Origin of the sequence: Mesorhizobium sp. M0802 (genome assembly GCF_040320115.1) — a bacterium.
GTDB lineage: Bacteria > Pseudomonadota > Alphaproteobacteria > Rhizobiales > Rhizobiaceae > Mesorhizobium.
In genome coordinates this window covers 56625-113430 of the sequence record NZ_JAMYOY010000021.1, presented here as the reverse complement: position 1 = coordinate 113430, position 56806 = coordinate 56625, and the positions used below count along the sequence as shown (strand labels likewise).

The 56806-nt window shown below is 63.6% G+C and carries 49 protein-coding genes and 1 pseudogene (2 of these 50 only partly in view); 28 read left to right on the top strand and 22 right to left on the bottom strand.

The features are described from left to right. The 4 genes in view from NKI10_RS25515 to puuE are tightly spaced (at most 32 nt apart) and all read right to left on the bottom strand, a layout consistent with a single transcriptional unit that may run on beyond the window. Positions 1-518: the 5' portion of a nucleoside deaminase gene (locus NKI10_RS25515; protein ID WP_023683488.1), read on the bottom strand. 76 nt of this gene lie to the left of the window's left edge; the window shows 518 of its 594 coding nt (coding positions 1-518); the start codon lies at positions 516-518; its stop codon lies beyond the left edge, outside the window. Positions 519-521: 3 nt separating this feature from the next. Next, the gene (locus NKI10_RS25510) at positions 522-1022 is read right to left on the bottom strand and encodes an ureidoglycolate lyase (protein WP_023725922.1); all 501 of its coding nucleotides are present in this window, start codon (positions 1020-1022) and stop codon (positions 522-524) included. Further along, entirely contained in the window at positions 1019-1876 is an 858-nt protein-coding gene (locus tag NKI10_RS25505) for a bifunctional allantoicase/(S)-ureidoglycine aminohydrolase (protein WP_460221618.1), read from the bottom strand. The genes NKI10_RS25510 and NKI10_RS25505 overlap by 4 nt, the downstream gene beginning before the upstream one ends. 32 nt (positions 1877-1908) lie before the next feature. Beyond that, entirely contained in the window at positions 1909-3327 is a 1419-nt protein-coding gene (gene puuE / locus NKI10_RS25500) for an allantoinase PuuE (protein ID WP_352862232.1), read from the bottom strand. A gap of 184 nt (positions 3328-3511) precedes the next feature. On the opposite strand from puuE, the gene uraH reads away from it, so the two are divergent. The 4 genes and pseudogenes from uraH to xdhC all read left to right on the top strand — a co-directional run bounded on the left by uraH (position 3512) and on the right by xdhC (position 8905). Further along, positions 3512-3886: a hydroxyisourate hydrolase gene (gene uraH / locus NKI10_RS25495; protein ID WP_023694734.1), complete on the top strand. Its 375-nt coding sequence runs from the start codon at positions 3512-3514 to the stop codon at positions 3884-3886. Positions 3887-3889: 3 nt separating this feature from the next. Continuing rightward, positions 3890-5368 carry a xanthine dehydrogenase small subunit gene (xdhA, locus tag NKI10_RS25490; protein WP_352862231.1) on the top strand — a complete coding sequence of 493 codons (1479 nt, stop codon included), beginning with the start codon at positions 3890-3892 and terminating at the stop codon, positions 5366-5368. Further along, positions 5368-7734, top strand: coding sequence for a xanthine dehydrogenase molybdopterin binding subunit (gene xdhB / locus NKI10_RS25485; RefSeq protein ID WP_352862230.1), 2367 nt, complete (start codon positions 5368-5370; stop codon positions 7732-7734). The genes xdhA and xdhB overlap by 1 nt, the downstream gene beginning before the upstream one ends. Before the next feature lie 74 nt (positions 7735-7808). Then, positions 7809-8905: pseudogene (gene xdhC, locus NKI10_RS25480) on the top strand (xanthine dehydrogenase accessory protein XdhC). 12 nt (positions 8906-8917) lie between these two features. Here xdhC and NKI10_RS25475 read toward each other — a convergent pair. The 3 genes from NKI10_RS25475 to NKI10_RS25465 all read right to left on the bottom strand — a co-directional run bounded on the left by NKI10_RS25475 (position 8918) and on the right by NKI10_RS25465 (position 12134). Continuing rightward, positions 8918-10168, bottom strand: coding sequence for an LLM class flavin-dependent oxidoreductase (locus tag NKI10_RS25475; RefSeq protein WP_352862229.1), 1251 nt, complete (start codon positions 10166-10168; stop codon positions 8918-8920). Further along, on the bottom strand, positions 10165-11106 hold the full coding sequence (locus NKI10_RS25470; RefSeq protein ID WP_352862228.1) for an LLM class flavin-dependent oxidoreductase: 942 nt from the start codon (positions 11104-11106) through the stop codon (positions 10165-10167). Before NKI10_RS25470 ends, NKI10_RS25475 begins: the two co-directional genes overlap by 4 nt. Before the next feature lie 107 nt (positions 11107-11213). Continuing rightward, positions 11214-12134, bottom strand: coding sequence for a LysR family transcriptional regulator (locus tag NKI10_RS25465; RefSeq protein ID WP_023671373.1), 921 nt, complete (start codon positions 12132-12134; stop codon positions 11214-11216). A gap of 135 nt (positions 12135-12269) precedes the next feature. Here NKI10_RS25465 and NKI10_RS25460 point away from each other — a divergent pair, with 135 nt between their 5' ends. The 4 genes from NKI10_RS25460 (at position 12270) to NKI10_RS25445 (ending at position 17080) form a co-directional block, all read left to right on the top strand. Then, a complete protein-coding gene (locus NKI10_RS25460) occupies positions 12270-13487 on the top strand; it encodes a urate hydroxylase PuuD (RefSeq protein ID WP_352862227.1) in 1218 nt (405 codons plus the stop codon). Positions 13488-13489: 2 nt separating this feature from the next. After that, positions 13490-14806, top strand: coding sequence for a guanine deaminase (guaD, locus tag NKI10_RS25455; RefSeq protein ID WP_352536348.1), 1317 nt, complete (start codon positions 13490-13492; stop codon positions 14804-14806). Between the two features lie 311 nt (positions 14807-15117). Continuing rightward, positions 15118-15624 (top strand): heme-degrading domain-containing protein, encoded by a 507-nt coding sequence (locus NKI10_RS25450; protein ID WP_352862226.1) that lies wholly within the window; start codon positions 15118-15120, stop codon positions 15622-15624. A gap of 175 nt (positions 15625-15799) precedes the next feature. Then, entirely contained in the window at positions 15800-17080 is a 1281-nt protein-coding gene (locus NKI10_RS25445; protein WP_352862225.1) for a glycerate kinase type-2 family protein, read from the top strand. Between the two features lie 150 nt (positions 17081-17230). On the opposite strand, the gene NKI10_RS25440 is transcribed toward NKI10_RS25445, so the two are convergent. The 4 genes from NKI10_RS25440 to NKI10_RS25425 all read right to left on the bottom strand — a co-directional run bounded on the left by NKI10_RS25440 (position 17231) and on the right by NKI10_RS25425 (position 22891). Next, the gene (locus NKI10_RS25440; RefSeq protein WP_352862224.1) at positions 17231-18700 is read right to left on the bottom strand and encodes a UdgX family uracil-DNA binding protein; all 1470 of its coding nucleotides are present in this window, start codon (positions 18698-18700) and stop codon (positions 17231-17233) included. A 2-nt stretch (positions 18701-18702) separates the two neighbouring features. Continuing rightward, the gene (locus NKI10_RS25435) at positions 18703-19938 is read right to left on the bottom strand and encodes a putative DNA modification/repair radical SAM protein (protein ID WP_023714572.1); all 1236 of its coding nucleotides are present in this window, start codon (positions 19936-19938) and stop codon (positions 18703-18705) included. Positions 19939-20057: 119 nt separating this feature from the next. Further along, positions 20058-21443: a glutamine synthetase family protein gene (locus NKI10_RS25430; protein WP_352862223.1), complete on the bottom strand. Its 1386-nt coding sequence runs from the start codon at positions 21441-21443 to the stop codon at positions 20058-20060. A gap of 65 nt (positions 21444-21508) precedes the next feature. Beyond that, a complete protein-coding gene (locus NKI10_RS25425; RefSeq protein ID WP_352862222.1) occupies positions 21509-22891 on the bottom strand; it encodes an aspartate aminotransferase family protein in 1383 nt (460 codons plus the stop codon). Between the two features lie 155 nt (positions 22892-23046). On the opposite strand from NKI10_RS25425, the gene NKI10_RS25420 reads away from it, so the two are divergent. After that, a complete protein-coding gene (locus tag NKI10_RS25420) occupies positions 23047-23499 on the top strand; it encodes a hypothetical protein (protein WP_023714569.1) in 453 nt (150 codons plus the stop codon). A 1-nt stretch (position 23500) separates the two neighbouring features. Here NKI10_RS25420 and NKI10_RS25415 read toward each other — a convergent pair whose 3' ends face one another. Further along, positions 23501-24475, bottom strand: a complete 975-nt coding sequence (locus tag NKI10_RS25415) for a WD40 repeat domain-containing protein (RefSeq protein ID WP_352841536.1) — start codon at positions 24473-24475, stop codon at positions 23501-23503. Between the two features lie 249 nt (positions 24476-24724). Beyond that, positions 24725-25777 carry a CobW family GTP-binding protein gene (locus NKI10_RS25410; protein WP_023683509.1) on the bottom strand — a complete coding sequence of 351 codons (1053 nt, stop codon included), beginning with the start codon at positions 25775-25777 and terminating at the stop codon, positions 24725-24727. A 420-nt stretch (positions 25778-26197) separates the two neighbouring features. Between NKI10_RS25410 and NKI10_RS25405 the strand changes: the two genes are divergently transcribed. Continuing rightward, the gene (locus NKI10_RS25405; protein ID WP_023694717.1) at positions 26198-26668 is read left to right on the top strand and encodes a MarR family winged helix-turn-helix transcriptional regulator; all 471 of its coding nucleotides are present in this window, start codon (positions 26198-26200) and stop codon (positions 26666-26668) included. A 26-nt stretch (positions 26669-26694) separates the two neighbouring features. Here NKI10_RS25405 and NKI10_RS25400 read toward each other — a convergent pair whose 3' ends face one another. Further along, positions 26695-27558, bottom strand: coding sequence for an AraC family transcriptional regulator (locus NKI10_RS25400; RefSeq protein ID WP_352862221.1), 864 nt, complete (start codon positions 27556-27558; stop codon positions 26695-26697). 46 nt (positions 27559-27604) lie between these two features. Here NKI10_RS25400 and NKI10_RS25395 point away from each other — a divergent pair, with 46 nt between their 5' ends. Continuing rightward, positions 27605-28012: a DUF2000 family protein gene (locus NKI10_RS25395; protein WP_023694715.1), complete on the top strand. Its 408-nt coding sequence runs from the start codon at positions 27605-27607 to the stop codon at positions 28010-28012. Here NKI10_RS25395 and NKI10_RS25390 read toward each other — a convergent pair. After that, positions 28009-28797, bottom strand: coding sequence for an alpha/beta fold hydrolase (locus NKI10_RS25390; protein ID WP_023689240.1), 789 nt, complete (start codon positions 28795-28797; stop codon positions 28009-28011). The genes NKI10_RS25395 and NKI10_RS25390 overlap by 4 nt on opposite strands. A 128-nt stretch (positions 28798-28925) precedes the next feature. Between NKI10_RS25390 and NKI10_RS25385 the strand changes: the two genes are divergently transcribed. The 5 genes from NKI10_RS25385 to NKI10_RS25365 all read left to right on the top strand — a co-directional run bounded on the left by NKI10_RS25385 (position 28926) and on the right by NKI10_RS25365 (position 33456). Further along, positions 28926-29828: a LysR family transcriptional regulator gene (locus NKI10_RS25385; RefSeq protein WP_023694713.1), complete on the top strand. Its 903-nt coding sequence runs from the start codon at positions 28926-28928 to the stop codon at positions 29826-29828. A gap of 182 nt (positions 29829-30010) precedes the next feature. After that, a complete protein-coding gene (locus NKI10_RS25380) occupies positions 30011-30895 on the top strand; it encodes a DMT family transporter (RefSeq protein WP_352862220.1) in 885 nt (294 codons plus the stop codon). A gap of 65 nt (positions 30896-30960) precedes the next feature. Then, the gene (locus tag NKI10_RS25375; protein ID WP_023671355.1) at positions 30961-31983 is read left to right on the top strand and encodes a LacI family DNA-binding transcriptional regulator; all 1023 of its coding nucleotides are present in this window, start codon (positions 30961-30963) and stop codon (positions 31981-31983) included. Then, entirely contained in the window at positions 31980-32963 is a 984-nt protein-coding gene (locus NKI10_RS25370; protein ID WP_352670952.1) for a 2-hydroxyacid dehydrogenase, read from the top strand. The genes NKI10_RS25375 and NKI10_RS25370 overlap by 4 nt, the downstream gene beginning before the upstream one ends. A gap of 82 nt (positions 32964-33045) precedes the next feature. Beyond that, a complete protein-coding gene (locus tag NKI10_RS25365) occupies positions 33046-33456 on the top strand; it encodes a hypothetical protein (protein WP_352862219.1) in 411 nt (136 codons plus the stop codon). Between the two features lie 10 nt (positions 33457-33466). Here the strand turns inward: NKI10_RS25365 and NKI10_RS25360 are convergent, their stop codons facing one another. After that, positions 33467-34240, bottom strand: coding sequence for a gamma-glutamyl-gamma-aminobutyrate hydrolase family protein (locus NKI10_RS25360; RefSeq protein ID WP_352862218.1), 774 nt, complete (start codon positions 34238-34240; stop codon positions 33467-33469). A 294-nt stretch (positions 34241-34534) separates the two neighbouring features. Between NKI10_RS25360 and NKI10_RS25355 the strand changes: the two genes are divergently transcribed. Continuing rightward, positions 34535-35644, top strand: a complete 1110-nt coding sequence (locus NKI10_RS25355; RefSeq protein WP_023671351.1) for a TRAP transporter substrate-binding protein — start codon at positions 34535-34537, stop codon at positions 35642-35644. 251 nt (positions 35645-35895) lie between these two features. On the opposite strand, the gene NKI10_RS25350 is transcribed toward NKI10_RS25355, so the two are convergent. The 4 genes from NKI10_RS25350 to NKI10_RS25335 form a co-directional block, all read right to left on the bottom strand. After that, positions 35896-36924, bottom strand: a complete 1029-nt coding sequence (locus NKI10_RS25350) for a zinc-dependent alcohol dehydrogenase family protein (RefSeq protein ID WP_023822070.1) — start codon at positions 36922-36924, stop codon at positions 35896-35898. Between the two features lie 33 nt (positions 36925-36957). Continuing rightward, positions 36958-38733 (bottom strand): TRAP transporter large permease subunit, encoded by a 1776-nt coding sequence (locus NKI10_RS25345; protein ID WP_352862217.1) that lies wholly within the window; start codon positions 38731-38733, stop codon positions 36958-36960. Continuing rightward, positions 38730-39335, bottom strand: coding sequence for a TRAP transporter small permease subunit (locus tag NKI10_RS25340; RefSeq protein WP_023683517.1), 606 nt, complete (start codon positions 39333-39335; stop codon positions 38730-38732). Before NKI10_RS25340 ends, NKI10_RS25345 begins: the two co-directional genes overlap by 4 nt. Before the next feature lie 186 nt (positions 39336-39521). Continuing rightward, positions 39522-40427, bottom strand: coding sequence for a branched-chain amino acid ABC transporter permease (locus tag NKI10_RS25335; RefSeq protein WP_023732628.1), 906 nt, complete (start codon positions 40425-40427; stop codon positions 39522-39524). 148 nt (positions 40428-40575) lie between these two features. Between NKI10_RS25335 and NKI10_RS25330 the strand changes: the two genes are divergently transcribed. The 10 genes from NKI10_RS25330 to NKI10_RS25285 all read left to right on the top strand — a co-directional run bounded on the left by NKI10_RS25330 (position 40576) and on the right by NKI10_RS25285 (position 52594). Further along, positions 40576-41187 (top strand): CGNR zinc finger domain-containing protein, encoded by a 612-nt coding sequence (locus NKI10_RS25330; protein ID WP_352862216.1) that lies wholly within the window; start codon positions 40576-40578, stop codon positions 41185-41187. Then, positions 41180-41710 carry a hypothetical protein gene (locus NKI10_RS25325; protein ID WP_023729725.1) on the top strand — a complete coding sequence of 177 codons (531 nt, stop codon included), beginning with the start codon at positions 41180-41182 and terminating at the stop codon, positions 41708-41710. The genes NKI10_RS25330 and NKI10_RS25325 overlap by 8 nt, the downstream gene beginning before the upstream one ends. A gap of 221 nt (positions 41711-41931) precedes the next feature. Beyond that, complete coding sequence (locus NKI10_RS25320) at positions 41932-45402, top strand: indolepyruvate ferredoxin oxidoreductase family protein (RefSeq protein ID WP_352862215.1); 3471 nt, start codon at positions 41932-41934, stop codon at positions 45400-45402. Between the two features lie 91 nt (positions 45403-45493). Beyond that, on the top strand, positions 45494-47809 hold the full coding sequence (locus NKI10_RS25315; protein ID WP_352862214.1) for a putative bifunctional diguanylate cyclase/phosphodiesterase: 2316 nt from the start codon (positions 45494-45496) through the stop codon (positions 47807-47809). 167 nt (positions 47810-47976) lie between these two features. After that, positions 47977-48747, top strand: coding sequence for an N-acyl amino acid synthase FeeM domain-containing protein (locus NKI10_RS25310; RefSeq protein ID WP_023742599.1), 771 nt, complete (start codon positions 47977-47979; stop codon positions 48745-48747). Between the two features lie 99 nt (positions 48748-48846). Beyond that, positions 48847-48996, top strand: coding sequence for a DUF3096 domain-containing protein (locus NKI10_RS25305; RefSeq protein WP_023671341.1), 150 nt, complete (start codon positions 48847-48849; stop codon positions 48994-48996). A 164-nt stretch (positions 48997-49160) separates the two neighbouring features. Next, positions 49161-49385: an aa3-type cytochrome c oxidase subunit IV gene (locus tag NKI10_RS25300; RefSeq protein ID WP_023671340.1), complete on the top strand. Its 225-nt coding sequence runs from the start codon at positions 49161-49163 to the stop codon at positions 49383-49385. A gap of 102 nt (positions 49386-49487) precedes the next feature. Beyond that, the gene (locus NKI10_RS25295; RefSeq protein WP_352862213.1) at positions 49488-50765 is read left to right on the top strand and encodes a Re/Si-specific NAD(P)(+) transhydrogenase subunit alpha; all 1278 of its coding nucleotides are present in this window, start codon (positions 49488-49490) and stop codon (positions 50763-50765) included. Further along, positions 50765-51190, top strand: coding sequence for a proton-translocating transhydrogenase family protein (locus NKI10_RS25290; RefSeq protein WP_032885960.1), 426 nt, complete (start codon positions 50765-50767; stop codon positions 51188-51190). The genes NKI10_RS25295 and NKI10_RS25290 overlap by 1 nt, the downstream gene beginning before the upstream one ends. A gap of 6 nt (positions 51191-51196) precedes the next feature. After that, positions 51197-52594 (top strand): NAD(P)(+) transhydrogenase (Re/Si-specific) subunit beta, encoded by a 1398-nt coding sequence (locus tag NKI10_RS25285; RefSeq protein WP_023671337.1) that lies wholly within the window; start codon positions 51197-51199, stop codon positions 52592-52594. A 93-nt stretch (positions 52595-52687) separates the two neighbouring features. Here the strand turns inward: NKI10_RS25285 and NKI10_RS25280 are convergent, their stop codons facing one another. Further along, positions 52688-53605 carry a membrane protein gene (locus tag NKI10_RS25280; protein WP_023729730.1) on the bottom strand — a complete coding sequence of 306 codons (918 nt, stop codon included), beginning with the start codon at positions 53603-53605 and terminating at the stop codon, positions 52688-52690. A gap of 331 nt (positions 53606-53936) precedes the next feature. Here NKI10_RS25280 and NKI10_RS25275 point away from each other — a divergent pair, with 331 nt between their 5' ends. Next, entirely contained in the window at positions 53937-55382 is a 1446-nt protein-coding gene (locus tag NKI10_RS25275) for a hypothetical protein (protein ID WP_031215118.1), read from the top strand. 36 nt (positions 55383-55418) lie between these two features. Here the strand turns inward: NKI10_RS25275 and gyrB are convergent, their stop codons facing one another. Beyond that, positions 55419-56806 carry the 3' portion of a DNA topoisomerase (ATP-hydrolyzing) subunit B gene (gene gyrB, locus NKI10_RS25270; protein WP_352862212.1) on the bottom strand. Its footprint extends 1084 nt past the window's final position, so 1388 of the gene's 2472 nt are visible here — the last part of the coding sequence; its start codon lies beyond the right edge, outside the window — the gene reads right to left on this strand; it ends in the stop codon at positions 55419-55421.

The window sequence follows — 56806 nt, the reverse complement described above, 5'->3', positions numbered from 1 at the left end:
TTGCCGATCCTTGCCTCAAGCCGGCCGCGCTCGGCCTCGGGCAGCGCCCGCACCAGCCTGCGAATGGAAAAACTCTTCCAATAAGCGTTCTCGGCATTGTAGCCGCCGGGATCAAGAGTGAAGACCTCTTTCAGGATTTTCAGATCGTGCGGGATCGCAAAGCTGTCGCGTGAATCCTCGTGGCTGAAGAGGTAGTAGAAATTGTCGAAGCCGGTCCAGGTGATCGCCGACAGGCAGAGCGAGCAGGGCTCATGCGTGGCGATGAAGATGGCGTCCTTGGTGTCGACGCGCTCGGCTTTCGGCATTTCATAGAAACGCTTCAGGCAGTGCACCTCGCCATGCCAGAGCGGATTTTCCATCTCGTTGTTGGTTTCGGCCAGCACCAGCGAGCGGTCGCCCTTCCGCAGGATGGCGGCGCCGAACAGCTTGTTCCCATGGGCCACGCCCTCTGCCGTTTTCGGCACGATGTCGTGCTCGATGACATCGAGCAGGCGGTCGATCAGCGATATGTCGGTCATTTCTCAGGTCTCGTTGGGGAGATGGATTTCGTAGGGGTGCGAGAAATGGAACTCTTCGAGGTTGGAGCCGTCACCGCCGCGGTCGACGATGACGAAATCCTGCGCTTCGCCGAGCGGCGTCAGCACGCCGTGCCAGAGATTGCGCGGATAGTTGACGCCTTGCCCGGGTGCGGTGATGAAGGCGTGCGGCTCGCCCGGACCGTCCTTGCCGTCATGGCAGACGACGACCAGGAAAGGCCGCGGCGACAGCGGGATGAACGCCTGGCTGCCCAAGGGATGGCGCTCGACCATGGTCAGCTTCAGCGGCAGGTCGTAAGGCGTGCCGCGCGCCATCGAGATCAGCACGCGGGCATTCGGTCCCGCGGCTTCAGCGGTGGCGAGATTGTGGTAGCGCTCGGTCTTGCCGCCATTGATCGGGTAGTGATTGCCGCCGCCCATGTCGATGACATCGCCGAAGCCGGCAAAGCTTTCGCGCGTCAGCGGCCGCGCTGTGATGCGGGTCACCGCGCGCGACCGCCAATGCCCGCCCCGCCGAGCTTGGCGTGCCGGTTGACGTCCTTGTAAAGGAGATAGCGGAATTTGCCTGGGCCGCCCGCGTAGCAGGCCTGCGGGCAGAAGGCGCGCAGCCACATGAAGTCGCCGGCCTCGACCTCGACCCAGTCCTGGTTGAGGCGGTAGACCGCCTTGCCTTCCAAGACATAGAGCCCGTGCTCCATGACATGCGTCTCGGCAAACGGGATGACGGCGCCAGGCTCGAGCGTAACGATGGTGACATGCATGTCGTGGCGCATGTCGGCTGGATCGACGAAACGGGTCGTCGCCCAGCGACCCTCGGTGCCGGGCATCGGCGTCGGCGCCATTTGCTGGTCACTGCTGAACAGGACTTCCGGCGCGTCGATGCCGTCGACGGCCTCATAGGCCTTCCTGATCCAGTGGAAGCGTACGGCGTCGCGACCTTCGTTGCGCACCGTCCAGCCGCTGTCCGGCGGCAGGAAGGCAAAACCGCCGGCTTGCAGCACGTGCTTCTTGCCGGCCAGCGAAACGGTCAACTCGCCCTCAACCACGAACAGCACGCCCTCGGCGCCGGCGTCCGGCTCGGGCCGGTCGCTGCCGCCGCCGGGCAGGACCTCGACGATGTACTGCGAAAATGTCTCGGCGAAACCCGAAAGCGGCCTGGCGATGATCCAGGCCCTGGTCTCGTCCCAGAACGGCAGGGGGCTGGTGACGATGTCCTGCATCACCCCCTTTGGTATGACCGCATAGGCCTCGGTGAAGACGGCGCGGCCGGTCAAAAGCTCATTTTGGCCGGGATGGCCGCCATGCGGCGCGTAATAGGTTTTCTGGTCAGTCTTGATCATATCCATTGGGTCCTGACCCCTCAGTCATTTCATTAGAGCGGGAGCATGTCTTTCAGGCGGAGCAGCGCAATGCGCTCGACCTGTTTGCAGGCGGTATCGAGTTCGATGCCGCGGCTGTTGCCGATGCGCGCCTCGAACTCGGCGAGGATCTCCTTCTTGGTCTTGCCCCGCACCGCGATGATGAAGGGAAAGCCGAAGGTGGTGACGTAAGCGGCGTTGAGCTTGGAAAACAGCTCGCGCTCCTTGTCGGTCAGCGCGTCTAGGCCGGCGGAAGCCTGCTCGCGTGTGGATTCCGCCGTCAGCCGCCGCGCCTTGGCCAGTTTGCCAGCGAGATCGGGATGGGCGTTGAGGACGCCGATCCGCTCGGTTTCGCTGGCGGCGCGGAAGACGCGGCAGAGCGCATTGTGCAGGCCGCCGGCGCTGTCATGCGCCGGCCCAAGCTCCAGCTCATAGGCACGTTCGGCGACCCAGGGCGAATGTTCGAACACGCCGCCGAAAGTGTCGACGAAGGTCTCGAACGCCATCTTCGACGGCTTGAGCGCCGCCGGCTGGTAGGGGTGGTTCTCCTGCCAGTGCCTGGCGATATCGACGCGCCGTGCCAGCCAGACCTTGTCGTGCGATCTGACATAGTCGACGAAGCGCTTCAGCGCCGCCACCCGCCCGGGACGTCCGACGAGGCGGCAATGCAGGCCGATATTCATCATCCGCGGCCGGCCCGCTTTGCCCTCGGCATAGAGCGTGTCGAAACTGTCCTTCAAATAGGCGAAGAACTGGTCGCCGGAATTGAATCCCTGCGGCGTGGCGAAACGCATGTCGTTGGCATCGAGCGTGTAGGGGATGACGAGTTGCGCGCCGCCGCTGTGCTCGAACCAGTAGGGCAGTTCGTCGTCATAAGTGTCCGACACATAGTCGAAGCCGCCCTCTTCGGCCACCAACCGCACCGTATTGACCGAGGTGCGGCCGGTGTACCAGCCGGTCGGCCGTTGGCCCGTCACCTCGTAGTGCAGCTTGATCGCCGCTTCGAGGTCGCGGCGCTCGTCCTCGGCGCTGTGGTCGCGGTAGTCGATCCATTTCAGGCCGTGCGAGGCCATTTCCCAGCCGGCCTCCTGCATCGCCGCCACCTGGTCGGGCGACCGGGCTAATGCTGAGGCGACCCCGTAGCAGGTCACCGGCACTTGCGCCTCGCTGAACAGGCGCAGCAGCCGCCAGAAGCCTGCCCGCGCGCCATATTCGTAGATCGATTCCATGTTCCAGTGGCGCTGGCCGACCCAGGGCGCGGCGCCGACGATTTCCGACAGGAAGGCTTCCGAGGCCTTGTCGCCGTGCAGCACGCAGTTCTCGCCGCCTTCCTCGTAGTTGACGACGAATTGGACGGCCACATGCGCACCGCCCGGCCATTTCGGATCCGGCGGATTGGCTCCGTAGCCGCGCATGTCTCTAGAGTAACGCATTGCCCCTCCCCGCCGGACGCTGCCGGAAGTTATGATCAGGATAGTCGAAAGGGTTGCTCGCGCATTCCCCCGAAATTTTTGAAAGTGTTTTTGTGCCACTCCGCTCGACCGGGACTTATGCATCGCCTTTAATTGGCGCACAATTCACTGCTTTGTTCGGCTGTATCGGAAATGGGAGGCGCCAGTGGCAGAAACGTCGAAAGCCGATGGCGGACGTCTGACGACGCATGTGCTCGACACCGCGACCGGCAAGCCGGCGGCGGGCCTGTCGATCGCGCTTTATCATCTTGAGAGCGACGCGCGGATACATTTGAAGACCGTCGTCACAAATGCCGACGGCCGCTGCGATGCGCCGCTGCTGGCAGGAGCGGAATTCCGCCTCGGCGAATACGAACTGGTGTTCGCCGCCGGTGACTATCTACGCGGCCAGGGCACCAAACTGCCGGAACCGGCCTTCCTCGACAGTGTGCCGATCCGCTTCGGCATGGCGGAATCCGTGCATTATCACGTGCCGTTGCTTATCTCTCCTTATGGCTACTCGACCTACAGGGGGAGCTGACGCATGGCCAAGATCACCATACGCAACGAGATCCGCTTCATCCTCAATGGCAGGGATGTCGCGCTGTCGGTGGCGCCCGACGCGACCTTGCTCGACTGGTTGCGGCTCGACCGCTCGCTGCGCGGCACCAAGGAAGGCTGCGCCGAGGGCGATTGCGGCGCCTGCACGGTGCTGGTCGGAAAATTGTCCGCCGGCAAGCTGGTTTATGAAAGCGTCAATGCCTGCATCCGCTTCCTGGGCTCGCTCGACGGCACCCATGTCGTCACCGTCGAGCATCTGCGCGGCGCGCCTGGCCAATTGCATCCGGTGCAGCAGGCGATGGTCGATTTCCACGGTTCGCAATGCGGCTTCTGCACGCCGGGCTTCGTCATGTCGCTCTACGGCCTGTGGATGAAGTCGCCGGACCCGTCGAATGCCGCGATCGAAAAGGCCTTGCAAGGCAATCTTTGCCGCTGCACCGGCTATGAGGCAATCATGCGCGCCGCGCGTGCCATCTCCAGCTACGGCAAGGCGGCGAAGGATCCGCTGGCGGCCGAGCGCAAGGCGATCACCGCCAGGCTCGAGGCTATGCATGACGGTGCCCGCGTCGAAATCGGCGCCGGCAAGCAGCGGCTGGTTGTGCCGGCTGACGTCGACGATTTCGCCGCTGTACTGGACAAGGAGCCCGGCGCCACTGTTGTCGCCGGCTCGACCGACGTCGGCCTGTGGGTCACCAAGCACATGCGCGACATCTCACCGGTAGTCTTCATCGGCAATCTCGAGGGGCTGTGCGCGATCTCCGAAGACAATGACGTCATCACCATCGGCGCCGGCGTCACCTACACCGACGCCTTCGCGACACTGGCCAAGCGCATCCCCGCGCTCGGGCCATTGTTCGACCGCATCGGCGGCGAACAGGTACGAAACATGGGCACCATCGGCGGCAACATCGCCAATGGCTCGCCGATCGGCGACACGCCGCCGCCCCTGATCGCGCTTGGTGCGCAACTGACGCTGCGCCGCGGCAAGAAGCGGCGCACCATCGCGCTCGAGGATTTCTTCATCGCCTATGGCAAGCAGGACCGGCAGCCAGGCGAATTCGTCGAGGCCGTGCACGTTCCCGTGCCGGCCAAGGGCACGAAGTTTGCCGTCTACAAGATCACCAAGCGCCGCGACGAGGACATCACCGCAGCCCTTGGCGCCTTTTTCCTCGACTTGGCCAAGGACGGAACCGTGGCCGATATATGCATCGCCTATGGCGGCATGGCGGCCACCCCGAAGCGGGCTTTCGGTGTCGAAAAAGCGCTGCTCGGCAAGCCGTGGACGGAGACGACGGTGGAAGCGGCCATGGCTGAATATGCCGGCGATTTCACCCCGCTGACCGATATGCGGGCATCGGCCGAATACCGGGCGCTGGCGGCCAGGAACCTGCTGCTGCGCTTTTTTGCCGAAACCAGCGGCAGCAAGGCGCCGTTCCAGGTGTCGCGCAACGAGGCGGCCTGATGAACAAGCACGCCTCTCCAGATCTCAAGGCGCAGAAGATTTCCGGTGGCGTCGCCGCCGACCAGCGCCACGATTCCGCGCACAAGCATGTCAGCGGCAGCGCGGTCTATATCGACGATATGCCGGAACCGGCGGGCATGCTGCATGGCTGCCTCGGCCTGTCCACGGCGACGCATGCGACGATCAGCAAAATGGATCTGTCGGCGGTGCGCGCGGCGCCGGGCGTCGTCGATGTGCTGACGGCCAAGGACGTTCCGGGCGAAAATGACATCTCGCCGACCGGCCGCCACGACGAGCCGGTGCTGGCCGACGACAAGGTGCAGTTTTATGGTCAGCCGATCTTCTGCGTTATTGCCAAGACGCGCGAACAGGCGCGCCGCGCCACCCGGCTGGCCAAGGTCGAATACAGTCCATTGCCTTTCGTCACCGACATTGGCGACCTCGACCCCCGCAAGGACAAGCTGGTCACGCCGCCGCTCACGCTGAAGCGTGGCGATGCCGCTGCCGCGATCAAGGCGGCGCCGCGCCGGCTGAAGGGCAAGATGCGCATCGGCGGCCAGGAGCATTTCTATCTCGAAGGCCATATCGCCGTGGCCATCCCCGGCGAAGACCAGGACGTCACCATCTATTCCTCGACCCAGCATCCGAGCGAAGTCCAGCATATGGTCAGCCATGCGCTGGGCGTGCCGAGCAACGCCATCACAGTGGAAATCCGCCGCATGGGTGGCGGCTTCGGCGGGAAGGAGACGCAAGGCAACCAGTTTGCGGCATTGGCTGCGATCGCCGCCAAGAAACACCATCGCGCGGTAAAAATCCGGCCCGACCGCGACGACGACATGATCGCCACCGGCAAGCGCCATGATTTCCTTGTCGAATACGACGTTGGCTTCGACGACGACGGCAACATTTTAGGCGTCGATTTCATGTTTGCGGCGCGTTGCGGCTTTTCCTCGGACCTGTCCGGACCGGTCACCGACCGCGCGCTGTTCCATTGCGACAACACCTATTTCTGGCCGGCGGTGCATGCGCAATCGGCGCCGCTTTACACCAACACCGTGTCGAACACGGCGTTTCGCGGCTTCGGCGGCCCGCAGGGCATGGTCGGCGCCGAACGGGTCATCGACGAGGTTGCCTTTGCCGTCGGCAAGGACCCGCTCGAAATCCGCAAGCAGAATTTTTATGGCACCAGTGGTGATAAAGACGGGGGCCGCAACGTCACCCCTTATCACCAGACGGTCGAGGACAACATCATCCACCGCATCGTCGCCGAGCTGGAGGCGAGCGCCGACTATGCGGGGCGCCGCCGCATCATCCAGGCCTTCAATGCCAACAGCCGCTTCATCAAGCGCGGCCTGGCGCTGACGCCGGTCAAATTCGGCATCTCTTTCACAGCCACCCACTACAACCAGGCCGGCGCGCTGGTGCATGTCTACACCGATGGTTCGGTGCATCTGAATCACGGCGGCACCGAGATGGGGCAAGGCCTCTACGTCAAGGTGGCGCAGGTGGTGGCGGAAGAGTTCCAGATCGACCTCGACCAGGTCAAGATCACCGCGACGACCACCGGCAAGGTGCCCAACACTTCGGCCACCGCGGCGTCGTCCGGCACCGACCTCAACGGCATGGCGGCGCAGAACGGCGCCCGCCAGATCAAGGAACGGCTGACCGACTTCGCCGCCGAAAAATACCAGGTGCCGCGCGAGCAGGTGCTTTTCCTGCCCAACCGGGTGCGCATCGGCAACCAGGAGATCGCCTTCACCGACCTTGTCAAGCAGGCCTATATGGCCCGCATCCAACTGTCGGCGGCGGGTTTTTACAAGACGCCGAAAATCCACTGGAACCGTGACAAGGGCGAGGGCCGTCCGTTCTATTATTTCGCCTATGGCGCCTCGTGCTCGGAAGTCTCGGTCGACACGCTGACCGGCGAATATGTCGTCGAGCGCACCGACATATTGCATGAAACCGGCCGCTCGCTGAACCGCGCCATCGATCTCGGCCAGATCGAGGGCGGCTTCATCCAGGGCATGGGCTGGCTGACGACGGAGGAGCTGTGGTGGGACGACAAGGGCCGGCTGCGCACGCATGCGCCGTCGACCTATAAGATCCCGCTCGCGTCCGACCGGCCGAAGATATTCAACGTCACGCTGGCCGACTGGCCGGAGGCCAACGAGCCGACGGTGCACCGTTCCAAGGCGGTCGGCGAACCGCCCTTCCCGCTCGGCATGTCTGTGCTGCATGCGCTGTCGGACGCGGTGGCAAGTGTGGCCGATCATAAGATCTGTCCGCGTCTCGACGCTCCTGCAACACCAGAACGGGTGCTGATGGCGATCGAACGGCTGAAGGGTGAAGCCAAGAATAGCGCCTGACTCTGACCTGGATTCTGGCAAAACGTGCAATTCAGACTGAAAAACCCTATATTTCCCGAACGGGAATGCGAAATATGAAGTCGAAAGTGCAAAGCCTCAGAGCTTTTCTCGCCAGCGCCGGCCGGCTTGCTCTGGTCGAAGTGGCCGGCACCAAAGGCTCGACTCCGCGCGAGAAGGGCGCCTTCATGCTCGTATCGCAGGCGGCGATTTTTGGCACGATCGGCGGCGGTCAGCTCGAGTACATGGCGATCGACAAGGCGAGGCAGATGGTGGGGTCTTCACCCTCCCCCTTGTGGGGAGGGTCGGGGGGGGGGGGCCGCGCCGGGGGGGGGGGGGGGGGGGTGGGGGAGGCCCCCCCCCAGCGGGGGGGGGGCGCCCCCCCCGCCCCCCCCCCCGGGGGGGGGGGGGCGCTCTTCAGCGCCCCCCCCACCCCGGTTGCGCGCCCCCCCCCCCGCGCCGTCCGCTCACCGACCCTCCCCACAAGGGGGAGGGTAAAGAAGCCCGCATCGCGGTCGATGAAGTCCGCGCCACGCTTGACGTGCCGCTAGGTCCCGAGATCGGCCAGTGCTGCGGCGGGCGCGTCGAAGTCTTGATCCGTATCGTCGATGCCGCGCTTGCTGCCGAGCTGATCGCGGCCGCAGAAGCCGAGGAAGCCCACCTGCCGCATGTCTATATCTTCGGCGGCGGCCATGTCGGCCAGGCGCTGGCCTCGACCGTTGCACTTCTTCCCGTGCGTGGTGTCGTCATCGAGACGCGGGCCGAAGCGCTGGAAGGCATGCCGGAAACCGTCGAGACGCTGCTGACGCCGATGCCCGAGGCCGAGGTGCGAAACGCCCCCGCCGGCACCGCCTTCGCCATCCTCACCCACGACCATGCGCTGGATTTCCTCATCGTCGCCGAGGCGCTGAAGCGCGACGACGCGGCCTATGTCGGCATGATCGGCTCGAAAACCAAGAGAGCGACGTTCAGGAACTGGTTCCTGAAATCGGCGGATGGCACGGAGGCTGAGTTGGCCCGCCTCGTCTCCCCGATCGGCGGTGACGCCGTCAGGGACAAGCGCCCGCCGGTGATCGCGGCGCTCGCGGCAGCCGAGATCATGATGGCACTGGTCGTTCACAACACCGCGCCGAATGCCGACCATCAAGTCCAGCATAAGATGATGGCCGGCTAAGCTTCGGCGCGGCTAAGCAGGCCGCTTCAGGCCGAGATGATCTCGCAAGGTGCTGCCTTCGTATTCCCGACGGAACAGTCCGCGCCGCTGCAGTTCCGGCACCACCAGCGTGGCAAAGGCATCGAGCTCGCCGGGGAAGTATGACGGCATGACGTTGAAGCCGTCCGCGCCGCCGCCCTCGAACCGCGCCTGCAATTCGTCAGCGATCTGCACCGGCGTGCCGACGATACGCCAATGGCCACGTGCGCCGGCGAAATGGCGCGCAAGCTGGCGGATCGACAGGCCGTCGCGGCGCGATTGTTCGATGACCAGCGCCTGGCGGCTTTTCATGCCCTCGGTCTCCGGCAGTTCGGGCAGCGGTCCGTCGATCGGATAGCTCCCGAGATCGGAGATGCTGAGATAGCTGGACAGCAGCGCCACGCCGACATCGTCCGGGATCAGCGCCTGCAATTCCTCCTGTTTCTCCCGCGCTTCGGCCTCGGTGTCTGCCACCACCGGGGAGACGCCGGGCATGATCTTGATGTCGTCGGGTTCTCGCCCATAGGCCGCCATACGGCCCTTGAGGTCGTCGTAAAAGGCCTTGGCTTCCTCGAGGGTCTGCGCCGCCGTGAACACGACGTCGGCCGTGCGTGCGGCAAGGTCGCGGCCGACATCCGAGGCGCCGGCCTGCACCATCACCGGCGCGCCCTGCGGCGAGCGCGGCAGGTCGAGCGGGTCGCGCACCGAAAAGCTCTGGCCGTTGTGGCCGTGAAAGCCACTGCCTTGCCAAAGTCCTGATACCACCTCGGCGAATTCGCGCGCCCGCTCGTAGCGGTCGGCATGGGGTTTCAGGCCCGTCGCGCCGAAATTGGCGGCTTCGATGGGGCTGGCCGACGTCACCAGGTTCCAGCCAGCCCGGCCACCACTCAGATGATCGATCGAGAGAAAGGTGCGCGCCAGCCCATAGGGCTCGTTGTAGCTGGTCGAGGCCGTCGAAACGAGGCCGATGCGGCTGGTCTGGACGGCGAGCGCGGACAGCAGGCTGATCGGCTCGAAGCCGATCGAGCGTGAGGTCTGGCTGGCGATGCCGACATTGGCTTCGCGCAGGCCGGCGGCGTCCTCGCAGAACACCATGTCGAACTTCGCCGCTTCCGCCGTGCGCGCCAGCCGGATGTAATGATCGATGTCGATGCCTGCCGTGACATGCGCCTTGGGGTGACGCCAGGCCGCGATGTGGTGGCCCGTCGCCCACAGGAAGGCGCCAAGCTTCATCTGGCGGGTCATTGCGCTCCTCCGGCAAGTCTGAGATGCGAGCGCAAGGTGGTGCCGGGATAATCCGGGCGGACGAGGCTGCGGCGCTGCAATTCCGGCAGCACGCGGCCGATGAAACCGTCAATAGCGGCAGGCGGTATTGCGATGTTGAACCCGTCGCAGCTTTGCGAGCTGAACAATGTTTCGAGCGCGTTGGCAGCGACATCTGCGCCAACGTTCAGCAGCAGCTTGACCGCACCCGGATCGCGTCCGCAGGCCACAACGCGGCGCTTGAGATCGTCATGGCGCGCCTTGGCGTCCTCTGTGGGTCTGTCCAGCAGGACGACATCGGCGGTGCGGGCGGCGATATCTAGGTCGGCCTCGGACAGGCCGGACAGCACCAGCACCGGCGTATCCTGCGGCGAGCGCGCGACGTTCAGCGGCCCGCGCACGGAGAAAAATTCGCCCTTGTGGTCGAGCAGGTGCATTTTTTCGGGATCGTGGAAGCGGCCGCCGGCCTTGTCGAACAGCAGCGCGTCGGCATCCCAGCCCTGCCACAGGCGCTGAACGATGCCGATGTATTCCTGCGTGCGGCGGCGGAACACATCGTCGGAAAATCCATCCGGCCGGCTGAAATTGGCGGCTTCCCCTGGCGCCTGCGCCATGGTCGCGTGCCAGCCGGCGCGGCCATGGCTGATGATGTCGAGCGAAGCAAAACGGCGCGCCAGATTGTACGGCTGGTGAGCCACCGTCGAGGCTGCAGCGACAAGGCCGATCCGACTTGTCACCGTCGCCAGCGCCGCCAGCAAGGTCGTCGCTTCGAAAGAACTCGACCCGGCGCTGTTCGGCGCGGAATCATCGAGGACAATCATGTCCAGCCCCGCCGCTTCCGCTTGCTTGGCAAAGCCGGCCAGGTCGCTAAACCCGAGCGGCTGCCCGGAAGTAATGTTGAGCGAAACGGCAAGATGCATTGTGGCTTGCTGGTCAGTCGGCATGGGACCATCGATCATAGGGCAGCGTATGCGAACCTAAGGTCACCTGCTTGTAAGACAACCCTGGCGACTGGGCCAACAGCCCCTCACTTGCCGGCCAGCAAATCCTTGATCAGCCGCTGGCAACGCTCGGCCATGAAGTCGAGCAACAGCCGCACCTTCGGGTCCTGCAGCTTCTTGTGCGGATAGACGGCGGCGAACTGCACCGGCGTTGGCGGCGTGCTGGCCAGGATGACCTGCAGCCGCCGGTCGCGGATGAAGGGTTCGACCTCGAAGCGCGGCTTGTTGATGATGCCGCGGCCCGACAGCGCCCAGCCGGTCAGCACATCGCCATCGTCGGTGTCGTAGGGGCCGTGCACCTCGAATTTCTGCGGGCCGGACGGCGTCTGCAGCGTCCAGACATATTCGCGCGCCCCGGAATAGCGCAGCATCAGGCAGTCGTGCTTCTTGCCGATCAGCTCCTGTGGCTCCACCGGCTCGCCGCGCGCTTCGAGATATTTCGGTGCCGCCACCAGCACGCGTTCACATTCCATGATGCCGCGCATCCGCAGGCTGGAATCCTCAATGATGCCGAGCTTGAAGGCGACGTCGATGCCTTCCTTCATGATGTCGATATTGTGGTCGGAGAGCCTCAGCCGCACCTCGATATCGGGGTATTTGTCGTGGAAATCCGGAATGCCCGACGCCACCAACCGCCGTCCAAGGCCGAGCGGGGCGGTCACCTTGATGGTGCCGCGCGGCTGGCCGGAAAGAGCCGAGACCGCGGCTTCCGCCTCGGTGATCGCCTCCAGCACCTGCTTGGCGCCGGAGTAGAACACCGTGCCATGCTCCGTCGGCATCAATTGCCGTGTGGTGCGGTTGAACAGCCGCACGCCGAGGTGTTTTTCCAGCTCCTTGATGCGGTTGGAGGCGACCGCCGGCGAAATGCGCATGTCGCGGCCCGCCGCCGAGAGATTACCAAGCTCGACGACGCGGACGAAGACGGCGATGTTGTCGAGATAGGCCATTCGTGGCTCTTTATGTGGCGGCGTACGTGGTCAGCCTAGTATTTTCCATTTTTTTTTGAAAGTCATCGTACACCTCGCCTCTTTTCGTTTGCGCCCCACACCGTAAAGTCAGCCGATCGGCAGGGACGATTTCACATGATGGATTTCGCGACTTTCTGGGACTGGCTGAGTTTCGCCGTGCGCTGGCTGCACGTCGTCACCGGCATCGCCTGGATCGGCTCGTCCTTCTATTTCGTCGCGCTCGACCTTGGGCTGCGTCAGCGCCCCGGCATGCCGGCCGGCGCATTCGGCGAGGAATGGCAGGTGCATGGCGGCGGCTTCTACCACGTCCAGAAATATCTGGTGGCGCCGGCCGAAATGCCGGAACACCTGACCTGGTTCAAATGGGAATCCTACGCCACCTGGCTGTCCGGCTTCGCCATGCTGTGCGTGGTCTACTATGCCGGCGCCGATTTGTTCCTGATCGACCCCAATGTGCTGCCGATGTCGGTGCCGGTCGGCATCCTTTTGTCGATGGCCACCATCGGCGTCGGCTGGGTGGTCTACGATCTGCTCTGCCGGTCGCCGCTCGGCAAAAGCGACACCGGACTGATGCTGGTGCTCTATGGCGTGCTGGTGTTCATCGCTTGGGGGCTGACCCATCTGTTCACCGGCCGCGCCGCTTTTCTGCATCTTGGTGCCATCACCGCCACGATCATGTCGGCCAACGTCTTCATGGTGATCATCCCAAACCAGAAGATCGTCGTCGCTGACCTGATCGCCGGCCGCAAGCCCGACCCGAAATACGGCAAGATCGCCAAGCAGCGCTCGTTGCACAACAATTACCTGACGCTGCCCGTGCTGTTCCTGATGCTGTCGAACCATTATCCGCTGGCGTTTGCGACGCAGTTCAACTGGGTCATCGCCTCGCTGGTGTTCATCATCGGCGTCTTGATCCGGCACTATTTCAACACCGTGCACAAGCGTGCCGGCAACCCGCACTGGACCTGGATGGCGGCTGCGGTGCTGTTCGTCATCATCATGTGGCTGTCTACAGCGCCGAAGATACTGACCGGCGAGCCCAAGGCGTCCGCCGCGGCCGAAGTCTATATCGCCTCGTCGCATTTCCCGGCCGTGCGCGACACCGTGCTTGGCCGCTGCTCGATGTGTCATGCGGCCGAGCCGGTCTATGAGGGCATCTATCACGCCCCGAAGGGCGTGATGCTCGACACCGATGCCGGCATTGCCGAGCATGCGCGTGAAATCTATTTGCAGGCCGGGCGCAGCCACGCCATGCCGCCGGCCAACGTCACCCAGATCAGCGACAAGGAGCGGGCGCTGCTGGTCGCCTGGTTCGAAGGCGCAGGGAAATAAGCATGACTTCGACACTTCTGCGCGGCCGCACGCTGAGCTTCTTGCGCTGGCCCGAAGCCATCGCCGACCATGCCGCCTGGCGCTATGAGGAGGATGGCGGCCTGCTGATCCGCGATGGCCGAATCGTTGCCGCCGGCGCCTACGCTGATGTGGAAAGGCAGGCGGGCGATGGTGCGAAAAAGATCGATCATCGGCCGCATCTGCTGCTGCCCGGCTTCATCGATGCGCATGCGCATTTTCCGCAGATGCAGGTCATTGCCTCCTACGGCGCCGAACTGCTCGACTGGCTGAACACCTACACCTTTCCCGAAGAGACCAAATTCGCCAACGCTCAGCATGGCCGCCGCATCGCCCGGCTGTTCCTGGACGAGATGGTGCGCCACGGCACGACGACGGTCGCCGCCTACTGCTCGGTGCACAAGGCGTCTGCCGAAGCGTTCTTTGCCGAATCGCATGCGCGCGGCATGCTCAACATTGCCGGCAAGGTGATGATGGATCGAAACGCGCCGGCAGGCGTGCTCGACACGCCGCAATCCGGCTATGACGATACGAAGGCACTGATTGCGGAATGGCACGGCAAGGGCCGCCAGCTTTATGCGATCACGCCGCGCTTCGCCATCACCTCCTCGCCCGAGCAGTTGGAGATGGCCGGCACGCTCTGCCGCGAGCATTCCGATCTACACATCCAGACGCATCTGTCGGAAAACCACGCCGAAATCGCCTTCACGCAAAAACTCTATCCGCAGGCGCGCGACTACACCGATGTCTACGAGCAGTATGGCCTGCTGGGGCCAAAGAGCCTGTTCGGCCACTGCATCCATCTCTTGGAACGCGAGGCCGATGCGCTGTCGGACAGCGGCTCGGTGGCGGTGTTCTGCCCGACCTCGAACCTGTTCCTCGGCTCCGGCCTGTTCGACTACCAGCGCTTTCGTCGCCGCGACAAGCCGCTCAGGATCGCTGCCGCCACCGATGTCGGCGGCGGTACCAACTATTCGATGCTGCGCACCATGGACGAGGGCTACAAGGTGATTGCGCTGAATGGCGAAAAGCTGAACCCGTTCCAGTCCTTCTGGCAATTGACACGTGGCAATGCCGAGGCGCTGTCTGTGGCGGGAAAGGTCGGCACGCTGGATGAAGGCACCGACGCGGACATCACCGTGCTCGATGCCCGCGCCACGCCGGCGATGCGGCTGAGGATGGAGACTGTGGAGACGCTGGCGGAGGAGCTGTTCCTGCTGCAGACATTGGGCGACGACCGCGCGGTGCGCGAGGTCTATGTCGCGGGGCGGCCGGCCAAGAGCGATATGATCGCGGGTTAGGACTCATCATCCGCGCGGGACAAGATGATGATTGCGCCTGGTTGCCAAGTGGTTCCCCCACTCCGTCGCCCCTTCGCGGCGCCAACTCTCCCCCTCCGGAGGGAGAGGAAGGGAGCCTTTGCTTCGGAGGACGGGCGCCGGTTCGGACAGCTTGGCGCCCTTCCTCTACCCCGTCGATCGGGGGAGAGGTGTCGAGAGAAGCTCGACGGAGTGGGGGGCGACCCTGGCGGGGCAAGACCACCACCGCGACGAGACCTTGACCGGGCGGAGCTTGTCGTACACACGATTTGTGACTGACTTCGGAGAACAAAATGGCCGCTGCCGACGACATCGCTCTGATCCAGAAACAGGAAGAGACACTGGTCTTCCCGGCCTTCGACGAGGCCGTCGCTTTCAAGATCGGCGCGGCGATCCGAGAGCGGGCGCTGGCCGGGGCCATGCCCATCATCGTCGACATCAGGCTGTGGGATCGGCCGCTGTTCTATGCCGCGATGCCCGGTTCGAATGCCTCCAACCCCGACTGGGCTCGACGCAAGATCAATGTGGTGAAGCGCTATCTCAAAAGCACTTATCGCCTGGTGCTGGAGCAGCAGCGTCCGGACCGCACCTTCAAGGTCGGCGAGGGGCTAGATATTGCTGATTACGTACTAGCCGGCGGCGGGTTTCCGGTGACTGTAAAGGGCGTCGGCGTCATCGGCGTCATCGCCGTCTCCGGCCTGCCGGAACGCCAGGATCATGGCGTCGTCGTCGATGCACTGTGCGATCATCTCGGCGTCGATCGGACACAATTGGCGCTGCCGCCGGAAGATAAATCGTGACGCTAGCGCTGCCCCTCATCCGCCTGCCGGCACCTTCTCCCCGTATAGTGACGGGGAGAAGAGAAGCACCCCAGCGCCGGCGAACCCCTCTCCCCGTCTCTATACGGGGAGAGGCTAAGGGTGAGGGGCGGCGCCGGCTTTTCGGAAGCTTGCAAACCGCGGATGGCGGCCAATTATGACCGTGCTCGATCCCAAATCCTTTCTCATCTCGATCTTCAATGCCGCTGTTGCCGCTGCCGATCCGGAGCGAACGATCAGGGATCATCTGCCGGCTAGGCCGAAGGGCCGCACCATCGTCATCGGCGCCGGCAAGGGCTCGGCACAGATGGCCGCTGCCTTCGAGAAAGTGTGGGACGGGCCAATCGAAGGGCTGGTCGTCACCCGCTATGGCTATGGCGCCAGATGCGAGCGCATCGAGATCATCGAGGCGGCGCATCCGGTGCCGGACGCAGCCGGTCTCGAAGCCTCGCGACGCCTGCTCGAGAAGGTGCAAGGGCTGACTGCGGACGACCTGGTAGTGGCTCTGATCTCAGGCGGAGGATCGGCGCTGCTGCCGTCGCCTGCCGCCGGCCTGACGCTCGCCGACGAAATCGCCGTCAACGAGGCGCTGCTTGCCTCCGGCGCGCCGATCGCGGCGATGAACACAATCCGCAAGCATCTCTCGACCATCAAGGGCGGCCGGCTGGCAGCTGCCGCCTGGCCGGCCAAACTGGTATCACTGGTTGTCTCTGACATTCCCGGCGACAACCCGGCGCTGGTGGCCTCCGGCCCGACCGTGCCCGACTCCGGCAACCGGGCCGATGCGCTGGCCTTGATAGCGGCCTACGGCATGAAACTGCCCAACGCCGTCATGGCGCACATCAACTCGCCAGAGGCCGATGCGCCAGATCCGGATGACCAGCGCTTTTCACGCAATGAAGTGCACCTGATCGCCTCGGCTGGCGTGTCGCTGGAAGCGGCAGCCGCTGAGGCAAAACGGCAGGGCATCGAAGCCGTCATCCTCTCCGATTCCATCGAGGGCGAGGCGCGCGAGGTCGGTGGCGTGCATGCAGCCATTGCGCGCGAAGTGGCGACGCGCAACCGGCCGTTCAAAAAGCCGGTGCTGATCCTGTCCGGAGGCGAGACGACCGTGACCTTGCGGGCCCCTGTTGACGGAAAAAGGGGCAAGGGCGGCCGCAACTCGGAATTCCTGCTTGCCTTCGCCATCGGCATCAGCGGCGCGGGAGGTATTCATGCACTGGCCGCCGATACCGACGGTATCGATGGCTCGGAAGACAATGCCGGCGCCTTTGCCGATGGCTCGACTGTCTCGCGCATGCGTGCCGCCGGCGTCGACGCCAAGGCGATGCTGGCCGGCAACAATGCCTGGACGGCGTTCAACGCGATCGGCGATCTGTTCGTGCCGGGGCCGACGGGTACGAATGTGAATGATCTGAGGGCAATCCTGATCAGTTAATTCGGCCGTGGCGGCCGAAGTTTCCAACGTTGGATTCACGACCGTAGGTGATTGGCTGAAGCCACTCAGCTTCGTCATCCCTGGGCGAAGCAGGAGCGAAGCTCCTTGTTCCGCCCGCGGATGACGATGTCGCTGAGGCTTTCGCTCATCTCACGACCCCATCAGCCGCTTCACCTCTTTCATTTCCTTTAGGAACCGCTCGCGCTCAGCCTCCTTGTCCGTCGGCTCGTGAATGCGCAGGATAAAGGACGGGTGGATGGTGATGAACACGCGCAAGCCATCCTCGCGTTCGATCAACTGGCCGCGCATTTTCGTCACGGCAATGGCCTTGCCCAGCAGCGACAACGCCGCCGTTGCCCCAAGCGCCACGGCGAGGTCCGGCTTGATCAGCTCAAGCTCCCGGCCGATCCACCAGCGGCAGGCCTGGACTTCGCTGGTATTTGGCTTCGAGTGGATGCGGCGCTTGCCGCGCGGCTCGAACTTGAAGTGCTTGACGGCGTTGGTGACGTAGACTTTTTGCCGGTCGACGCCTGCGTCATCGAGAATCGCACTGAACACTTTGCCCGCTGGCCCGACAAAAGGTTTGCCGGCGAGATCTTCCTGATCGCCAGGTTGTTCGCCGACGAAGACCACTTTGGCGTCATCCGGCCCCTCGCCGAACACGGTCTGTGTCGCGTCGCGCCAGAGCGGGCAGCGACGACAACCCTTTGCAGCCTCGCGCAAATCGGAAATCGTCTTGGCATCGTCTTCATCCGGCGCCTCGGCCGGCTCGGGCTTCGGCCAATGTCTTGCCTGCAGCTTGGCGTGGTGCGGCGCCGGCGTTGTCGGCAGTCTGGCAATCATATCCCTGGCGGCCTCGTCCGCTCCTGCGATCAGATCTGGAATGAGCGAGGCCTCGGGAAGGTTCCGCCAATATTTCTTCGGCATCTCCTTCTGCATCGCCTTCACCTTGAGCCGCGCCGGGTTGAAGATGTTTTCGAAATAGGTCAGCCACAACGCCTCGGTGTCGTCCTGATCGGGTGCATCGCCCTTGGCCGCACCCGGCCCGATCGCCAGCCTTTCGCCGTTCCAGTCGGCGGAGGCATAGGGCGTCAGGACGGTCCAGCGCATGCCGGTGAACCGCCGGACGAAGAAATCCGCGTTGCGCTCGACAATGAAATGCTCCGGCTCGAACCAGGCGACGTAGCGCTCGTTCTCGCCGTCGCCGATCTTCCGGAAGCGTACGAAGGCATGCATCTTATGGCTGTCGCGCCGCACCGCCTTTTCCATGGCTTCGAGCCGCCTGGTGTCGGGATCGGATGCGATCGCCAGCAGTTTCGGCTCGGTGCGCAGGCGCCAAAGCATCCAGTAGAGAAAGGCAAACCGGCCGGGGTCGGAGTGGCAGAAGGCGGTTTCGGCATGGGCGATGAACTCGCGCGGGACGGTAAGCTGCGCGCCCTCTGGCACCGCCGGCAAGGCATCTTGAGGATCATTGGCGTCGGACCCGACACCCCAACTAATATCCTCAGGTCGGACCTCATTCAGCGCCAGACGCCGTGCCGCATCGCGCCAACCGGCGAAATCGGTCTGGCTCGCTAGCCGGACAGTGTATCGGGCAAGGTCGAGCTGAGCCGGCTGCATGGTCAAAACAGCGAAAGTTGTTCGCAGGACTTTACGATCGTGTCGCGCAGGCCTGTCTTGTCGGTGAGTCCGCCCGGCGACCAGCCTTCGGCGATGATGAAGGGCCTCAGCTTGGCGATCGAATGGCAGATCCGTCCGACATCTTCCAGCCGCATGCGTCGGTGGCGGCGGGTTTCAAGGATCTTCGCCACCACCTTGGTGCCCAGACCCGGAACCCGCAGCAGCGCTTCCCGATCGGCGCGGTTGATGTCGACGGGAAACCTCGCCCGATTGCGCAAAGCCCAGGCGAGCTTGGGGTCAATGGCGAGATCGAGCATGCCGTCGCTGCTGCCGGCGAGGATTTCCGGCTGCGAAAAGCCGTAGAAGCGCATCAGCCAGTCGGCCTGATAGAGCCGGTGCTCGCGCATCAGCGGCGGTTTCTGCAGCGGCAGCGACGATGACGAATCCGGGATCGGGCTGAAGGCGGAGTAATAGACGCGCCGCAGATGGTAGCTGCCATAGAGCCGCGCACTGGTGTGCAAGATGCCGTCGTCGGATGTTTTGTCGGCGCCGACGATCATCTGCGTCGACTGACCTCCGGGCGCAAAGCGTTCGCGCTTCTTGGTCCTCAGCGTCGGCTCGGCTTTTTCCTCCATCTTCCGGCGCAGGTTCGCCATGGAAAGGCGGATCGTTTCCGGCTTCTTCTCCGGCGCCAGTTTCTTGACGCCCTCATCGGTCGGCAGTTCGACGTTGATAGACAGCCGGTCGGCGTAGAGCCCGGCCTGCTCGACCAGTTCGGCCGAGCTTTCCGGAATGGTCTTCAGATGAATATAGCCGGAGAATTTTTCGTCCAGCCGCAGCCGCCGCGCCACCTCCACCATCTCGGCCATGGTCTCGTCCGGGGAGCGGATGACTCCTGAGGACAGGAAGAGGCCCTCGATGTAGTTGCGCCGGTAGAAATCCATGGTCAGCTTCACCACCTCCTCGATGCTGAAGCGGGCGCGGCGCACATTCGATGACGAGCGGTTGATGCAGTAGCTGCAATCGTAAATGCAGAAATTGGTCAGCAGGATTTTCAGGAGCGAAATGCAGCGGCCATCCGGCGCGTAGGAATGGCAGATGCCCATGCCTTCTGTGGAGCCGATACCGCCGGATTGGAGCGAATCCTTCTTCGCCGACCCAGACGAGGCGCAAGAAGCATCGTATTTGGCGGCGTCTGACAGGATCGCCAGCTTTTCACGGACGGTGCGTGCGCTCATCCGTTCATGTTATGTTCTAGACGGCTGCAGCGCCACCTCATTTGATGCAGGCGGCGAAAAAGTGATCGCCGCCTGATCGTCGGGCTAGCAGGACGACTGCCCGTGTTCCAGGCGGTCTCTCAGACCTCATGGAGGTAGAGGTGGTAATCCAGCTCGCTGACGGTGCGGGCGACGCGCAGATACTCCGACTGCTTGATCGCCACGAAGGTGCGATGCAGATCCTCGCCAAGCGCCTCTTTCAGGAAGCTCGAGGCCCGCGCCGCCTCGATCGCGGCGCGCCAGTCGACCGGCATGGTCGTGCGCGTGACGGCGGCTTCATAGCCATTCCCAGTGGTTTCGGGGCCGGGGTCGAGGCCTTCGTCCAGACCCTTGATGATGCCGGCCAGCACCGTTGCCGCGATCAGGTAGGGATTGGCGTCGACGCCCGACGGCCGGTGCTCGATGCGCCGATTCTTGGCGTCGCCGGCCGGCACTCGCAGCGCCACCGAACGGTTGTTGACGCCCCAGGTCGGCGCCACCGGCGCATAGGACTGCGAGACGAAGCGCCGCCAGGAATTGGCGTGCGGCGCAAACACCAGCATCGATTCGGCCATGGTCTGGATCAGCCCGCCGAGCCCCTGCAGCAGCGGCAGCGACCAGCTTTCGCCGCCGGCTTCGGCAAAAATGTTGCGGCCGTTCTTGTCCTGCAGCGAAACATGGAAATGCATGCCGGAGCCGGCATATTTTTCGATCGGCTTGGCCATGAAGCAGGCGGTAACACCATGGCGGCGCGCCTGCGCCCGCACCAGCCGCTTCAACATGACGAGGTCGTCGGCCGCCCGCATGACATCCTTGCGGTAATTCAGCGTCAGCTCGTACTGGCCGGGCGCGTATTCGGAAATCACCGTTTCGGCCGGAATGCCTTGCGCCTTAGCCGCGGCATAGATGTCGGAAAACAGCGGCTCCATGCCGTGCAGATGGTCGACGGAATAGACTTCGGTCTTGGCCGAGCGGCGGCCGTCGAGCACGGCATCCGCCGGTTTCACCTTGCCATCGGCATCGCGCTCATTGGCCAGCAGGAAAAATTCGAGTTCGAAGGCGCCGGCGGGATGCAGGCCCTTGGCCGCCAAGATGTCGACCTGCCTGGCCAGCGCCAAGCGCGGGTCCGACGACATTGGCTGTCCCTCGAGATGATACATCGCCATCAGCAACTGGCCGCGCGGCGGGTTGGTGCCGTAAAGCGGCACCAGGGTGCCGGGGATGGGCCAGGCCCTGAGGTCGCCATCGCCTGTCGTCCAGATCAGCCCGGTTTCGTGAACATCCTCGCCGGTGATGTCGAGGCCGAGGATCGAGATCGGCATGTGGCGGCCGCCCTCGAAGATGCTTTTCAGCTCATGCCGGCGCACGATCTTGCCGCGGCCGACGCCGTTGGCGTCGGTCAAGACGATATCGAAGGCTTCGATTTCGGGATGGGCGTCGAGAAAGGCTTGCGCCTCGGCGGGCGTCGAGCCCGAAGGTGAACTCATGATTACTGTACTCAAGGTTTGCTTTGGCGCCTGTTTGTTGATCGCCCGCTTGTTGGCTGCTTGTCTCATGCCGTCAGCCTTACCGCAACCGTGGCGAAGGCGGTGATCAGCCGGTTGACCTGGGCGCCGGTGGTGGCCGGCGAGATCAGCATCATGTTGTGAAAGGGCGCGATCAGCACGCCCTGATTGACCAGCGCGACATGAACAGCGGCTTCAAGCTCCGGCGCATGGGCAGTCTCGGCTTCGGCGCCGTTCCTGAGCGGGCCAGGGGCGCAGATGAACTCGACGCGGGCGCCGACGCGGGCGACATGCCAGGGCAGATTGTAGCGATCGATGACGCCGGTCAGCCCGGCATCGAGCCGCAGGGCGAGGCGATCCATCCGGGCATAATTCTCCTGCGTCATCACCTCTTCGAGCGTTGCGCGCATGGCTGCGAACTGCAGCGGGTTCGCCGACAGCGTCGTGCCCATGCCGGAATAGCCCGGCTCCTTGGTTCGATTGTAGTCGGCATAGCGCGAGGCGACCTCGTCGCTCATGCCCCACACGCTTGCCGGCACGCCGCCGGCGATCGGCTTGCCCAGCACGAACAGGTCGGGCTGTAGTCCGAATTTCCTGGTGTAGCCGCCGGGTCCAGTCGTAATCGTGTGCGTCTCGTCTATCAGAAGCAGCGTTCCGGCCGCGCGCGTCAGTTTGCGCAAGGCATCGTGAAAACCCGGATCGGGCAGCACCATGCAGGAATTGGTCAGCACCGGCTCAGCAATGACGCAGGCGACATCCTTGTCCTTGAGCGCTGCTTGCAGCGCGGCGACATCGTTGAACTCGATGACCTTCGCCATCCTGGTCAGGTCGCGGAATTCGCCCGCCAGGCCCGGCCGGTTGACAGCTTTGCCGTCGACCAGCCGCACCATCGTCTCGTCGACCGAGCCGTGATAGCAGCCGTTGAAGACTAGGATCTTTTCCCGACCGGTGATAGCGCGGGCAACACGCAGCGCGAAGCGGTTGGCGTCGGTGGCGGTGGTGGCGATCTGCCAGAACGGCAGACCGAAACGCTCTTGCAGCAGCGGCCCGATGGCCAGAGCATCTTCCGAAGGCAGCATATAGGTCAGGCCGCGCCGGGCCTGGCGGCGGATGGCGCGCGCCACCGGCGGCGGCGAATGGCCGAACATCGAGCCGGTGTCGCCGAGGCAGAAATCGTCCAGCCTGTTGCCGTCGATATCCGTGATGGCGGCGCCCTTGGCGCTTTCGACCAGGATCGGGAATGGCGTCGGCCAGTCGGTCATCCAGTGCATCGGCACACCGCCGAAGAAGCCTGGCAGGCCGTTACCGACCTTGGCCTGCGATTTCGGCCGCGCCTTGCGGAAGGTGTTCGCCTCGCTTGTCCGCAATGCAGCGATGCGGTCACGGCTGATACCGCCGATGGACGCTTTTGAACTGTTCGTGCTGTGCATGAAATCCCTCTCGGCCGGCACACTACCCAATTGGCGACGGCAACCGCAATTGGCCGTGCCGGTGCGCTGCATTGGGTCAGCAGCAAGTTCGGCAGACTTGACCTTCCGGCGCAGTCGGGCGCCAATGCGATCGGGTCTGTGGTTTGGGGAGAAAAATGCGGACGATCATCTGCGCTATTGCGCTACTCTTGTCGGCCGCTGCGGCTTCCGCATCGGGCGGCGTCTGGTGTTCCGTCGATGACAAAGCGGTGCAATTCGAGGTCGGCGCCGGGGTCACCAGAGGTATGGGCGGCCCGACCTTCAATTTTCGCGGCGATCTCGAGATACTTGGCCGGCCGGAAGGCGACAGTCTGCGCAAGACCGTCTTCGAGGATTCAGACCTCACCCAGTACTGGCTGGACGACAAGGAGTTGCGGCTGAACATCTACCACGAGCATCAGCTCGGAGATAAATTCAACTCTGTCGAACTGACGATCCTGACCAAGACCAGTGACGAGGGCGTCTATGGCGGCCGGTACACGCTTGCCGTCTACGACAACGCCGCCGACACGGAACAGGACGGCAAGCCGAAAGAATTGACCGGCAAGGTGTCGTGCGGAGCCGAATAGGTCACGCCGAGATATCGATGACGCCGCAGTCGCCGGCGGCACTGCCGAAGGCGACCCGGCGCTCTTCCTTATCCCACATCATCGCGGTGATGGCGCCCATGCCTGGGCGGCGCAACAGCACCTCTTTGGCATCGGTAAAGCGCACCGCCATGACCATGCCGTCATCATAGCCGACGGCGACGACATCCTGGCTCGGATGGCAGGCAACCGATGTCACCATGGCGTTGCCGCGCGTGCCGAGCTCCAGCGGCGCCTTGCCCATCGGGCCGTCCTTGCCCGAAAACGGCCAGACGATCGCCGCCGGCGCGCCGGAACTCGCCAGCCACTTGCCCTTCACGCTCCACGACAGGCTTTTGACCTTGCCGGGATAGCCGGTCATGCGCATGTGCTTGCCGTCGGCGAGCTTCCAGCCATGCAGCGCGTTTTCCTGCATGGTGGTGACGAGGAAGGCGCCATCCGGCGAGAAGGTCACGCCGGTATGGGCGCCGGCCCATTCCAGCTCCACCGGTCTGCCCTCGGCGGCCGGGAAATGCAGCGTCGCGCCATTGTAGCGGGCGACGCCGAAGCGCATGCCCTTGGGGGAGAAGGCCAGCCCCTCGACCGAACGTGGATGGGCAAACTCTTTGGTCTTGCCGTCGGCAAAGCGCACGAAGGCAGTCTTGCCTGTGGCATAGGCGATAGCGCCTTGCGGCCCTGCGGCAACGCTGGTGATCCACTTCTTGCCCACGCTGGCGAGTTCGCTGACATTGCCGCCGGCAGCAACGGCAAAAATCTTGCCGTCCTCGCCGCCGGTGATCAGGCGGTCGTTGGCGGCGTCATGGAACGTGGAGAGCAGGCCGTCATTGGCCTGAATTGTCTTGTGGCCGTTGTCGAGCCTATGAACTGTCCCATCGGCCAGCGCAAAATGCGGCACGTTGTCGAGGAAGACGGCGGCAAGGCAGTGACCTTCCAGGTCGAGGGGAGCAACTGTGGGCATCAGGACCATTCCAATGAAGCTGTCACCACTCCCGGGAAGCCACTGAGGCGGCCAGGCCTGGCGTCAACCTTCTCCCCTTTTGGGAGAAGGTGGATCGGCGCGCAGCGCCGAGACGGATGAGGGGTGTTGGACGGATCGCCGTCGGTGCCGAGCTGGAGCACCCCTCATCCGACCTCGCTTCGCGAGGCCACCTACTCCCACAAGGGGAGAAGGAAGAGCGGGCAGCGCTAGCGCCATAGAGTCCGGAAATCAAGCCGCCTGGCAGGCGTCAAAGCTCTTCTTCAGCCGTTCGGCGTCAAGCTCGCGGCCGATGAACACCAGCCGGCTCTCATGCTTTTCGCCGTCTTTCCAGGCGCGCTGGTGGTCGCCTTCGATGATCATGTGCACGCCCTGGATGACATAGCGCTCGTCGTCGCCCTTGAGCGCGATGATGCCTTTCAGCCGCAGGATGTTGGGACCTTCCATCTGAGTGATCTTCTCGATCCACGGGAAGAATTTCTTCGGGTCCATCTCGGCGCCGCGCAGCGACACCGACTGCACGGTCACGTCATGGATGTCGGAGGGATGCGCGTGATCGTGATGATGATGGTCGTGATCATGGTCGTGGTGATCGTGGTCGTGATCATGGTGGTCGTGATCATGATCGTGCGCCTCGAGAAAATGCGGATCGTTTTCCAATGCGCGCGACAGGTCGAAGGCGCCGCGGTCGAGCACTTCGGACAGCGCCACGCCGGCGCGCGTGGTGCGGTGAATCCTGGCCGCCGGGTTGATGGCGCGGATGGTCGCTTCGACCTTGGCCAGCTCTTCGGGCGTCACCAGGTCGGTCTTGTTCAGCACGACAACATCGGCAAACGCGATCTGGTCCTCGGCTTCCTTGGAATCCTTCAACCTGAGCGGCAGGTGCTTGGCGTCGACCAGGGCCACGACAGCGTCGAGTTTGGTCTTGGAGCGCACGTCGTCGTCCATGAAGAAGGTCTGCGCCACCGGCACAGGATCGGCGAGGCCGGTGGTCTCGACGACGATGGCGTCGAAGCGGCCGGGACGGCGCATCAGGCCTTCGACGACGCGGATCAGGTCGCCGCGCACCGTGCAGCAGACGCAGCCATTGTTCATTTCGTAGATTTCCTCGTCGGATTCCACGATCAAATCATTGTCGATGCCGATCTCGCCGAATTCATTGACGATGACGGCATAACGCTTGCCATGGTTTTCCGACAGGATGCGGTTGAGCAGCGTCGTCTTGCCGGCGCCGAGATAGCCGGTGAGAACGGTCACGGGGATTTGCGTCTGTGCTTCGCTCATATCTTGCCTCGAAATGGCTGGGCCACGGAATTGCGGGCCGCAAGAAGGGATTGTTGGCCTGATATAGGATGTGTGCCGGCCTTTTGCACGAGGCAAACCGCCTGGGTGTTTGACCCAGGATTGACGAAGCGGATGGGTAGACCCGAGAGGCGAGTGCGAGGGATGCCGACCATCAACGTGTCGCTGGGAACGCCTCTTCGTTGACCTGTGCTAAGCCGCGCCGCGTCAAACCGTTGCAATCGCCTTGGCGGAAACTCGTTTGTCATCTAACTGAAATAAACATCTGGCATCACCATTTCGAGCACCACAAATGCTTGCCGGCAAAGCTGTTTCGAAAGCCGGAATCTTTTTGATCGTCGATTGCCAACCGGCCGGCTGCGTCTATGCTGCACGCACCGGTACGGCCGAAGAGGGATCACCATGGCCAAGGCGGACAAGACTGCAACGATGAGCCGGCTGCATTCGGCGGCAAGGCTGGCAAGGACCGCGCTGGCGGCGCGGCTTCTGGCGCACGGCTTCTATGCCGGCCAGGACCAGATCATGCTGACGCTCGACCGCGAGGACGGCCAGACGCCCGGCAATCTCGCCGGCCGCCTCGGCGTGCGCCCGCCGACCATCACCAAGACCATCAACCGGCTGCAGGCCCAGGGCTTTTTGGAAAAGCGCGCCTCTTCCGCGGATGCACGCCAGGCGCATATCTTTCTCACCGACACCGGCCGCGAGATCATCCACGCCATCGAGAAGTCGGTGAAGAAGACCGAAAAGCAGGCCTTGAAGGGCCTCGACAAGAAAGAACAGAAGACGCTGTTCAAGCTGCTCGCCCGCATCGAGGCCAATTTGTCGAACGAGGAGCTGGTGCTCGTCGACGACGACGCCGACATCGACGACTGACCGGCACGGCGGCCGCGTGTCTTGAGCTAGGCCGCCACCGAATGGCCGCGCACCAGCGCCGACCAGCGGCCGGGCGTCAGGCCGAATGCTTTCTTGAAATGCCTGTTGAAATGACTCTGGTCGCTGAAGCCGGCGCCAACGGCAATCTCGGCCAGCGGCTCGCCCACCTCGATCATCCGTCTTGCCTTTTGCAGCCGGCGCATCAGCAGGAACCGATGCGGGCTGGTGGAATAGGTCGCGCGAAAATGGCGTGACAGCGCATAGCGGTCGAGCCCGGTGACGGCTTCCAGCTCATCGGAACGAACGGACCGCTCGGCATTCTCCTCGAGATAGCCGCGCGCCAGCGCTGCCGCACGCGAGGCCGACTTCCCCATCGGCTTTGCTTTCTGTCCCGCATGACGCCCCAGATGCTGCGCCAGCTCCGCAACGAAATCGGCGACGAACAGCTCGTCCAGTTCCTCATCGAGCGGCGACAGGGCCGAAAGCAGCGTGCCACGCAAGGCAGGATCGCTGACCACAGCATCCCTGACGAAAGGCAGCGGCGCGCCGTCGAGGCAGTCGAGCAGCAGTGAGGGTTCCAGATAGAGGATCCGGTAGCGCAGACCATCCTCGGTCCCGGCGCCGCCATCGTGCACTTCGTCGGGATGCAGCACGATAACCTGGCCGGGCAGGCTGTGGTTGACAGTGCCCCTGTAGTGGAAGCGCTGCACACCGGAAAGCGTCACGCCGACGGCAAGTGTATCATGACGGTGCAGGTCGAAGGCGTTGCCATGGAAATGCGCCTCGATGCGCTCGATGCCGGTGCTGCCTGGCGCCGAGACGATCCGGTCTTCATCCGCGCACGAACGTCCAAGACCCTGTGTCGCCTCGCCGTCTAGATCGTGCGTCATCACCTATCCCTGCCCTTCATGGGCGTGCTCCGGAGTCCTCATTTTGGTGTTCGATACGAAATTTGCAATCGTGCTGCGGGACGATCTCGCCGTCTGGCAAAAGCTCAACGTCACGGCCTTCCTGACCAGCGGCGTCGTCGCGCAATTCCCCGACATTATCGGCGAACCCTACCGCGACCGCGCCGGCAACCTTTACAATCCTCTGTCGATCCAGCCGGTCATCGTGCTTTCGGCCGATGGGCCGACGCTCAACTCCATCCACCGGAAGGCGCTGGAGCGGGGCGTGACGGCGTCAGCCTATGTCGAGGAGATGTTTGCCACCGGCTTCGATGCGGCCAACCGCGCCGTCTTCGCCGAGTTCGGCCCTGAGGACGCCAAGATCGTCGGCATCGCGCTGCGTGCCGACAAGAAACTCGTCGACAAGATCACCAAGGGCGCCCGCATGCACGCCTAATTCAGCAGGAAGCGTGTAACGGCGCTCATGAATTCAGTCGGCCGCTCGACGTTCAGCATATGGACGCCCGGAAGCAGTGTAAGCGTGGCGCCGGGGATGCTGGCTGCGATCGCCTCGCTGTGGCTTGCCAGCGTTACCTTGTCGTCTTCTCCACCGATCACCAGGGTGGGGGCGGTAATGAGGGAGACAGTCCGGCGCAGATCGCAATCGCGTACGGCGGCGAAGCATCCCGCGAGACCTTGGGGCGGCGTCGCCAGGACCATCGCGCGGAACGCGTCGACGGTTTCGTTTGGGCCGGCAAGCATCGAGGCGGGAAACCAGTTGTGCATGAACATGTCCGCGGCGGCCGACATGTTGCTCGCAGCAAGGACAGTACGGATCTGCTCGTCAAAGTAAGAAGCCGGCCCGAGATGTGGCGAGGTGTTGGAAAGGATGAGACGCTCGATGCGGTCCGGGGCATGGATACCCAGCCACTGCCCTACGAAGCCGCCCAGCGACAGCCCGCAGAAATGCACGCGGGCGATCTGAAGCGCATCCAGCAGCTCAAGGACGTCGCGGCCCAGCCGATCGAGCGAATAGGCTCCGGCCGGAGCATCGGAACTGCCGTGGCCGCGCAGATCATAGCGCAGCACCCGGAAAGATCCGGCAAATTCCGCAAGCTGCCGGTCCCACATATGCAGGTTCGTCGCAATGGAATTCGAGAGCACAAGCACAGGGCCGGCCCCCGCCAGCTGATAGGCGATCCGGCAGCCGTCGCCCGTCGTAAAATAAAGCGTGTCAGTCATCTGGTCCTCATCTCACCCTGGCGAAAGGAGTTCGATGCTCCCGCCGCCCTTTGAATGAGCCACCCTAGGCCTCGTAATTATCCAGGAAAATTACTATGATTGGACAATCTCAGTAGGTTTTGGCGATAATGAATGGTCTGAAACTCCACGACCTACGGTGCTTTGACGCCGTGGCAAGCGAGGGCAGCTTCCAGGCGGCCGCCCTTGCCTTGAACCGATCGCATCCATCCGTCTTCGCCGCTGTCGCACGCCTCGAGCAGTTGCTCGGGCTCACACTTCTCGACCGCAGCGGATATCGGGTGGGGCTGACGGAGGCGGGCCGCGAGTTTCACGCGCGAGCGCAGCTGACATTGCGCGAGCTCGACCATCTGCGAACCTATGCGGGCCAGTTGGCGAGTGGCGAGGAGACGGTCCTGCGTGTGGTCGTGGGTGATCTGTGCCCGCGACCGCAAATCCTGCCTATGCTCAGCGGCTTCTTTGCCGAACGCACCGGGACACGCCTGCACCTGGAGTACGAGGCGGTCGGCGGTCCGCTCGAACGGTTGATGGAAGGCGAGGCTGACCTCATCTTCCATCGCGCGGATCCTTCCGATCCGCATCTCGAGCGGATCCATCTCTGCGCGGTGCCCCTCGTGCCGGTGGTGGCGCCTGGGTTCCTTCCGTTCGCGCCTGGCCGCGAGATTGCGCCGGAGCAGATGCGGCCCTTCACCCAGTGCGTGATCCGCGACACGGCGCGGCGGCCGTCGCCGGAGAGCTATTTCCTCGTCGACGGTGCGCATCAGTGCTCGGTGCCGGATCATCTGATGAAGAAGGAACTGATCCTTCACGGACTGGCCTGGGGCCATCTGCCGGCATGGCTGATCGAGGACGAACTGCGGGATAGGAGGCTGATCTCGATCGCTGGTGCACATCTGCCCGGCCGGACGGAGACCCTGGCGGCGGTGCGCCGGCGCGACCGACCGCATGGACCCGTCGCCCAGGCGTTGTGGCTTCATCTCCAGGCGCAAGTGGCATCCGGCGAGGCGCTTTAGCCGGCATAGGATCGGCCCGCGCTGAGCCTGCGCGCGGCTCCTGTTGTGCCAGTCGCTTTTGGCTTGCCGGGCGCAGGCGATTGCCGCAAAGGTTAAGCGTTGATCCTCCCTGCCCGGCCTGACATTTGAACGTTCCCGCAAAATCAGACGAAAGCGCAACGCCGCCCGCGGCGATGCTGTTCATGCTTTCGACCTATGTCTTTTTCACCTTTCTCGACACCTCGAGCAAATATCTGGTCCTGGCCGGCGTCTCGGCGCTGATCGTCGCCTGGGCCCGCTTCACCGTCCATGTCCTGCTTGTCGGCGTCTTCCTGCGCGGCTGGCGCGAGCCGTCGCGCTTCCGCGCCAACAATTTGCCGGCCCACATCCTGCGCGGCGGTCTGCTGTTGGGCTCGACGATGTGCAACGTCATGGCGCTCAAAACGCTTCAACTGGCCGAGACCACCTCGATCTACTTCTTCGGGCCGATGGTGATCACCGCCCTTGCCGGACCGCTGCTTGGTGAATGGGCCGGCTGGCGGCGCTGGCTGGCAATCCTGTCGGGCTTTGTCGGCGTGCTCGTCATTACAAGGCCGGGCATCGGAGTGTTTGGCATCGGCCATCTTTTCGCGCTCGGCTCGATGCTGTCGAACAGTTTTTACGTCATCATGACGCGGCGGATGTCAGCCAGCGAAACCTCGGAAAGCCTGATCCTGTTTTCGGCGCTGGCGCCGGCCGTGCTGCTTCTGCCGATGCTGCCGTTCTCGCATGGGCTGCCGCAGGATGGCTGGCACTGGTTCATACTGGTGATGCTGGGCGTGTTCGGCGCCGGCGGCCACTGGCTGCTGGTGCGGGCCTACCGCCTGGCGACCACCACGGCGCTGGCGCCGTACCCCTATTCGCAGATGGTCTGGATGATCCTGTCCGGCTGGATCATCTTCCACCAGTTCCCCGACCGGTGGACGCTGGTGGGTGCAGCCATCATCGTCGCCAGCGGCCTTTACATCATCCATCGCGAGCACCGTTTGCGGCTGCGCAATCGCACGACCGTCGATGTCGAGGCGGAGGCTCTGGCGAAAAAACTTTGATTTGCTCCGAATCCGATGGCATAACGCCGCATTTAAAAAATTTAAAAAACTCGGGGAGCCAAGGGCTGGCACAAAAGATCAAGCTTTCGACGATCGCGGATGCGCTTGGCGTCTCCACGGCCACCGTCTCCCTCGCCTTGCGCGACAGCCCGCTGGTCGCAGGCGCCACGCGTGACCGCATCAAGGAGCACGCGCGGGCCATCGGTTATATCTACAATCGCCGCGCCGCCTCACTGCGCACCTCGCGCTCGGGCATTGTCGGCGTCGTCGTGCATGACATCATGAACCCGTTCTTCGCCGAGATCCTGCGCTCGATCGAGAGCGAACTTGACCGCAGCCGGCAGACCTTCATCCTGTCCAATCACTACGACCAGCTGGAAAAGCAACGCACCTTCATCGATACGCTGCTGCAGCTCGGCGCCGACGGCGTCATCATGTCCCCGGCCATCGGCACGCCGGCCTCTGACATCGTCATGGCCGAGGAAAACGGCCTGCCGGCGGTGCTGATCGCACGCAGCGTGGAAGGCGCCGACGTGCCGGTGTTTCGCGGCGACGATGCCTATGGCACGGCACTTGCCACCAATCATCTGATCTCGCTCGGGCACAAGCGCATCGCCATGATCGGCGGCACCGACCAGACCTCGACCGGGCGCGACCGCTACCAGGGCTATCTCAACGCCATGGAGGCCGCCGGGCTTGAGGTCAGGCCGTCCTGGCGCATCGCCGGGCCGCGCACCAAGCAGGGCGGATTCGAGGCGGCTGGACAGTTTCTGGCGCTTAAAGACAAGCCAACCGCCGCTTGCTGCTGGAATGATCTGGTCGCCATCGGCCTGATGAACGGCATTGCCCGCGCCGGCCTGGTGCCGGGCGCCGACATCTCGGTGACCGGCTATGACGATCTCGAGGAGGCGGCAATCGCGACACCGGCGCTCACCACAGTCTGGAATGGCCAGCGAGAGGTCGGCCGCCGTGCCGCCAGCGCGCTGCTCGACAAGCTGAACGGACAGGCGGTACGGCCGTCACAGGAACTGATCAAGCCGGAACTGCATGTGCGCCAGTCGACCGGCAAGCCGGTGGAGCGTGCATGACCAAGACTGATGCGTTGCAGACCGTCGCCGTTCTGGTGCCGGGACATTTCAACGACCATGCGGTCGAGCGCATCGACCGCACCTTCAAGCGGGTCAAGATAGAGCGCGCCGATCCCGCCCTGGTCACCGACGAGATGCGCCATGACGTGCGCGCCATTGCGTCCTTCGCCGGCGTCAATGCGGCATTGATGGATGCATTGCCCAACCTCGAACTCATCGCCTCCTTCGGCGTCGGCTATGATTCGGTCGATGCCGGCCATGCGGCCAAGAAAAACATCATGGTCACCAACACCCCCGATGTTTTGACCGAGGAGGTCGCCGACACCACGATCGGCCTTTTGCTCAACACCGTGCGTGAACTTTACAAGGCCGAGAAATGGCTGCGCGACGGCAGTTGGGTGAAGAAGGGCAACTATCCCCTGAGCCGGCTGACCTTGCGCGGTCGGCATGTCGGCATTTTCGGCATGGGCCGCATCGGCCTTGCCATTGCGCGCCGGCTGGAAGCGTTCGGGCTGCCGGTGGCCTACCACAACAGGCGCAAGGTCGAAGGTCTAGCTTATGAATACCACCCGGCGCTGAAGGGCCTTGCCGAAGCGGTCGATACGCTGATTTCCGTAGTGCCGGGCGGCGCTTCCACGGAGAAGGCGGTCAATGCCGAAATCCTGGCGGCGCTTGGCGCCAACGGCGTTTTCGTCAACATCGGCCGTGGCAGCACGGTCGACGAGGCAGACCTCGCCGCAGCGCTTGCCAACGGCACCATCGCCGCCGCCGGGCTCGATGTTTTCGCCGATGAACCGAATGTGCCCAAGGCTTTGCTGGAGGCGCCCAACACCTCGCTTTTGCCCCATGTCGGCTCGGCCTCGCACCACACGCGCCGCGCCATGGCGGATCTGTGCGTCGACAATTTGGTATCCTGGTTCAGCGAGCGCCGGCCACTGACCCCGGTGCCTGAGACGGCGCAAGTCAAGCCACGAAGCTGAGCGGCTCTCTGCCACACTCGTTAACGTTGACTTAACGCTTTGGAATCATTCTGCATCTGCGCCGGGGAGCGCGGAGTGCAAGATGACGAAACTTCCGGCATTGATTGCGGCAGCGGCACTTTTCGCCGGCTTTCAGCTGTTTCACGGCGGCAGCGGTGAAAGTTCGGCCAATGAAGCAAGGCCGGCAACCACCTTCAGGCTGGTCGCCAATGGCGACGAAGGCGACTGCGCGGTTAGCCGCGGCGCCGCGATTGACGATGGCCTGTCGCTGTTGACCGTGGCGCCGAGTTGCCGCGGGTTGCTGCCGGGGATCGAGCGGGCAAAATTCTGGCGAGAGGGCGAGGACGGCACAATCGCGTTCAGCGCCGACGGCACCGACCCGATCGTCACCTTCTCGGTTGCGGATGGCGACGGCTACGAATCCTACGCTCCGGCCACGCCGCTGCTTTCGCTGGCGACAACCGGCGAACGGGATCAATCCGCCGGCAATTGATCGTCGGGATTTATTCCGCCGCCGCCCGTGCACCGGCCTTCGCCGCCGCATGCAGCCGCACCGCATCGCCGAAGGCGCGGAAGATCTTGGCCGAGTTGCCGTCCGACTTGACCCAGTATTCGGGGTGCCATTGCACGCCGACGGCGAAGGCGCGGGCGTCCTTCACCGAAACCGCCTCCACCGTGCCGTCGCCGGCAACCGCCTCGACCTGCAGCTTCGAGCCGAGCCGGTCGATGCCTTGGCGGTGCAGCGAGTTGACCTTGATGTCGCCGGCGCCGAATACACCGGCCAGGCAGCTGCCCGGCTTGATCGAAATGGTCTGGTGAATGGCGAAGCGTTCGTCCTGGTTGTCGCTCACCGGCGCGCGATGGTCGAGCGAGCCTTCGCGCTCCTGGATCTCGGTGCCAAGCGTGCCGCCTAGCGCAACGTTCAACTCCTGGATGCCGCGGCAGATGGCAAGCAGCGGCACGCCGCGCTCGATCGCCTTGCGGATCAGCGGCAGCGTGGTGGAATCGCGCGCCGGGTCGTAGGGGCCGTTGGCTTCGCTGGCGTCGCCGCCATAGAGCGAGGGATGCACGTTGGACTTGGAGCCGGTGACCATGACACCGTCGACCGAAGACAACAGTTCGTCGAAATCGAGCCGGTTGCCGAAGGACGGCACCAAAAGCGGGAACACGCCGGCGCCGGAAAGTGCTGCCTCGATATATTGCTGCGGGACGGCATGCCAGGTGTAGTTGTCGAACTGACGGACGTCGGTCGATATTGCGACGAGCGGCTGGTGCATTTGGGTCCGGATTCCATTTGGAGCGAAGCGAATAATCTATTGTGCCTGCAAAATAGGCGATCCGAAGGCGCTTTTCCATGGCAAGTTTCGCCATCTCGCATGAGCCACGCGGCGAACGTTAGACTATAGTTGCAGGCTGGCCGGCCGGCCCGCGGATTTGTCGCCAGCGCCGCCGTCAAATCCCGCTGCCATGCTGGACTCGACCTTTTGCCCGTGTATTGTTTCGGGCAAATCGATACCGGACGTGAGGAGATGTCCCTGATATCGGTTGTTGGTCCAAAAGGGAGGTTCTGCATGGATCGTCGTTCATTCATCCGCAAGGCCGGGGTCACCGGCGTGGGCGCTGCGGCGGCTGCCGCGACGCTAGCCGCACCGGCAATCGCCCAGTCCAATCCGAAAGTGACGTGGCGGTTGGCGTCATCCTTCCCCAAGTCACTCGATACGATCTATGGCGGCGCGGAAGTCTTCTCCAAGATGCTGTCTGAGGCGACGGACGGCAATTTCCAGGTCCAGGTCTTCGCCTCCGGCGAACTCGTACCCGGCCTGCAGGCCGCCGACGCCACCACGGCCGGCACCGTCGAGGCCTGCCACACGGTGTCATACTATTATTGGGGCAAGGACCCGACATGGGCGCTCGGTGCGGCGGTGCCGTTCTCGCTCAACGCGCGCGGCATGAATGCCTGGCACTATCATGGCGGCGGCATCGACCTGTTCAACGAGTTTCTTGCCACGCAGGGTCTTTTCGGCCTGCCCGGCGGCAACACCGGCGTGCAGATGGGCGGCTGGTTCCGCAAGGAGATCAACACCGTCGCCGACCTGTCCGGCCTCAAGATGCGCATCGGCGGCTTTGCCGGCAAAGTGGTGCAGAAGCTCGGTGTCGTGCCGCAGCAGATCGCCGGTGGCGACATCTATCCGGCGCTGGAAAAAGGCACGATCGACGCCGCCGAATGGGTCGGCCCCTATGACGACGAGAAGCTCGGCTTCTACAAGGTCGCGCCCTACTACTACTATCCCGGCTGGTGGGAAGGCGGCCCGACCGTCCATCTCTTGTTCAACAAGGCCAAGTACGAGGAGCTGTCGCCCGCCTACAAGTCGCTTGTGCACACCGCCGCGCAGGCGGCGGATGCCAACATGCTGCAGAAATACGATTTTCTCAATCCTGCAGCGGTGAAGCGGCTGGTGGCCGGCGGCGCGAAATTGCGCCCGTTCAGCCAGGACATCATGGCCGCCTGTTTCGAGAAGGCCAATGAGGTCTACACCGAAATGGAAGCCACCAACGCACCGTTCAAGAAGATCTGGGACTCGATCAAGGGCTTCCGCAAGGAGCACTATCTGTGGGCCCAGGTGGCCGAGTACAATTACGACACCTTCATGATGGTCCAGCAGCGCAACGGCAAACTGTAGGCTGGGATCTGTCCCTTCTCCCCGTCACTATACGGGGAGAAGGTCCCGGCAGGTGGATGAGGGGCGGTGCAAACTTCGGCGATTGATCGCCTTGGGCTTGGTAGCCGCCCCGAAATTATAGCTTACCTTTCCAAGCGTTGACGCTGCACCTCACCTGCCTGCCGGCATCCTCTCCCCGTATAGTGACGGGGAGAGGGACGCGGTCATCGTCGTTTCGCCAATCGCCAACGTCGCAGGATTGAGGCTGCCCTTCATTCCCTGCCCGGCACCACCAACACCTTGACCTCGCCGGGGGCGGCCGGGTTGGAGATAACCGAGGGGGCTCCGTCCAGGCCGACCTGTCTGGAGATGAGCTTGTCGATCTCGATTGCCCCGGACGCGACAAGGTCCGCCGCCCGCCTGTGGGTGAAGGGGTTGATGAACGAGCCGAGAACCTTCAGTTCGCGAAACAGGATGTCGAACGGTTCGAAGGGCACTTTCACGCCTTGCGGCATCACGCCGACGATCACCACCGTGCCGCCGGACTTCGCCAGCCGCATCGATTGTTCGACGGTATCGGGGACACCGGCGCATTCGAGCACCACGTCGGCCCCGCCGGGCACAAGGCCGGTTGGGCCGGCGATCGCCTCGATCGGGTCGACCGCGTTTGGGTCGACCGTCGCCGTTGCACCGAGCTCTTCGGCGAGCGCACGGCGGGAGGCCTGCCGCGTCGACAGGATGATGGTCGCCGCTCCTGCGAGCCTCGCCAATTGCACGGTAAGCAGCCCGATGACGCCGCCACCAAGCACCACCACGGCAGCGCCGGGTCTGATTCCGGCGAGGTCGACAGCGTGCAGGCAGCAGGCCAGCGGCTCGCAGAAGGCGCCATGCGTTGGCTTGAGGTTCGCAGGCAAAAGAAAGGCCTGGCTCTGCGGCATCACGACGTAGTCGGCGAAGCCGCCGTCGCGATGGATGCCGATGGCCCTGAGATTGCTGCACAGATTGACGCGGCCGGCTCGGCAATGACTGCAGCGTCCGCAGAAGATGTTGGGATCGCCGGTAACACGGTCACCGATGGCGATGCCGGAAACCGCGTCGCCGACAGCCTCGACGATGCCGCAGAATTCGTGACCAAGCGTCACCGGCGGGCTCGAAGGGAATTCGCCGTGGAGGAGGTGACGGTCGGTGCCGCAAACGCCGCAGGCTTCGACGCGCACCAGAACGTCCTGCGGTCCCGCAACAGGCTTGTCGACCTCCCGTAGCGCAATGCTGCCCACGGCTTCCAGGCGCACGGCTCTCATGACATCCTCACTCAGGTTCTCAGTGTTCACACATCAGTTGAAGTTCGGCGGCTGCGACAGGTCGGTCGCCGGCGCCGGCTTGGCGGGCGGCGTCTCTCCGAAATTCGGCGGCTGCGAGAGATCGTTCGCCGGTGGCGCCGCAGGTGATGGGCCACCGTTGGCTGGTGGTGGTGTGCCGAGAGGCGCAAGGCCTGGCATATCAGGCAAGTTGATCTCGATCGTTCCCGGATCGACGGCCGCACCCTTGTAGCGCATGACCATTTGCGGGAAGGCGATGGTCAGCCCGATCATGATCACCTGGATGCAGACGAAGGGCACGGCGCCCCAATAGATCTGGCCGGTGGTCACCGGCGCGATCTGCTTGCCGGTGAGGCGATCGAGATAGGGCACGCGCGCGGCGACAGAGCGCAGGTAGAACAGCGCAAAGCCGAAAGGCGGGTGCATGAAGCTTGTCTGCATGTTGACGCCGAGCAGCACGCCGAACCAGATCAGGTCGATGCCGAGCTTATCGGCAGCCGGCGCCAAGAGCGGTACGATGATGAAGGCGAGCTCGAAGAAATCGAGGAAGAAGGCGAGCACGAAGACCAGGATGTTGACGCCGATCAGGAAGCCGACTTCGCCGCCCGGCAGCGACGTCAACAAATGCTCGACCCAGACGTGGCCGTTGACGCCGTAGAAGGTCAGCGAGAACACCCGCGCGCCGATCAGGATGAACAGCACGAAGGAGGAAAGCCTGGTGGTCGACGCGAGCGCCTGTTTGATGACATCCAGCGACAACCGCCCCTTCATTGCCGCCATCGCCAGGGCGCCAACCGCGCCCATGGCGCCGCCCTCCGTCGGGGTGGCGATGCCGAGGAAGATGGTGCCCAGCACCAGGAAGATCAGCGCCAGAGGCGGGATCAAAACGATGATCACCTGCTGCGCCAACCTGGACATCATGTTGATGTTCAGGCCCTTGTCGGCGATCGCCACGATATAGATCAGGATCACCCCGATGCTGGCGCCAAGGATATCGGCATTGTCGCCATGCGCCGGCGCAAGGTAGCGATAGGCCGCATAGGAAGCCGCGACTGCCACCAGCAGTGCCGCGAGCAGCGACAGCACGCCGTGGCCAAGCGTGCGGGCCGCCAGCGGCAACGCCGGCATCGAGTTCGGCCGGACGATGGACATGATCAGGATGTAGAGCGTGTAAAGGCCGGTCAGCACCAGGCCGGGGATCAGCGCGCCGGCATACATGTCGCCGACCGAACGGCCGAGCTGGTCGGCCAGAACGATCAGCACCAGCGACGGCGGGATGATCTGGGCGAGTGTGCCGGATGCCGCGATGACGCCCGACGCCAGTCGTCGGTCATAGCCGTAGCGCAGCATGATCGGCAGCGAGATCAGGCCCATGGCGATGACCGAAGCCGCGACCACGCCCGTGGTCGCGGCAAGCAGCGCGCCGACGAAAATCACCGCATAGGCAAGGCCGCCGCGAACCGGGCCAAACAGCTGGCCGATCGTGTCGAGCAGGTCCTCGGCCATGCCCGATCGTTCCAGCACGATGCCCATGAAGGTGAAGAACGGGATTGCCAAGAGCGTGTCGTTCGACATCACCCGGCTGCCGTAGAAATTGTCGGGCAGCGCATGCAGCAGCGGCCACGCCAGGTTGATCGAGCCGCCCGAATAGGGCGACAGCACAACGCCGATGAAGAAGAACATCAGGCCGTTTGCGGCGAGCGAGAAAGCGACGGGATAGCCGATCAGCAGGAAGATGATCAGCGAAGCGAACATGATCGGCGCCATGTTCTGGGCGATGAACTCGATCATGGGCGCGCCTCCTGGGCGAGCGCCTTGGCTTCTTCGGCAAGGGCTTTCGCCTCGAGCTCGGCCTGTTCGTGCACCGAGATGAACGGATTGGGATCGTCCATGTCGCCGCGCATGATGGCGATCTTCTTGATGATCTCGGAGATGCCCTGCAGCGCCAGCAGAAAGAAGCCGACGAGCAGGATCGCCTTGGCCGGCCAGATGATCAGGCCGCCGGAATTGTTCGACATTTCGCCGCTGCGGAACGACAGCGACACGTAGGGTACAAAATAAATCACCATCAGCGTCACGAACGGCATCAGGAAGAAGACATGGCCGAGCAGGTCGATCCAGTGCTGCACGCGGCGCGACCACATGCCGTAGACGATGTCGATGCGGATATGGTCGTTCTGCTTCAGCGTATAGGCGGCGGCCAGCATGAAGGCGGCGCCGAACAGGTACCACTGCAGTTCCAGCCAGGCATTCGACGAGACGTCGAAGACCTTGCGGATGATGGCATTGGCGGCGCTGACCAGGATTGCCAGCAGGATCAGCCACGATATCCACCTGCCGATGAACTCGTTCATACGGTCAATCGTTCTCGATAGAGCGAGCAGCCCTGCCATGCATTTCCTCCCTCAGGTCGAAGGCGCGCCGGCTCCCCTATTTTCCGTCGCGCCGCTGTGGCCCAACGGTATGCCGTGCGTGGTTCGGCGGGTCAACATGGCATGGCGCGATCAACGCCGTCGTGGGGATAAAGTGCCGACCGGCTGCTGCGTCATGCAACCAAAGTCTGACAGCGGATGCGGCGATCAGGCGATCTTCTGCTGGTCGCGGCCGGGACCGATCAGCACAAGTGCCGCGACCAGGAACAGATACATCCAGCCATCGCGCCATTCGATCGGGAAATAGCCGGCCCATAGCGACTCCGCCATGCCGAAGGCGGCCGCACCGAGCGCGGCCCGAGGCGGAGAGAGATAGCCGCCCACCGCCGTCACGAACAGGATTTTCAGCCCGTAGACGAGGCCGGAGCCGAAGCTGACATTGCCGTAGTAAAGGGCGGCCATGATTCCGGCCAGCGCGGCGCAGAAACCGCCGAACAACACCGCATGCCGGAACACTGCGCGCACGTCCACGCCGCACATGGCAGCCGCTTTGGGATCGTCGGAGACGGCTCGCCAGCGGCGGCCGAAGCCTGAGCTGGCGAACGCCCATGCGGCGAGCATGATTGCCGCCAGAACCACCGCGCAATCGATGAGCTGGATCAGCGTCAGCGTCGCCTGGAAGCCGGCATCCTGAGCGAAGACAATGGGTTGCGCCAGCATAGGCGGCAGCCACCAATCATGCGTGTCGGCGGCGATACGGCTTGCTTCCGACAGCACCAGCAGGATGCCGAGCGTCGTCACCACAATGGCATTGGGCGTGCGGTCGGCCAGCGGTTCGAAGACGCTGCGCGACAGCACGTGGCCGATCAGCGCGGCATAAAGGAAAGCCGTGACGACGCCGAGCACCACTGCCGCCAGCAAGGTCAGCCACAATACCTGATAGCCGAAGGCCACGGTCAGGATCATCGTCTGGCCGCAAAAGGCGAACAGCGCGCCATAAGCGAGATTGGTCCGGTGCAGGATGCCGTTGGTCAGCACGTAGCCGAAGGCAAGCAGCGCGTAGAGCGCCCCCGAATGCAGCCCGTTCAGCACCTGCTGGAAGAAATAGAGCATGGACAGCTTTCAGGGCATGTCGCCCAAAAGTGCAAAGCGGTTTTGGGGCAACGACTTGCCTCAACAAAATCCTGCGCTGGAGCCCGCGCCAAGGTTTGCATCCTAGAATCTAACTTGTCAAATGCGGTTTATCGGTTAGATTTCTGATATGACGGTATCTTGGACCCCGCATCGCTTCACCGGCGGCATTCTTGCGCTCGATACGGCCAACACCGTGGTGTTGCGCAACGATCCGGAAAAGACCTTCGACCGTTTTGACGATCCGGCCGAGATCGCGCGCTTCGCCGATGCCGCAAGCGGCTTTCGCGGTGCCGAGCTTGGCGGCAGACCGCTGGAGGCGACCTCGCCGGACAGGATCGCCCCGGTGGTGCTGGCGATCCGCGAGACGACCGACTGCGTGTTCCGCGGCGCGGTGTCGAAAGGTGCGCTTGCCGCCGGCGACCTCGCCGCTTTTCTCAAGGCCTGCGCCAACGGCCTCGACCGGAGCCTGGCCGAAATCGGCGCACCGGGCAGACCGTTCGGCGACCCATCGACGCCGATCGCGTTCGAGGCGGCGCTGGCGGTTTCGGCCTTGTCGCTGCTGCGCGACGACACGGTCGCCAGGCTCAGGATCTGTCCCAATTGCAGCTGGCTGTTCGTCGACAGGAGCCGCAATTCCAGCCGCCTTTGGTGCGATATGGCTGTGTGCGGCAACCGCCAGAAAGCAAGCCGTCACTATCGCCGCCGCCGCACGGCGCCCCATGAGGTCAACAATGCCTAGGGTTGTTTTTCGTTCGATCCTTGTCGGTGCTGCGCTCATTGCAGCCGTTGCGCTTGGCGCCTGCCGCGACACCGGCGGCGACGGCAAGCTGTTCGAGGTTTCCGGCAAGGTCGTCGTCTTCAACTACCGTCTCGCCCGGGCGACCTATGTCGTGACGCTGCGGCCCCTGCAGCCGATGGGCGAAGGCCAGGTTGCGGTCGCCAGTTTCCAGAATCCGGCCGGCGGCCCTCCCCTGGTAGTCGAGCAGAAGGTCTGGCCGAAGCTCGACAAGGTCAGCCTGGAGAGCCCGGCGCTCACCTGCATCGTCAAGGACAAACCCTATGCGATCTCCATCAGCATCAGGGGTCCTGACGGCACGTTCCTGCAGAAGATCGACACCACGCTGATGTCGAGCGAGGACCAGTCGATCCTTCCCGACCGGCCGCTGGTGGTCGACCAGCTCTATACGGCCAATCCCGATCTTGCCGGCCATCCCGACGGCAAGCTGCCGGGTGAGCCGAAGCCGGATTGCTCGAAAGGCTGATGCGTTTTTGCCCGGCGCGACTGCGTGGAAATTTTCGGTCGCCGGACAACCGCCGCGGACCGATTTCGTGCCGGATCCGCGACGGCAGCGGATCGTTCGTTGCGCTTTGCCTGGCACTTTCGATTTCGTTTGACCTGCCTTGCAAGCGGAGAAAGACTGCGCCATCTCACTCCTACGTTGGCTGCGCGCCCCCGGTGCTGTCTCCGCAGAGGAAATGCCTGATGACGCTGCACGACGTCGCGCTCGACGACAAGTTCGATCTTGGTAAGGAGCGCATCTTCCTGTCCGGCGCACAGGCGGTCATCCGCATGCTTTTGATGCAACGCGAGCGCGACCGCCGGGCCGGCCTCAACACGGCCGGCTTCGTGTCCGGTTATCGCGGCTCGCCGCTCGGCGGCCTCGACATGCAGCTGTGGCGGGCGAAAAAGCAGCTGGCGCAGGCCGACATCGTCTTCCAGCCCGGCCTCAACGAGGAGCTTGCCGCCACCGCCTGCTGGGGCTCTCAGCAGACGGAATTAATGGGCGAAGGCAAGCATGACGGGGTGTTTTCGGTCTGGTACGGCAAGGGACCGGGCGTCGACCGCTCCGGCGACGTTTTCCGCCACGCCAACCTCGCGGGAACGTCGAAGTATGGCGGCGTGCTTGCGCTGATGGGCGACGACCATATGGCCGAATCATCGACCAATGCGCACGCCACCGAATTCCTATTCGTCGACACCATGGTGCCGATCCTCAACCCGGCCGGCGTTCAGGAGATCATCGACTACGGCCTCTACGGCTTTGCCATGTCGCGCTTCGCCGGCACCTGGGCGGCTATCAAATGCGTCAAGGACAACATCGAATCCACGGCCTCCGTCGATGCCGCGCTCGAGCGCCTGAACATCGTCGTGCCGGAGTTCGATATGCCGCCCGGCGGCCTCAACATCCGCAACGAGATCGACATGCTCGGCCAGGAGGAGCGGCTGCATGAATACAAGCGCGCCGCTGCGTCCGCCTTCATCCATGCCAACCGCCTGAACCGCATCGTCTATTCGGGCGGCCGGGCGCCGAAGCTCGGTATCATCACGCTCGGCAAGAGCTATCTCGATGTCCGCCAGGCGCTGGAAGACATCGGCATCGACGAGGCCGCCGCCGGCCGCATCGGCATCCGCCTGTTCAAGGTCGGCTGCCCATGGCCGCTCGACCTGCAGCATATCGCCGAATTCGCCCGCGGCCTCGACACCATCGTCGTCGTCGAGGAGAAGCGCTCGCTGATCGAGGTGCAGCTGCGCGAAAACCTCTACGGCACCGCCACCCAGCCGGCGATCGTCGGCAAGAAGGACGAGCGCGGCGACTGGCTGTTCCCGGCCAAGGGCGCGCTCGACCCCAACGAGATCGCCATTGCGCTGGGCGAGCGCATCCTGCGCACAATCGGCCCTTCGGAAGAGATCACTGCCAAGGTGGCGAAGCTGCGCCAGTTCCAGGCGATGCTTGCCGACACCAGCGATATCGGTTCGCGCACGCCGTTCTTCTGCTCCGGCTGCCCGCACAATTCCTCGACCAAGGTGCCCGACGGCTCGATCGCCGCCGCCGGTATCGGCTGCCATTTCATGGCGCTGTGGATGGACCGCAACACGGTCGGCTTCACCGCCATGGGCGGCGAGGGCGCACAATGGGTCGGCCAGGCGCCATTCTCCAAGCGCGGCCACATTTTCCAGAATCTCGGCGACGGGACCTACAATCACTCCGGCACGCTGGCGATCCGCTTCGCGCTGTCGACCGATGCCAACATCACCTACAAGATCCTCTACAACGACGCCGTCGCCATGACCGGCGGCCAGCCGCATGAGGGCGGCCTGACTGTCGACATGATCGCCAGGCAGGTGCGCGCCGAAGGCGTCGAGCGCATCGCCATCGTCACCGACGAGCCGGACAAATATGCGGGGAAGGCCGAATTCCCCTCTGGCGCCACCATCCACCACCGCGACGACCTCGACCTCGTCCAACGCGAACTGCGCGACGTCAAGGGCGTCTCGGTGCTGCTCTACGACCAGACCTGCGCCGCCGAAAAGCGCCGCCGCCGCAAGCGTGGCACCTTCCCGGATCCCGACAAGCGGGTCTTCATCAACGAACTGGTCTGCGAGGGCTGCGGCGATTGCGGTGTGCAATCGAACTGCGTCTCGATCCAGCCGGTCGAGACCGAGTTCGACCGCAAGCGCAGAATAGACCAGTCGAGCTGCAACAAGGATTTCTCCTGCGTCAACGGCTTCTGCCCGTCCTTCGTCACTGTGCACGGCGCCAAAATCAGGAAGGCCGAAGGCATTGCCGGCCGCTCCGACCCGCTTGACGGCGTGCCGGTGCCGACCGAATTCCCGCTCGGTAGCGAGGGTTGGGCGGCGATCATCGACGGCGTCGGCGGCACCGGCGTCGTCACCATAGGTGCTGTGCTCGGCATGGCCGCCCATCTTGAGGACAAGGGCTGCGGCATGATCGACATGGCCGGCCTCGCCCAGAAGGGCGGTTCGGTGTTCACCCATGTCCGCATCGCCCGCACGCCGGACGACATCCACGCGATCCGCGTTTCGGCCGGCAAGGCCGACCTGGTACTCGGCTGCGACCTTGTCGTCTCCGGCGCCAAGAAGGTGCTGGCCGCAGTGCGCGCAGGCCATACCATCTTCCTTGCCAACACTGCCGAGATCATGCCTGGCGAATTCGCCCGCTCGGCCGATTTCTCGCTGCCCATCGAGCGCCTGAAGAAGGCGATCCGCGCTGCCGCTGGCGACGACAAGACGCATTTCTTCGAAGCCACGGGCACCGCCACCCAATTGTTCGGCAATTCACTCGGCGCCAACATGTTCATGCTCGGCTTCGCCTTCCAGCATGGCGGGCTGCCGCTGTCGGCGCAAGCCGTTGAAAAAGCAATCGAATTGAACGGCGAGGCGGTGGCGATGAACATCGCCGCCTTCCGCTGGGGCCGGCGCGCCGCGCATCAGCCGGAGTTTGTGCGCGGCCTGGTCGCCCAGCCGGGCAAGGCCACTGAGATCGCCAAGACGCTGGACGATATCATCGCCCGCCGCGTCGCTTTCCTCTCTGCCTATCAGAATGCCGCCTATGGCAGGCGCTACGCCGAGAAGCTGGCGGTTTTGCGTGCTGCCGAGGCCAAGGGCGTGCCTGGCTCGACCGCGGTGACCGAGGCCGCCGCCAGAAACCTGTTCAAGCTGATGGCGATCAAGGACGAATATGAGGTGGCGCGGCTCTACACCGACGGCTCCTTCGCTATGGAGCTCTCAAAACAATTCCAGAGCTACGACAAACTCGAATTTCATCTGGCGCCACCGATCATGGGCAGGCGCGGCAATGACGGCAAGCCGAGGAAATCGAGCTTCGGCCCGTGGATGATGAAGGGATTTCGCCTGCTGGCGGCGCTGAAAGGCCTGCGCGGCACGGCCTTCGACGTGTTCGGCTACAGCACTGAGCGGCGCATCGAGCGGCAGCTTCTGGCCCGCTATGAGGCCGATCTGGAGCTTGTCGCCAAGGCACTTGCGCCAGGCAGGATCGAGGCCGCCATCGCCCTTGCCTCGGTGCCGGCGCTCATTCGCGGCTACGGCCATGTGAGGCAGGCCAGCGCCGAAAAGGCGGCGGATGAACGAAACCGCCTTCTTGAACGATTCAAGTTGCCGGTGCAGCCAAGCGCATTACAAGCCGCTGAGTAGCCAAAAGGGCCGGAAAAACAGGCCCTTCAGCGCGAGCTAAAGGTTTTTTAATGGGACTATGCCAAGGCTGTGGTTCAGTTGGGCGCCAGTAATGGGCAGAACAAAGACCGACAACATCCCTGTGGATGTTTATATCCAGTTTGTGCGCTCGTTGTTCGACAACGCGCATATGCTGGTCATTGGCGCGCTTTGCCACGCAACCGCCAGCCTTATGGTCTATTGGCGCAACGGCCAGCCTGTCTTCCTGGTTCTTGCCGGAGCACTGCTTGGCATCGGCGTTTGGCGGTATTTCAGCTTGCGGCGGTTCCATCGCCTGGGTGGTTCCATCCACGATGCCTTGGATGCGACACGATGGGAGCGCGAATATATCCTGAACGGCAGCATCCAGGGGCTGATGCTGGGCCTGTTCTGCTTCATTTCGATCTATGTCTACTCGGATGCGTATGCCGAGATCGCAGCGCTCGCCATAACGCTTGGCTCTCTGGTCACGGTCGTAGGCCGAAACTACGGCTCGCCCCGCATGGTCACGATCTTCGCGGTAACCTTCGTCGGGCCGATCGCAGCAGCCCTTATCCTCAGGTTTGACATCCCCAGTGTCGTGCTTGGGCTGCTCATCATCCCGTTCATGTTCATCATCAAGGGCAGTGCCGACCATGTGCGCAACGTGCTGTTCTCGGCCGTGGTCGGGCATAAGCAGGCGCGGCAAATCGCGCAGCGCTTCAACCGCGCACTCAACACCATGTCGCATGGCCTGGTCATGCTCGGACCCGACGGCAAGGTCGTGGTCGGCAATGCCGAAGCAGCGCATCTGATGTCGCTGCGCTCGCCCGACCAGCTGCTCGGGCGGTCGATCCATTCGCTGCTCCTGCGCGGCGTTGCGGGCGGCATGCTGGCGCCGAAAGACTGCCGCTATGTCGAAGCGCAGCTGACGCGCGCCTTGCGCGAAGGCCGTGACCGCAAGGTGCTGGTCTCCTTCTCCAATGGCCAGCACTACGAGTTCTCGGCCCGCGAGGGCAATCAGGACCTCGGCGTCATCACGTTCGAGGACGTCACCGCCCGCGTCGAGTCCGAAGAAAAGATCCGCTTCATGGCGCGCTATGACAGCCTCACCGGCCTGCCGAACCGCGCCTATTTCCATGAGCTCGTCGGCGAGGCCATGGCGTCGGGCAGCCGCGACCGGCTGTGCGCCCTGGCGGTGCTCGATCTCGACGATTTCAAGAGCGTCAACGACACACTTGGCCATCCGGTCGGCGATGGGCTGATCTATGCCGTTGCCGAGCGACTGGCGGCCGTCGCCGGGCAAGGCGTCAATGTCAGCCGCTTCGGCGGCGACGAGTTCATGATCTTCTTCGACCGCGTCGAGGATGAAAGCCATCTGACCGGCCTGCTCGACCAGATCTTTGCCGATCTGCAGGGCGAAGTCGATGTCGCTGGTCACAGCCTGCGCATCCAGGCAAGCGCGGGCGCCGTGCTGTCCAGGGTCGAGGACACCGATGTCGACGCCATGATCGTCAAGGCCGATCTGGCGCTCTACAAGGCCAAGGAACTCGGCAAGAACAACTGGCGACTCTTCGAGGCGGCGATGGATGCGGCGTTCCGCAACCGCCAGATGATGAAGGCCGACCTGCGCACGGCTGTGGAGGGCAAGGCCTTGCGGGTGGTCTATCAGCCCATCGTGGCGATGAACACCATGCGCATCGCCAGCTGCGAGGCGCTGTGCCGCTGGGATCATCCCGACCTCGGGCCGGTTTCGCCCAGCGTCTTCATTCCGCTGGCCGAAGAAATGGGCATCATTTCCGAGATCAGCACCTTCGTGCTCGCGGCGGCCTGCGCTGAATGCGCCAAATGGCCCGCACAGACCAGCGTGTCGGTCAACCTTTCGGCCAAGGATTTCCGCAGCCGCGACGTCGTCCAGAAGGTTCGCGACGCGCTTGCCACTTCGGGGCTCGCCGCTGGCCGCCTCGAGATCGAAGTCACCGAAACCGCGCTGCTCGACGACAAATCGCTGACGCGCCAGTATATCGAGGAACTGAAGCTGCTTGGCGTGCGCATCGCGCTCGACGATTTCGGCACCGGCTATTCAAGCCTGAGCTACCTCCACAAGCTGCCGCTAGACAAGATCAAGATCGACCGTTCGTTCCTGATGGACGTGACCCAGAACAAGCGTTCGCTCGATTTGTTGAAGGGCATCGTCGACCTGACCCGCGTGCTCGGGCTGACCGTCACCATCGAAGGTGTGGAAACGTTCGAACAGCTGAAGATCCTGGTGCATTCGGTGAAACCCGACCTCGTCCAGGGCTTCCTCTTCGGCGCAGCTCTCAGCGCGTCCGGCATCGAAACGATGTCCAATGTGACCTGGCCCTTCGCCGCGGAATTGCGGCCCGTCGCCAAACTCGCGACCACATGAAGCCCAACCTTTAAATCGCGCTTGAAAGCCGTCAAAAAAGCTGTGTATTGCCAAAACGTTAACCTATTGTTAACGTTAATATTCGGTAAACACAGACGATTAGAGTTTCATCTTCTTGTTCATTCGGTCGTCCGGTATGGTTTAGTTGCGACGGCACGAGGGTAACAATGGAAACTCAGCTAGCAGGTATGCCTCTGGTGGCTTCTAGGGCCACCGCTCAGTCTCCTTCGGTGTTTTCTCGTCATATCATGGACGTCCTGGAGCACGTCGAGTATCGCCTTTGCGACGGTGCCGAGGATTTGGAAGCCATCTATCGACTTCGCTACAAATCCTACCTTCATGCTGGCATGGTGAAGCCCGATGCCTCGCGTATGGTAAAGGACGACTTCGACGATCTGCGCAATTCCTACCGATTTGGCGTGTTCTTCGATGGTGTTCTGGTCAGCACCATCAGAATCCACTACGCCTGCGCGAAATACCCTGTTTCCCCCAGCACCGCCGTGTTCGGCGACACGCTTGCGCGGCGGCTGGCAGTTGGCGAGACGTTCGTCGATCCAAGCCGTTTCGCTGCCGATATCGAGTGGTCGACCAGCCTGCGCGTGCTGCCCTACGTGACGCTCAGGCTTGCGGTCGTAGCTTGCAGCCACTTCAAACCGACATATTGCCTGACGGCGGTCAAGGAAGAGCATGCCGGCTTCTATCATCGCATCTTCCGTTCCGAGCAGGCGGTGCCCCCGCGCATCTATCCCGGTCTCACCGTTCCCGTGCATCTGTTCCAGTCGAAGTGCTCCGAAAACATGCAGGCGACGCTGGATCGCTTCCCGTTCTTCAACTCCACGCCGTTCGAGCAGCGCATGCTCTTCCAACGCCCCAAGAGCGGCGAACTCGCACCGCTAACCATCCTGCCCACCGCCAAGTTTTTCCGCGAAGCCGCCTGACACCACTGAAGCCTGCGTAATTCGGCACGCGAGCTCTGGAGCTTTCCCGCCGCTTCCGCGTTCTGGACGACGCCGACGCGGCCATAGAAAGGAACCGACATGCATATTCCCGAGCTAGCACTGACCCCGCTGATCTCGCTGATTGCCGGCGTGCTGATCCTGGTGATGCCGCGGCTGCTCAACTACATCGTCGCGCTCTATCTGATCGTCATTGGGCTGCTCGGGCTGTTTCCGCATCTAGCCGGTTGAAACGCAAAACCCTCAACGTTCGACGTTAGGCCGGCGACAAGCCCTGCCGCCGGCTTTCAACATTCCTTTGAGGCTGTTGTCACTGGTCGTGCGGCAATAGCGCCATTGCTCTTGGCCCGGCTTTTCGCTATGTGCCTCAAAGATGTCTTCGAAGGGGTATTCCTATGGCTGATCACACGCCGACCGGTCCTGTCGAACTGGGCGCGAAGATGGACTATGCCGAACATGACCGCACCTATCATGGCTTTCTGGCGCTGGCCAAATACGGCTCGCTGTTCTGCGGCGCCCTGCTCCTGGCCATGGCTTTCGGCTTCTTCGCAGGCGGCTTCTTCTCCGCGACCATCCTGTTCGTGCTGATCCTCGCCCTCGGCGCCTTCATTCTCCGATAGTCTCTTCAGACCCTTGCCAGGGGGTGTAGCCGGACATCCGGCCGCACTCTTTCGCAAAGCCGCACTCTTGCGCAAACAGGTTCCAGCCGAAAGGATCATGCGGTGGGACAGACGGTTTTCATCCCTCGCGAGCCCGATGCCAGCGAGCCTCGTGTGGCGGCCTCGCCCGATACCGTGAAGCGGCTGGCGGCGCTGGGCTTCGACGTCACCGTCGAGACAGGCGCCGGCACCAGGTCGCGCATTCCAGATGAGGAGTTCGCCAAGGCGGGCGCCGCGATCGGCAAGGCTTCGGATGCGAGCCGGGCGGATGTGGTGCTGAAGGTGCGCCGGCCGACCGACGCCGAGCTGAAGGGCTACAAATCGGGTGCGGCGGTCATCGCCATCATGGATCCCTACGGCAATGACGCCGCGGTCGCGGCGCTTGCCGAGGCTGGGGTCACCGCCTTCTCGATGGAATTCATGCCGCGCATCACCCGCGCCCAGTCGATGGACGTGCTGTCGTCGCAGGCCAATCTCGCCGGCTACCAGGCCGTGATCGACGGCGCATCGGAGTATGACCGCGCGCTGCCGATGATGATGACGGCGGCCGGCACCGTGCCGGCGGCGAAGATCTTCATAATGGGCGTCGGCGTTGCCGGCCTGCAGGCGATCGCCACGGCGCGCCGTCTCGGCGCCGTCGTCACCGCAACCGACGTTCGTCCCGCCGCCAAGGAACAGGTGGCGTCGCTCGGCGCAAAGTTCCTCGCCGTCGAGGACGAGGAGTTCAAGGCGGCCGAGACCGCCGGCGGCTACGCCAAGGAAATGTCGAAGGAGTACCAGGCCAAGCAGGCAGCGCTCACCGCTGAGCACATCGCCAAGCAGGACATCGTCATCACCACGGCGCTGATCCCCGGCCGTCCGGCGCCGAAGCTGGTGTCGGCGGCGATGGTCGCCTCGATGAAGCCGGGCTCGGTGATCGTCGACCTCGCCGTCGAGCGCGGCGGCAATGTCGAAGGCGCAGTTGCAGGCCAGGTGGTGACCACGGCCAATGGCGTGAAAATCGTCGGCCACCTCAACGTGCCCGGCCGCGTCGCCGCATCGGCCTCGCTGCTCTACGCCAGGAACCTGTTCGCCTTCCTCGAGACGCTGGTCGACAAGACCAGCAAGACGCTCGCCATCAACCGCGAAGACGATCTGGTCAAGGCGACGATGCTGACCGACGCTGGCCGCGTGGTGCATCCGGCCTTCGCCAAGGCGGCGGAACAGCCCCATGTCGAACCGGCGGCCATTCCGGCCGAGACCATGGTGGCTGATGCCACGCCGAAGAAGGCTGCACAGAAAAAGGCGTCCGACAAAGCCACTGCCGGCAAGTCCGCCGCCAAGCCGAAGGGGATCGCGTGATGGATCAGACCTTGCAGAAAGCCCTCGATCAGCTCGACCAGGCAAGTGCCGCCGTCCGGCTGGCTGTGCAGAACCTGGCCAACGCGCCCGGTGGCGCCGATGCGGCGGGCGATGCCGCGCACGCACTGTCCGGCGGCGCCATCGATCCCTTCGTCTTCCGCTTCGCCATCTTCGTACTTGCGATATTCGTCGGATACTACGTCGTCTGGTCGGTGACGCCGGCGCTGCACACGCCGCTGATGGCGGTCACCAACGCCATCTCCTCGGTCATCGTCGTCGGCGCGCTGCTGGCCGTCGGCATCTCGGCCTCCGGCATTGCCACCGGCTTCGGCTTCGTCGCGCTGATGCTGGTCTCGGTCAACATCTTTGGCGGCTTCCTGGTCACCCAGCGCATGCTGGCCATGTACAAGAAGAAGGACCGGTAGAGCGCCATGAACGCCAACTTCGCGTCCTTCCTCTACCTGGTCTCCGGCGTCCTGTTCATCATGGCGCTTCGCGGCCTATCTCATCCGACCACCAGCCGCCAAGGCAATCTCTACGGCATGATCGGCATGGGCATTGCCATCGCCACCACGCTGGCGCTGGCGACTCCGTCCGCCGGGCGCTTCGGCCTGATCGTGCTTGGTCTAGCCATCGGCGGCGGCGTCGGCGCCGTTACAGCGCGCCGCATCGCCATGACGTCGATGCCGCAGCTGGTCGCCGCCTTCCACTCGCTGGTCGGCCTTGCCGCCGTCATGGTCGCGGCAGCCGCCATCTACGCGCCGGAAAGTTTCGGCATCGGCACGAATGGCGACATCCACGCCCAGGCGCTGATCGAGATGAGCCTTGGCGTTGCCATCGGCGCCATCACTTTCACCGGCTCCGTCATCGCCTTCCTCAAGCTCGATGGCCGCATGTCGGGCAAGCCGATCATGATCGGCGGCCGTCACATCATCAACGCGGTCCTCGGCATCGCGCTGATCGTGCTGATCGTGCTTCTGGTCACCACCGAGGCCAAGCTGGTGTTCTGGCTGATCGTCGCGGCGTCGCTGGCGCTCGGCGTCCTCTTGATCATCCCGATCGGCGGCGCCGACATGCCGGTCGTCGTCTCGATGCTGAATTCCTATTCCGGCTGGGCGGCGGCCGCACTCGGCTTCACGCTTGGCAATCTGGCGCTGATCATCACCGGCGCTCTGGTCGGCTCGTCCGGCGCCATCCTGTCCTACATCATGTGCAAGGGCATGAACCGGTCGTTCATCTCGGTCATCCTCGGCGGCTTCGGCGGCGAGACCGCGGCGGTTGCCGATGACGGCATCGAACGCACGGTCAAGCAGGGCTCGGCCGACGACGCTGCCTATCTGATGATGAACGCACAGAAGGTCATCATCGTGCCGGGCTACGGCATGGCGGTCGCCCAGGCCCAGCACGCGCTGCGCGAAATGGCCGACAAGCTCAAGGCCAATGGCGTGGATGTCAAATACGCCATCCACCCCGTGGCCGGCCGCATGCCCGGCCACATGAACGTGCTGCTCGCCGAAGCCAATGTTCCCTATGACGAAGTGTTCGAACTGGAAGACATCAACTCCGAGTTCGCGCAGGCCGATGTCGCCTATGTCATCGGCGCCAATGACGTCACCAATCCGTCCGCGCGCGACGACAAGTCGTCGCCGATCTACGGTATGCCGATCCTCGACGTCGACAAGGCCCGCACCTGCCTGTTCGTCAAGCGCTCGCTCGGCTCGGGCTATGCCGGCATCGACAACACGCTGTTCTACAAGGACGGCACCATGATGCTGCTCGGCGACGCCAAGAAGATGACCGAGGAAATCGTCAAGGCCATGGATCACTGATCCCGCCGCAACTTTCCACTGGAAGGTTGTCGGTCCATCATCGGAAACAAAAAAAGCCCGGTTCGGACCGGGCTTTTTATGTTGAAGACCGGTTCAGCGGCTGGTCAGGAAAACCGCTTCCTCGTCGTCGCGCTGCCTGCCGCCCAGTGCTGCCGCAGCGCTGGCGATGAAGGCGCCGATAACCAGCGACAGGGCGCCAAGCAGTGCGAAGGTGGCGCTGCCTTTCCGGGCGGCGTCGGCGGCCTGCTTGGCCTTGACCTTGGCGTCCTCGACCCTGGCCACCAGGGCGTCGACACGCGCCTTGGCGTCAGCCTCGGAAAGCCCGGTGCGGGCGGCGACCAGCTGCGACAGATAGGTCTTGTCGTCAGCCGAAATTTCGCCTGCCGCCGCACTGGCGACGAGGATGCGCGAAGCCTGCCCGGCCGCAGCCGCATCGCTGTCCGGATTGGCCGCCGCGAGCCTGGCGGCATCAGCCGGACGGAACAGCGTATCCACAAGATAGGACGTTGCATTGTCGGCCGGTGCGCTGCCGGCATTGGCGGACGCGCCGGCCGAAGCACCCATGGCGGCGCCTGAGGCAACGGTAGAAGCCGCCTGCACGCCTGAACCAAGCACTGCCGACAGCGCCGACCCGAGAATGCCGACGACCAGCAATGTCGCCAGCGCCCAGGCGAGGAGGCCGTGCGCGGTGTCACGGAAATAGACCTCGTCGGTGTGGATGCCGACCCATTTGGTGCGCAGGCGTCCGGCAAGATAGCCACCGACCCCGGAGGACAGCCATTGCACGATGATGAGCCAGATCGCGCCGGACACCGCGAAGGTGGTCAGCGAGGCACTGGCGCCGGACCATGGCGAGACCATGGTCAGCCCCAGTCCTGAGCCGAGCAGCATGAGGATGAAGGTCAGCGTCGAGGCCGCGAAGGCGCCGGCGATGATCGGCCCCCAGCTGACGGCCGTGGCGGAGGATTCTGTTGAAGCAGATACGTCGACAGCCGATACGGTGGACTGCATCGACGCCTCCTACCGTACGAACAGCATGATGAGAATGATGATCGGGATCGGAATACCGAGCAACCAGAGCAAAATACCGCGTCCCATAAAGAGCCTCCCTGCGAGAAATTGATCGATGTCGTCACAATGTTCCTGAGCGATTTCCGTTCCGAGGAGCAATGAAATGATTTGCTTACCGGGAACGGAACTATTTTCCGCGCGGCCCGAGGCACGACTGCGAAACTGTGGATTGGTTCACGGAGGTCCACATGGGCTGCCGTGTATTGTTGGCTCGGTGAGCCGGGGGTAGCATGAGCGATCCCGCCGTCGGATGTCGTCAACGGAGACGCTGATGCCCAAGACTGTCGCATCGCTGGCTTACAAAAAGGCGCAGCCCAGCCAGGCGGTGGTGATCGTGCATGGCATGGGCGAGCAGCGGCCGATGGGTACGCTGAGGGGATTCGTCCAGGCGGTCTGGAGCAGCGATCCCACCCGTGCTCCACCCTACGCCCAGATTCCCGATCCGGCCGTTTCCGGCGCCACGATCAACCAGAGCTGGATCACGCCCGACAGCCGGACCAAGTCACACGAGCTGCGCCGCATCACCACGCCCTACGACGTCGATGGCCGCCGTACCGATTTCTACGAGCTTTATTGGGCCGACATCACGCAAGGCACGACGCGCGGCCGGCTGGCCGCCTGGGTGACGAACCTGTTGTGGCGCAAGCCCGCCGACATTCCGCTCGACGCCCGCAAGCTTTACGTCGCCACACTTCTGATCGTTATCGTCATTCTGGGCGCAGCACTCGTGCTGGCAACATCGGTCTGGCAACAGGCCGTTACCTTGACGACCGGCCTGATGATCACCACCCTCGCTTCTTTTGTCATCTGGGCGGTGGATCAGTTCGCCCTGCCCTATTTCGGTGACGTCGCCGCTTATGTGCGCGCCGAGGCGGCGACGATCGAGAAGCGTGCGCTGATCCGCGACAGAGGCCTGACGTTGCTCAAGACGCTGATGAAGGACGATGCTTACGACCGCATCGTGCTGGTCTCGCACAGCCTTGGGTCGATCATCGCCTATGATTTGCTGCAGATCCTGTGGGCCGAGTTCCGGCCGCGAAGGCTGGAAGCGGTCCGCGACAAGGCCAAACTGGCGGCGGTCGAGGCCGTCGACAAGGCAACGCTCGGCTCTGATGGGTCAGCGTGGCCAAAGAACCTTGAAGACCTCGCCGGATTCCGGCGCGGTCAATGGGCGCTCTACCAGCAGCTTCGGACCAAGGACGCCGACCACCCGCTGCCCTGGAAGATCAGCGATTTCGTCACGCTTGGCAGTCCGCTCTCCCACAGCGAATTCCTGGTGACCTACAATCTCGCGGAATTCAGGCGTGGCCTTGCCGAGCGCCTGTTCTCGGCTTGCCCGCCGATTGCCGATGACGGGCGCCCCGGCGGCACCGTGCTTTACCGGGAAGGACACAGCCAAGGCAAGGCGCAGCGCGCGGTGCATCATGGCGCGGTGTTTGCGGCAACGCGCTGGACGAACGTCTACGACCGCGGCAATGGCTGGGCGACAGGCGATCCGATTTCCGGTCCGATGACGGAAAACTTCGGCCCCGGTGTGGAGAACATCCAGATCGAGCTTCGCAGCTCACTTGGCCGTATCTTCACCCACACGCTTTATTGGTCATCGACGGCAAACGGCGTCGAAATCGCCCTGCCGGCGGGCACCGCGCCGCGCTCGCATCTGCAAGTGCTGCGCGACGCGGTGGACCTTGGTCGGAAGCTGGAGCCAAAGGCCTGACCCGGAGTGGAGCTCCGGCGGCAAGGCGCCCAGCCATCAAATGTCCAGATTGGCAACTGACAGCGCGTTGTCCTGGATGAATTCGCGCCGCGGCTCGACCTCGTCGCCCATCAGCCGCGAGAACAAGCTGTCAGCATCGGTGGCGTCATTGACCTTGACCTGCAGCAGCGAGCGCACACTCGGGTCGAGCGTGGTTTCCCACAGCTGCTCGGCATTCATCTCGCCGAGGCCCTTGTAGCGCTGCATGGTCAGGCCCTTGCGGCCGGTCGCAAACACCGCGTTGAGCAGCGCCAGCGGCCCCGAAATGGTTTCGGAGACATCCTTGCGGCGCAGCACCGGCGGCTCGCCATAGACCTCCATGAGGCGCGGGGCATAGCGGTCGAGCTGGCGTGCGTCGGCTGAATTTATCAGCCCGGCATCGAGCTGCGCGAATTCCTTGACGCTGCGCACCGTGCGCTCGAACACGTAGCCGCCGACGCCCTCATTGGAAGTCGACAGCCGGCCGGTCCAGCCGCGCTCGGTGTCTTCGGCAATGATGTCGAGGCGCTGGGCGACGCGCTCGGCCATGGCGTTGGCGCGGCCGAGATCGTTCAACACGTCGGCATTGAGCGCGCCGGCGATCGCCGCCTGTTCGACCACGCCCCTGTTGTAGCGCGTATGCAGCCCGTTGATGAGCTGGCGTACTGCCAGTGCATCGTCGATCGAGCCGCGCAGATCCTGTCCGGCCCGCGCCTCGCCGGAGGCAAGCGTCAGCGACGCCTCTTCCAGCCCGGAGCCGATCAGGAATTCCTCGAAGGCGCTCTCGTCCTTGATGTATTGCGAGCTTTTTCCGCGCGTCACTTTGTAGAGCGGCGGCTGGGCGATGTAGAGATGGCCGCGCTCGATCAGCTCCGGCATCTGGCGGAAGAAGAAGGTGAGCAGCAAGGTCCTGATATGGGCGCCGTCGACGTCGGCGTCGGTCATCAGGATGATCTTGTGGTAGCGCAATTTGTCGGCGTTGAACTCGTCCTTGCCGATCGAGGTGCCGAGCGCAGTGATCAGCGTGCCGATCATCTCGGAGCCGAGCATGCGGTCGAAGCGCGCCCGCTCGACATTGAGTATCTTGCCGCGCAACGGCAGGATTGCCTGGTTCTGGCGCGAACGGCCGCCCTTGGCCGAGCCGCCGGCCGAGTCACCCTCGACGATGAAGATTTCGGATTTCGCCGGGTCGCGTTCCTGGCAGTCGGCAAGCTTGCCAGGCAGAGAGGTGACGCCGAGCGAGCTTTTGCGAGTGATGTCGCGGGCCTTGCGCGCGGCTTCGCGCGCCGCAGCCGCCTGGATCACCTTGTCGATGACCACCTTGCCCTCGGTCGGGTGTTCTTCCAGCCAGGTGCCAAGCGCCTCGTTGACCAGGCCTTCGACCACCGGGCGGACTTCCGACGAGA

Excerpts from the sequence above, each read along its gene's own strand:
- NKI10_RS25335 (WP_023732628.1), bottom strand. The coding sequence starts at position 40,427 with ATGCTCTATTTCTTCCAGCAGGTGCTGAACGGGCTGCATTCGGGGGCG.
- NKI10_RS25350 (WP_023822070.1), bottom strand. The coding sequence starts at position 36,924 with ATGAGAGCCGTGCGCCTGGAAGCCGTGGGCAGCATTGCGCTACGGGAG.
- NKI10_RS25440 (WP_352862224.1), bottom strand. The coding sequence starts at position 18,700 with ATGCAGCCGGCTCAGCTCGACCTTGCCCGATACACTGTCCGGCTAGCG.
- NKI10_RS25340 (WP_023683517.1), bottom strand. The coding sequence starts at position 39,335 with ATGGCAGGGCTGCTCGCTCTATCGAGAACGATTGACCGTATGAACGAG.
- NKI10_RS25325 (WP_023729725.1), top strand. The coding sequence starts at position 41,180 with ATGCCTAGGGTTGTTTTTCGTTCGATCCTTGTCGGTGCTGCGCTCATT.
- NKI10_RS25345 (WP_352862217.1), bottom strand. The coding sequence starts at position 38,733 with ATGATCGAGTTCATCGCCCAGAACATGGCGCCGATCATGTTCGCTTCG.
- NKI10_RS25310 (WP_023742599.1), top strand. The coding sequence starts at position 47,977 with ATGGAAACTCAGCTAGCAGGTATGCCTCTGGTGGCTTCTAGGGCCACC.
- NKI10_RS25365 (WP_352862219.1), top strand. The coding sequence starts at position 33,046 with ATGACGAAACTTCCGGCATTGATTGCGGCAGCGGCACTTTTCGCCGGC.
- NKI10_RS25430 (WP_352862223.1), bottom strand. The coding sequence starts at position 21,443 with ATGAGTTCACCTTCGGGCTCGACGCCCGCCGAGGCGCAAGCCTTTCTC.
- NKI10_RS25505 (WP_460221618.1), bottom strand. The coding sequence starts at position 1,876 with ATGATCAAGACTGACCAGAAAACCTATTACGCGCCGCATGGCGGCCAT.
- NKI10_RS25415 (WP_352841536.1), bottom strand. The coding sequence starts at position 24,475 with ATGCCCACAGTTGCTCCCCTCGACCTGGAAGGTCACTGCCTTGCCGCC.
- NKI10_RS25475 (WP_352862229.1), bottom strand. The coding sequence starts at position 10,168 with ATGACCCGCCAGATGAAGCTTGGCGCCTTCCTGTGGGCGACGGGCCAC.
- NKI10_RS25320 (WP_352862215.1), top strand. The coding sequence starts at position 41,932 with ATGACGCTGCACGACGTCGCGCTCGACGACAAGTTCGATCTTGGTAAG.
- NKI10_RS25360 (WP_352862218.1), bottom strand. The coding sequence starts at position 34,240 with ATGCACCAGCCGCTCGTCGCAATATCGACCGACGTCCGTCAGTTCGAC.
- NKI10_RS25285 (WP_023671337.1), top strand. The coding sequence starts at position 51,197 with ATGAACGCCAACTTCGCGTCCTTCCTCTACCTGGTCTCCGGCGTCCTG.
- NKI10_RS25390 (WP_023689240.1), bottom strand. The coding sequence starts at position 28,797 with ATGACTGACACGCTTTATTTTACGACGGGCGACGGCTGCCGGATCGCC.
- guaD (WP_352536348.1), top strand. The coding sequence starts at position 13,490 with ATGACTTCGACACTTCTGCGCGGCCGCACGCTGAGCTTCTTGCGCTGG.
- NKI10_RS25385 (WP_023694713.1), top strand. The coding sequence starts at position 28,926 with ATGAATGGTCTGAAACTCCACGACCTACGGTGCTTTGACGCCGTGGCA.
- NKI10_RS25290 (WP_032885960.1), top strand. The coding sequence starts at position 50,765 with ATGGATCAGACCTTGCAGAAAGCCCTCGATCAGCTCGACCAGGCAAGT.
- NKI10_RS25330 (WP_352862216.1), top strand. The coding sequence starts at position 40,576 with ATGACGGTATCTTGGACCCCGCATCGCTTCACCGGCGGCATTCTTGCG.
- NKI10_RS25435 (WP_023714572.1), bottom strand. The coding sequence starts at position 19,938 with ATGAGCGCACGCACCGTCCGTGAAAAGCTGGCGATCCTGTCAGACGCC.
- NKI10_RS25405 (WP_023694717.1), top strand. The coding sequence starts at position 26,198 with ATGGCCAAGGCGGACAAGACTGCAACGATGAGCCGGCTGCATTCGGCG.
- NKI10_RS25305 (WP_023671341.1), top strand. The coding sequence starts at position 48,847 with ATGCATATTCCCGAGCTAGCACTGACCCCGCTGATCTCGCTGATTGCC.
- NKI10_RS25315 (WP_352862214.1), top strand. The coding sequence starts at position 45,494 with ATGGGCAGAACAAAGACCGACAACATCCCTGTGGATGTTTATATCCAG.
- NKI10_RS25380 (WP_352862220.1), top strand. The coding sequence starts at position 30,011 with ATGCTTTCGACCTATGTCTTTTTCACCTTTCTCGACACCTCGAGCAAA.
- puuE (WP_352862232.1), bottom strand. The coding sequence starts at position 3,327 with ATGCGTTACTCTAGAGACATGCGCGGCTACGGAGCCAATCCGCCGGAT.
- NKI10_RS25275 (WP_031215118.1), top strand. The coding sequence starts at position 53,937 with ATGCCCAAGACTGTCGCATCGCTGGCTTACAAAAAGGCGCAGCCCAGC.
- NKI10_RS25280 (WP_023729730.1), bottom strand. The coding sequence starts at position 53,605 with ATGCAGTCCACCGTATCGGCTGTCGACGTATCTGCTTCAACAGAATCC.
- NKI10_RS25460 (WP_352862227.1), top strand. The coding sequence starts at position 12,270 with ATGATGGATTTCGCGACTTTCTGGGACTGGCTGAGTTTCGCCGTGCGC.
- NKI10_RS25400 (WP_352862221.1), bottom strand. The coding sequence starts at position 27,558 with ATGACGCACGATCTAGACGGCGAGGCGACACAGGGTCTTGGACGTTCG.
- NKI10_RS25450 (WP_352862226.1), top strand. The coding sequence starts at position 15,118 with ATGGCCGCTGCCGACGACATCGCTCTGATCCAGAAACAGGAAGAGACA.
- xdhB (WP_352862230.1), top strand. The coding sequence starts at position 5,368 with ATGAACAAGCACGCCTCTCCAGATCTCAAGGCGCAGAAGATTTCCGGT.
- xdhA (WP_352862231.1), top strand. The coding sequence starts at position 3,890 with ATGGCCAAGATCACCATACGCAACGAGATCCGCTTCATCCTCAATGGC.
- NKI10_RS25445 (WP_352862225.1), top strand. The coding sequence starts at position 15,800 with ATGACCGTGCTCGATCCCAAATCCTTTCTCATCTCGATCTTCAATGCC.
- NKI10_RS25420 (WP_023714569.1), top strand. The coding sequence starts at position 23,047 with ATGCGGACGATCATCTGCGCTATTGCGCTACTCTTGTCGGCCGCTGCG.
- NKI10_RS25355 (WP_023671351.1), top strand. The coding sequence starts at position 34,535 with ATGGATCGTCGTTCATTCATCCGCAAGGCCGGGGTCACCGGCGTGGGC.
- NKI10_RS25410 (WP_023683509.1), bottom strand. The coding sequence starts at position 25,777 with ATGAGCGAAGCACAGACGCAAATCCCCGTGACCGTTCTCACCGGCTAT.
- NKI10_RS25370 (WP_352670952.1), top strand. The coding sequence starts at position 31,980 with ATGACCAAGACTGATGCGTTGCAGACCGTCGCCGTTCTGGTGCCGGGA.
- NKI10_RS25300 (WP_023671340.1), top strand. The coding sequence starts at position 49,161 with ATGGCTGATCACACGCCGACCGGTCCTGTCGAACTGGGCGCGAAGATG.
- NKI10_RS25425 (WP_352862222.1), bottom strand. The coding sequence starts at position 22,891 with ATGCACAGCACGAACAGTTCAAAAGCGTCCATCGGCGGTATCAGCCGT.
- NKI10_RS25470 (WP_352862228.1), bottom strand. The coding sequence starts at position 11,106 with ATGCATCTTGCCGTTTCGCTCAACATTACTTCCGGGCAGCCGCTCGGG.
- NKI10_RS25465 (WP_023671373.1), bottom strand. The coding sequence starts at position 12,134 with ATGGCCTATCTCGACAACATCGCCGTCTTCGTCCGCGTCGTCGAGCTT.